At 59.6% G+C, this 57,671-nt stretch carries 38 protein-coding genes and 2 tRNA genes (1 of these 40 only partly in view); 30 read left to right on the top strand and 10 right to left on the bottom strand.

The features are described 5' to 3' along the window. Both ettA and HMPREF2971_RS07650 read left to right on the top strand, forming a co-directional pair. Positions 1–732, top strand: partial view of an energy-dependent translational throttle protein EttA gene (gene ettA / locus HMPREF2971_RS07655; RefSeq protein WP_070692278.1) — the final stretch only. Its footprint begins 948 nt before the window's first position; 732 of the gene's 1,680 nt are visible here — the last part of the coding sequence; its start codon lies off the left edge, out of view; it ends in the stop codon at positions 730–732. A gap of 247 nt (positions 733–979) precedes the next feature. Next, the gene (locus tag HMPREF2971_RS07650) at positions 980–1,555 is read left to right on the top strand and encodes an HdeD family acid-resistance protein (protein ID WP_096741135.1); all 576 of its coding nucleotides are present in this window, start codon (positions 980–982) and stop codon (positions 1,553–1,555) included. Positions 1,556–1,661: 106 nt separating this feature from the next. Here HMPREF2971_RS07650 and HMPREF2971_RS07645 read toward each other — a convergent pair whose 3' ends face one another. After that, positions 1,662–2,570, bottom strand: coding sequence for an acyl-CoA thioesterase (locus HMPREF2971_RS07645; RefSeq protein ID WP_049345634.1), 909 nt, complete (start codon positions 2,568–2,570; stop codon positions 1,662–1,664). Between the two features lie 217 nt (positions 2,571–2,787). Here HMPREF2971_RS07645 and HMPREF2971_RS07640 point away from each other — a divergent pair, with 217 nt between their 5' ends. Beyond that, positions 2,788–3,651, top strand: a complete 864-nt coding sequence (locus tag HMPREF2971_RS07640; protein ID WP_070642588.1) for a DUF8185 domain-containing protein — start codon at positions 2,788–2,790, stop codon at positions 3,649–3,651. A gap of 277 nt (positions 3,652–3,928) precedes the next feature. Further along, positions 3,929–4,534, top strand: coding sequence for a phosphatase domain-containing protein (locus tag HMPREF2971_RS07635; protein ID WP_049345629.1), 606 nt, complete (start codon positions 3,929–3,931; stop codon positions 4,532–4,534). A gap of 143 nt (positions 4,535–4,677) precedes the next feature. On the opposite strand, the gene HMPREF2971_RS07630 is transcribed toward HMPREF2971_RS07635, so the two are convergent. Together HMPREF2971_RS07630 and pepN are read right to left on the bottom strand one after the other, a co-directional pair. After that, the gene (locus HMPREF2971_RS07630; protein ID WP_246825090.1) at positions 4,678–5,835 is read right to left on the bottom strand and encodes an SGNH/GDSL hydrolase family protein; all 1,158 of its coding nucleotides are present in this window, start codon (positions 5,833–5,835) and stop codon (positions 4,678–4,680) included. A gap of 248 nt (positions 5,836–6,083) precedes the next feature. Further along, complete coding sequence (gene pepN / locus HMPREF2971_RS07625; protein WP_070692269.1) at positions 6,084–8,633, bottom strand: aminopeptidase N; 2,550 nt, start codon at positions 8,631–8,633, stop codon at positions 6,084–6,086. A gap of 372 nt (positions 8,634–9,005) precedes the next feature. On the opposite strand from pepN, the gene HMPREF2971_RS07620 reads away from it, so the two are divergent. The 9 genes from HMPREF2971_RS07620 to HMPREF2971_RS07580 all read left to right on the top strand — a co-directional run bounded on the left by HMPREF2971_RS07620 (position 9,006) and on the right by HMPREF2971_RS07580 (position 16,986). Beyond that, positions 9,006–9,497: a ribose-5-phosphate isomerase gene (locus tag HMPREF2971_RS07620; protein ID WP_070605377.1), complete on the top strand. Its 492-nt coding sequence runs from the start codon at positions 9,006–9,008 to the stop codon at positions 9,495–9,497. Between the two features lie 103 nt (positions 9,498–9,600). Continuing rightward, positions 9,601–10,485, top strand: coding sequence for an Fpg/Nei family DNA glycosylase (locus HMPREF2971_RS07615; RefSeq protein ID WP_049342084.1), 885 nt, complete (start codon positions 9,601–9,603; stop codon positions 10,483–10,485). A 73-nt stretch (positions 10,486–10,558) separates the two neighbouring features. Beyond that, positions 10,559–10,632, top strand: a tRNA-Gly gene (locus HMPREF2971_RS07610). A gap of 486 nt (positions 10,633–11,118) precedes the next feature. Then, positions 11,119–11,193: transfer RNA gene (locus HMPREF2971_RS07605), tRNA-Pro, on the top strand. A 107-nt stretch (positions 11,194–11,300) separates the two neighbouring features. After that, positions 11,301–12,602 carry a trigger factor gene (gene tig / locus HMPREF2971_RS07600; protein WP_070692266.1) on the top strand — a complete coding sequence of 434 codons (1,302 nt, stop codon included), beginning with the start codon at positions 11,301–11,303 and terminating at the stop codon, positions 12,600–12,602. A 368-nt stretch (positions 12,603–12,970) separates the two neighbouring features. Next, the gene (locus tag HMPREF2971_RS07595; protein ID WP_005505718.1) at positions 12,971–13,624 is read left to right on the top strand and encodes an ATP-dependent Clp protease proteolytic subunit; all 654 of its coding nucleotides are present in this window, start codon (positions 12,971–12,973) and stop codon (positions 13,622–13,624) included. A gap of 5 nt (positions 13,625–13,629) precedes the next feature. Beyond that, a complete protein-coding gene (locus HMPREF2971_RS07590) occupies positions 13,630–14,319 on the top strand; it encodes an ATP-dependent Clp protease proteolytic subunit (protein WP_012903382.1) in 690 nt (229 codons plus the stop codon). Positions 14,320–14,801: 482 nt separating this feature from the next. Then, positions 14,802–16,169: an ATP-dependent Clp protease ATP-binding subunit ClpX gene (gene clpX, locus HMPREF2971_RS07585; RefSeq protein WP_070692263.1), complete on the top strand. Its 1,368-nt coding sequence runs from the start codon at positions 14,802–14,804 to the stop codon at positions 16,167–16,169. Between the two features lie 175 nt (positions 16,170–16,344). Further along, the gene (locus HMPREF2971_RS07580; protein ID WP_070692259.1) at positions 16,345–16,986 is read left to right on the top strand and encodes a DsbA family oxidoreductase; all 642 of its coding nucleotides are present in this window, start codon (positions 16,345–16,347) and stop codon (positions 16,984–16,986) included. 140 nt (positions 16,987–17,126) lie between these two features. Here HMPREF2971_RS07580 and HMPREF2971_RS07575 read toward each other — a convergent pair whose 3' ends face one another. From HMPREF2971_RS07575 to HMPREF2971_RS07560, 4 genes are all read right to left on the bottom strand, one after another. After that, positions 17,127–18,710: an LssY C-terminal domain-containing protein gene (locus HMPREF2971_RS07575; RefSeq protein WP_070692256.1), complete on the bottom strand. Its 1,584-nt coding sequence runs from the start codon at positions 18,708–18,710 to the stop codon at positions 17,127–17,129. Between the two features lie 183 nt (positions 18,711–18,893). Continuing rightward, complete coding sequence (locus tag HMPREF2971_RS09325) at positions 18,894–19,295, bottom strand: hypothetical protein (RefSeq protein ID WP_141754513.1); 402 nt, start codon at positions 19,293–19,295, stop codon at positions 18,894–18,896. Between the two features lie 557 nt (positions 19,296–19,852). Then, a complete protein-coding gene (valS, locus tag HMPREF2971_RS07565) occupies positions 19,853–22,585 on the bottom strand; it encodes a valine--tRNA ligase (protein ID WP_070692255.1) in 2,733 nt (910 codons plus the stop codon). Between the two features lie 19 nt (positions 22,586–22,604). Beyond that, complete coding sequence (locus tag HMPREF2971_RS07560; RefSeq protein WP_070692251.1) at positions 22,605–22,919, bottom strand: hypothetical protein; 315 nt, start codon at positions 22,917–22,919, stop codon at positions 22,605–22,607. A 204-nt stretch (positions 22,920–23,123) separates the two neighbouring features. Here HMPREF2971_RS07560 and HMPREF2971_RS07555 point away from each other — a divergent pair, with 204 nt between their 5' ends. The 10 genes from HMPREF2971_RS07555 (at position 23,124) to HMPREF2971_RS07505 (ending at position 40,742) form a co-directional block, all read left to right on the top strand. Next, on the top strand, positions 23,124–23,438 hold the full coding sequence (locus HMPREF2971_RS07555) for a penicillin-binding protein (protein WP_070635105.1): 315 nt from the start codon (positions 23,124–23,126) through the stop codon (positions 23,436–23,438). Between the two features lie 140 nt (positions 23,439–23,578). After that, positions 23,579–24,379, top strand: a complete 801-nt coding sequence (locus tag HMPREF2971_RS07550) for an SDR family oxidoreductase (protein WP_049363086.1) — start codon at positions 23,579–23,581, stop codon at positions 24,377–24,379. Positions 24,380–24,925: 546 nt separating this feature from the next. Then, complete coding sequence (locus tag HMPREF2971_RS07540; protein ID WP_070692245.1) at positions 24,926–26,701, top strand: LPXTG cell wall anchor domain-containing protein; 1,776 nt, start codon at positions 24,926–24,928, stop codon at positions 26,699–26,701. A 242-nt stretch (positions 26,702–26,943) separates the two neighbouring features. Further along, on the top strand, positions 26,944–27,951 hold the full coding sequence (locus tag HMPREF2971_RS07535; RefSeq protein WP_049356754.1) for an NADP-dependent oxidoreductase: 1,008 nt from the start codon (positions 26,944–26,946) through the stop codon (positions 27,949–27,951). 554 nt (positions 27,952–28,505) lie between these two features. After that, positions 28,506–30,509, top strand: coding sequence for an adhesin (locus HMPREF2971_RS07530; RefSeq protein ID WP_070692242.1), 2,004 nt, complete (start codon positions 28,506–28,508; stop codon positions 30,507–30,509). Between the two features lie 297 nt (positions 30,510–30,806). Beyond that, the gene (locus HMPREF2971_RS07525; RefSeq protein WP_049363096.1) at positions 30,807–32,594 is read left to right on the top strand and encodes a hypothetical protein; all 1,788 of its coding nucleotides are present in this window, start codon (positions 30,807–30,809) and stop codon (positions 32,592–32,594) included. A gap of 524 nt (positions 32,595–33,118) precedes the next feature. Next, on the top strand, positions 33,119–34,957 hold the full coding sequence (locus tag HMPREF2971_RS07520; protein WP_246825088.1) for a hypothetical protein: 1,839 nt from the start codon (positions 33,119–33,121) through the stop codon (positions 34,955–34,957). A gap of 349 nt (positions 34,958–35,306) precedes the next feature. Then, a complete protein-coding gene (locus HMPREF2971_RS07515) occupies positions 35,307–36,908 on the top strand; it encodes an enoyl-CoA hydratase (RefSeq protein ID WP_070692235.1) in 1,602 nt (533 codons plus the stop codon). A gap of 196 nt (positions 36,909–37,104) precedes the next feature. Further along, positions 37,105–39,918, top strand: a complete 2,814-nt coding sequence (locus HMPREF2971_RS07510) for an HtaA domain-containing protein (protein ID WP_070692232.1) — start codon at positions 37,105–37,107, stop codon at positions 39,916–39,918. A gap of 83 nt (positions 39,919–40,001) precedes the next feature. Then, positions 40,002–40,742, top strand: a complete 741-nt coding sequence (locus HMPREF2971_RS07505) for a sirohydrochlorin chelatase (RefSeq protein WP_044150367.1) — start codon at positions 40,002–40,004, stop codon at positions 40,740–40,742. 137 nt (positions 40,743–40,879) lie between these two features. On the opposite strand, the gene nirD is transcribed toward HMPREF2971_RS07505, so the two are convergent. Beyond that, a complete protein-coding gene (gene nirD / locus HMPREF2971_RS07500) occupies positions 40,880–41,206 on the bottom strand; it encodes a nitrite reductase small subunit NirD (RefSeq protein ID WP_005505749.1) in 327 nt (108 codons plus the stop codon). 545 nt (positions 41,207–41,751) lie between these two features. On the opposite strand from nirD, the gene nirB reads away from it, so the two are divergent. After that, a complete protein-coding gene (gene nirB, locus HMPREF2971_RS07495) occupies positions 41,752–44,421 on the top strand; it encodes a nitrite reductase large subunit NirB (RefSeq protein ID WP_070692229.1) in 2,670 nt (889 codons plus the stop codon). Between the two features lies 1 nt (position 44,422). After that, positions 44,423–45,334, top strand: coding sequence for a uroporphyrinogen-III C-methyltransferase (cobA, locus tag HMPREF2971_RS07490; protein ID WP_049356776.1), 912 nt, complete (start codon positions 44,423–44,425; stop codon positions 45,332–45,334). Positions 45,335–45,530: 196 nt separating this feature from the next. On the opposite strand, the gene HMPREF2971_RS07485 is transcribed toward cobA, so the two are convergent. Further along, positions 45,531–46,496: a DUF6318 family protein gene (locus HMPREF2971_RS07485; RefSeq protein WP_049356777.1), complete on the bottom strand. Its 966-nt coding sequence runs from the start codon at positions 46,494–46,496 to the stop codon at positions 45,531–45,533. A 340-nt stretch (positions 46,497–46,836) separates the two neighbouring features. Then, positions 46,837–47,772 carry a DUF6318 family protein gene (locus HMPREF2971_RS07480; RefSeq protein ID WP_070692225.1) on the bottom strand — a complete coding sequence of 312 codons (936 nt, stop codon included), beginning with the start codon at positions 47,770–47,772 and terminating at the stop codon, positions 46,837–46,839. 1,461 nt (positions 47,773–49,233) lie between these two features. On the opposite strand from HMPREF2971_RS07480, the gene ileS reads away from it, so the two are divergent. The 5 genes from ileS (at position 49,234) to HMPREF2971_RS07455 (ending at position 57,225) form a co-directional block, all read left to right on the top strand. After that, positions 49,234–52,575 (top strand): isoleucine--tRNA ligase, encoded by a 3,342-nt coding sequence (gene ileS, locus HMPREF2971_RS07475; protein WP_070692222.1) that lies wholly within the window; start codon positions 49,234–49,236, stop codon positions 52,573–52,575. 131 nt (positions 52,576–52,706) lie between these two features. Continuing rightward, positions 52,707–54,371, top strand: a complete 1,665-nt coding sequence (locus HMPREF2971_RS07470; protein ID WP_070692217.1) for a bifunctional folylpolyglutamate synthase/dihydrofolate synthase — start codon at positions 52,707–52,709, stop codon at positions 54,369–54,371. Between the two features lie 399 nt (positions 54,372–54,770). Then, on the top strand, positions 54,771–55,448 hold the full coding sequence (locus tag HMPREF2971_RS07465) for a TenA family protein (RefSeq protein WP_070692214.1): 678 nt from the start codon (positions 54,771–54,773) through the stop codon (positions 55,446–55,448). A gap of 571 nt (positions 55,449–56,019) precedes the next feature. Then, the gene (locus tag HMPREF2971_RS07460; RefSeq protein ID WP_070692211.1) at positions 56,020–56,682 is read left to right on the top strand and encodes a vitamin K epoxide reductase family protein; all 663 of its coding nucleotides are present in this window, start codon (positions 56,020–56,022) and stop codon (positions 56,680–56,682) included. A gap of 303 nt (positions 56,683–56,985) precedes the next feature. Continuing rightward, positions 56,986–57,225 carry a hypothetical protein gene (locus tag HMPREF2971_RS07455; RefSeq protein ID WP_005505761.1) on the top strand — a complete coding sequence of 80 codons (240 nt, stop codon included), beginning with the start codon at positions 56,986–56,988 and terminating at the stop codon, positions 57,223–57,225. Positions 57,226–57,671 lie beyond the last annotated feature (446 nt).

Raw genomic sequence — 57,671 nt, 5'->3', positions numbered from 1 at the left:
CCCCGCCTGGGTAACGTCGTTATTGAGGCTGAGAACCTGCAGAAGGGCTTCGACGGCCGTTCCCTGATTAACGGCCTGTCCTTCTCCCTGCCCCGTAACGGCATTGTCGGTGTGATTGGTCCTAACGGTGTGGGTAAGTCCACCCTGTTCAAGACCATCGTTGGCCTGGAGCCCCTGGACGGCGGCGAGCTGAAGGTCGGCGAGACCGTGAAGATCTCGTACGTTGACCAGAACCGCGCGAACATCGACCCGGAGAAGAGCCTCTGGGAGGTCGTCTCTGACGGTCTGGACTACATCCAGGTCGGCAACGTTGAAATGCCTTCGCGTGCGTACGTTTCCGCGTTCGGCTTCAAGGGCCCGGACCAGCAGAAGAAGGCGGGTGTGCTCTCCGGTGGTGAGCGTAACCGTCTGAACCTGGCGCTGACCCTCAAACAGGGCGGTAACCTGCTGCTGCTCGATGAGCCCACTAACGACCTGGACGTTGAGACCCTCGCATCCCTGGAAAATGCGCTGCTGGAATTCCCCGGCTGTGCAGTGGTCGTCTCCCACGACCGTTGGTTCCTGGACCGCGTGGCAACCCACATCCTGGCGTGGGAGGGCACCGATGAGAACCCGGATCAGTGGTACTGGTTCGAGGGTAACTTCGAGTCCTACGAGAAGAACAAGATTGAGCGCCTCGGCCCTGAGGCTGCTAAGCCGCACCGCGTGGTGCACCGCAAGCTGACCCGATAGGGTTTGGTGGTAAGCCCCGCCTCCTGATGCTGTTATGACGCAGGAGGCGGGGCTTCGCTGTGTCTGCTGGGGAAGGGGTATAGTCCTGCTATCTCACGTGTTGTTCCGCTACGTGGTGGGTTATTCGTCGGTAGAAATAGTTCGCTCAGTGGCGACCGATATATCGTGGCGGATTTCATATTCACGGTTTATAATGGGTATGCACGTAAGTGCAACTGACACATGTGATTACGAAGAGAAGAGCATTATGCTTTCAAAATATAACTGGATGTCCTTGGTTACCGGTCTGTTGCTGATTGCAGCGGCAATCTACATGTTCGCCAATCCCGCTATTCCGCTGGTAGTTCTGGGTTATGTGTTCTCCATTTCGGTGTGGCTTGGTGGCGTGTTTGAACTGGTACGTTACTTCGGCACGCCAAAGCAGGCACGTACCGGCTGGGACCTGGTTGACGGCATCTTGACCGTGGTGGCTGGCCTGATTCTGCTGACTGCCTCGGTGGGTGCACAGGCAACCTTCATCCCGACCATTGTGGGTACGTGGATGATTATGTGGGCGCTGATTCGTCTGATGACTGCCCAGGCCATGAAATACCTGAGCTACGCCGCCGGACGCCACCTGCAGCTCTCTGCTATTGGTACCCTTATTCTGGGCTTGCTCGTGGTGCTGTTCCCGATAATCTACGGCGTGGCGGCAGTATGGATGGCAGCACTGGGTCTTCTGGTGACCGGTCTGGTATTCGTGGGTGACTTCTTTGTTTCCCGCCGCACCAAGAGCACCGTGCACATTTCCCCGGACGGTGTTATTGACGGCGAAGCTAAATAAGAGCTTCTTCGCCCCGTCTAGAACGTACACTAGAACATAAGAAAGACCGTGTGAGACAACCACCTCACACGGTCTTTCTGTATGCTCTAACGTTTGTATCGGAACTTTAGCGGTATTCCGGCAGGCGGAACATCATTTCCTGCGCCACAGTCGCCACCAGCTCACCGGAACGATTGAAAATCGAACCCTGCGCGAGCATCCTGCCACCCTGCGCGCTCGGGGAATCCAGCACGTACAGCAGCCACTCATCGGCACGCGCCGAACGGTGGAACCACATCGCGTGATCCAGCGAGGCGCTCTTGAGGCCCGGCTCCAGCCAGAACTTGCCGTGACGGCGCAGAGCCGGCTCCAGCGGCAGATAATCCGAAGCGTAGGCGATAGCGGCGCGGTGCTCCGCCTCCGATGCCTCAGAACCATCAGCACGCACCAGGCGGTCAAAGGTCTTGAACCACACACAGGCACGCGGCTGTGTCGAGGAGGCATCCGCCTGAGTGTACAGGGGTGCGTCCACGTGTCGCATATCAATCGGGCGCTCCCACGAGACCGCCTGTGCAATGGGGTGGGGGAGCTGACCCAGGTAGTCGCTGACCATCGGCAATGATTCGGGGTCCGGCACCTCCGGCATGGTCACTGCGGTGTGCTCCGGGCCGCGGCTATCGGACTGGAACGACATAATCGCCGAGAACATGGGCGCCTCATCCTGGAACACCTGCACGCGGCGGGTCGAGAAGGAACGGCTATCGTTCAGGCGCTGAGTGGCGAAGAACAGCTCACGCTCAATATCGCCGGGGCGCAGAAAGTAGGCGTGAATCGAGTGGATGTCCTTGCCCTCCACCGTGCGGTCGGCGGCAATAATCGACTGGGCAAGAACCTGACCACCGAAAGTACGCGGCTGTTCGCGGGTGAGCGTCACGCCGGTAGACACTTCATCACTACCGAAGGAGGCGGGCGCCGCCTCCACGGGGGAGAGGTCCAGCATCCGCATGAGGTTTTGGGTCACAGTGGGCTTGGTCATGGTTTTATTCTCGCACGTTTTCAATGAGCCGGTTTCTGGCGTAGAGTGGGAGAGCATACTCTGAGACAACCACGACAGGTTGATTCGGAACATTGACTAGGAACAACGGCCCGGATTATCGATCTGGATGAACAATCCGGAACGTTCCCCTAACACACCATCGCATATATCACCCACCCCTTGCCACCGAGCAGGCCAACGCCGAAAAGGAGCAGAAATGACTACGCCGTCTGAAACCACCCCTGACAATACCCCCGTGCAGGAGAACGCTCCCGAACAGAACAGCGCACCGAACGCGGCAGCACCTATTGAGCTCAAGTACAACCCCCACGAAGGCGTGGAGGAGCCCTACCTGATCCTGCCCGGCGGCGCGCAGGGTGCCGCAGTGGTCAAGGACCTTGCCACCTACATTTCTCGCGCCCTGGCGGTGAACCCGGACGCCGCTATCCGCCTGACCGCGCGCGGCCGCGTGGTGGCGGTATTCGCCTGCTCCCTGGAGCCGCAGGATGCCTCTTCGGACACCCCGGTCATCATGGGTCTGCGTGCCCTGCACCTGCTGGCTGACTCCACCCTGGACATGACCGTACAGGCGCAGGCGCTGCTGGACCGTCTGGCGCGTCTGCAGAAGCAGGCAGAAGAACAGGGCAACGAAGAGAACTCGCAGCTGGTGCTGTTCATGCCGCCGGTGACCGTCAACGCTAGCTGGGCTGGCAAGTCAGCCCCGCTCAGCGGCTGGTACGAGGTTGGTACCGTCCCGATTGAAGAGTTCCACCGCGCCACCGCAGAAGGTCTGGAGGCGGTAGAACGCGCCCTGCCCGAGAACCCCGGCGCTGCTGTGCTTTCCACGGTGCGCTCGCGTATTTGGTCCTCCGACATGGTGCTCGAGTACCTACCCGAGTTCGATACCGTGCTAGTACCGACCGGCGCGGCATTCGCCCTGCGCGTGTTCGGTTTCATCCCGGAAGGCTTCACGGGCGATCTGCCGCTCTTCGCTGCGCATGTAGGTTCGGAGGAGTGGCTGCGCATTGTGGCGCCCGCCGGTATGGTGCTGGTGCGCCGCGGTTCCGGTTCGCTACTCTAACCCCCCCTCTCTAGGCTTTGCTAGATCTTTCTCAGCTGGCGGTACGGGTTCTGACCTGCGCCGCCAGCTATTTTTGCGTCTCATGACATCATCGGGGGATTTGTAATAATGACTTTCGATAAGGCATTACTTTACGAAAATAGGGTATTCTAGAAAAACTACGCCCTTTCACCGGGGCGTCTTTGACACACCGATTACCAGCCACACCGCACGGGAACTCTTCCGCCGCGCCCTCACCAGGCGCATTCTTCCCGTACGGATCGAAAGTGAGACCTATATGGATCTGATTGCAGTCGACATTGACGGTACCCTTGCCAGCAACCGAGATCAGATGGATAAGTACCTGACCGGTTTCTTCGCAAGCAACCGCCGATTCTTCAAGGCCATCCGCAACGCCACGGTCAATGTTGAAGTTGCCGACCGTGTTCGCGAAATCACAGCAGACACCGGCGCAGAGGTCGTAGTAATTACCGGCCGCGATGGCACCTACATGAAGGAATTGAACCAGTTCATCGCCCGCGCAGGTCTGGAACCCAAGCACGTGTTCGCTAAGCCCGGCAACGACGGCTCCAACAGCCCCGCATGGAAGGACTCCGTCATTGAGTCCCTGATTGCTGACGGCAACCGCATTATCCACGCTTTTGAAGACACCGACCACGAGGTGTACCTGCGCCGCGGCATTCCCGTCACCTGGGTCGCCCCGATTCGCGACTACATTGGCGAATGGCACTACGAGTCGATTGACATTGACCCGGTCGCCTGGGCTGCCGAGCAGCGTGAGAAGGAAGCCGCTCGTGAGCGTCAGAAGCGTCGCCTTGCGGAGGGCGTGCTCGCACACCAGAAGGCCGAGGCGAAGGAACGCCAGGCAAACGTCGCGGCATAAAACCCGCACACTAACTTGAGAGCTGCGGTGGGTAACCCACTCAAACGAATGAGGCGCCGGAAGGATTCAATCCTCCCGGCGCCTCATTCTAATGCTATATGCGTTGATCGAAGCTGATGTACTCGGCTGATTACACAGTTAGTTTACGCGGTGCCGAGCAGTTCACGCAGACGAGTCGCAAAGGGGCCCGCCAGCTTATGGTGCGCCTTCTCCTTCAGATGCACGCCATCAGCCATGTCACCCTCAGCCAGGTAGAGGCTCTGCCAGCCCGAGGTGTCCATGAACAGCACGCCGGTCTCGCGGGCACCCTGCCTTGCCACCTCGTTTGCCACGTGACGCTTATGCGCCACCTGCTTATCCGGTGCAGACGCCTCATCCATAGACACCACACCACCGAACACAATCTTCGACGACGGGTACATACGTCGCAGCTGCTCAATGACCTGAGTCTGGTGAGCGTTCACGTGCTCGCGCGCCTTCGTCTCATCCTCGTGAATGTAAATGTCATTGCCGGAGGCGTCCAGGTAAATCACGCCGGGGTTACCGCTCGGCAGAGCCCAACGGCCACCCATCACACCCTGATAGTAGGAGGGGCACACACCCTCGCGGGCAGTCACAAAACCGATGCCGCCGCAACGGAACAGGTACGGGACGAAACCTGCCTGCTTCAGACCCAAACCAACCCAGGAGGTTGCGGTCACCTGCGAGTCACCAATCACCAGGGCATCCTTAGCGCCAAGAACATTGGTGTTACGCGGCAGACCGTTCGCCTTATCCCAGTAGAGTTCAGCCTTCTCAAACTTGGTGTACAGAACGCCCTTCTTGGATCGCCAGCTCACCGGCAGACCCTCCCAACCGGCAAAGTCGCTGTACCCGCGCTGCTTCCACCAGTGCTCGTAGACGCCGGATTCCACCGCAACCGGACCGTACTTGGGGGTGTACATGACCACGCCACCCTTGAACTGCTGAACCAGCATGTCGGCGGCATCAGCGGAGGTGGAGAACGGCGCCTGAATCTCACCGGTTGCCTGTGCGCCCTCCTTGCCGAAGGCGTTCTGCGCGGTGCGTTCCATCTTCTGCGCCGGGGTGGTCGGTTCCGGAGTCGGCTCGGGGGAGGGGGACTCGCTGGGGCTTTCCTGCGCCGACTGGGTAGGCTCGGCGCCCGTAGCAGCGGTAGCGGCGGTGCCACCGGGCGCGATGAAGCCTCCTGCGGAGTACACGCCAAAGGAACCGGCGGCAACCACAGCAAGGATTGTGCCGGTCAGAGAAACTTTCGCGATAGGAGACTTGATAGAAGGCATGCACAACAGTATACGATAGGCGCAACCCCAAGTAGAGAGCTTTTGAGGGATATTCAAATGAAAATAACAAAAAATATGCACCGCAGTGACAAGAATTAGACTCGGTGCGCAACTTGGGGCACAACTCAAAATAGAACCGGCATACCCCCCATATAGAAACGTCCCCTCCCACCCCGAATCGGGGTAGAAGGGGACGAATAAAAACTTATGAGAGCAGGCAATGAACCCGCCTCAGCTCACAAGCATTGTTAGATGTCAGCCGCCTGAACCTTCAGCGCACGAGCCACGCCGTCGCGTGCCTCCGCAATCTGACGGTACAGAGCCGCAGCATCCTCAGGCAGAGAAGCCAGGTACGCCTCGGTACGCTCCAGCAGCTCAGCGGTCGGCTCGCTCGGGTACATGCCACCAATAATCTGCATGGAAATCTCGTGCGAACGCGAACGCCAAATACCCTCAATCTGCTCGAAGTACGGCTCATCGTACTGGGCAATCAGCTCGGGCTTGCCGGACTTGAAACCGGAAATAGCGTAACGCTGAATCATGTTCGACAGTTCGCCGGTCACCATGATCTTGTTCCAGTACTCAGCCTTAGCCTCCGCGGTCGGAATCGACGCGTATGCCTGAGCGGCGTACTGCTGACCGTTCGCGGTGTTGTCGTTCTCCAGCTCCGCAGCAATCTGCTCGGCGGAGAAACGGCCACCGGTAGCCAGGCGGCACACCAGGTTCCAACGCAGGTCAGCGTCAATATCCAGGCCCTCAAGGGTCAGCTCACCCTCGAAGAGACGCTGCACGTTGTCGTACTGCTCCTCGGTGCGGGTCTGGTTGATGAACGCCTGCAGCAGCTGCAGCTGAGCATCCGAGTCGGGCTCTGCAACGCATGCCAGCTCCCACAGACGGTCAGCGGCACGGTGGCGGGTCTCCTCGCGAGCCTCAGGAGCCACGAAGGAGTGCAGAGTAGCGGACAGGTTGTTGATCTGGGTGCGCAGAGCGGTGGAGTTGGTCTCCTTACCGATGTTGTTCAGCACCAGGTCAACGTACTTACGTGCCGGCATCTGAGCGTCACGCACGGTATCCCAGAGCGAACCCCAGACCACGCCGCGAGCCACGGACGAATCAATGTCGCCCAGGTGCTTGATGGCGGTCTCAATGGAACGCTCGTCCAGGCGAATCTTTGCGTACGCCAGGTCCTCATCGTTCAGCAGCAGCAGGTCGGGGCGCTTCTTACCGAGAGCCTCCTCGACCACGGTCAGCTCGCCGTCAATGTCCAGCTCGATGCGGTCGGTGCGGGTCAGCTTGCCGTCGACCAGGTTGTAGAAACCAATCACTGCACGGTGCGGGCGCAGGGTCTCGAAGCCCTCAGCGTAGGACTGGCGAATACCCAGCGAAGAAATGTTGCCAGCCTCGTCGTTCTCAACCTCAACGGCAAGAGTGTTCACGCCAGCGGTCTCAAGCCACTTAGCGCTCCACGCACGCACGTCACGGCCGGAGGTGCGCTCCAGCTCAACCAGCAGGTCGTCCAGAACGGTGTTACCCCAGCTGTGCTTATCGAAGTACACCTTCAGAGCGGCCATGAAGTTCTCCTGGCCAACCCACGCCACCATCTGACGCAGCACCGAAGCGCCCTTCGCGTACGTAATGCCGTCGAAGTTCACCTGAACATCGGCAAGGTCACGGATCTCAGCCACAATCGGGTGAGTCGAAGACAGCTGATCCTGACGGTATGCCCAGGTCTTCTCCGAAGCGGCGAAGGTAGCCCACGCCTCCTTCGCGTAGCGGGTGTTCTCCGCAGCAGCCAGGGTCGACATGAACTCAGCGAAGGACTCGTTCAGCCACAGGTCGTTCCACCACTTCATGGTGACCAGGTCGCCGAACCACATGTGAGCCAGCTCGTGCAGAACGGTGATAGCGCGGCGCTCACGCAGAGCCTCCGCAACCTTGGAACGGAAGACGTAAGTCTCCAGGTAGGTCACGCAGCCAGCGTTCTCCATCGCACCGGCGTTGAACTCGGGCACGAACAGCTGATCGTACTTCTCGAACGGGTACGGGGTCTTGAACTGGTCCTCGTAGAACTCGAAGCCCTGACGGGTCAGCTCAAACATGTCCTCAGCATCCACGAACGGCATGAGGGACTTGCGGGCGTACACGCCCAGCGGAATCACGCGACCCTCAGAGTTAGTCAGCTCGCTGGTGACCTTCTCGTAGGGGCCAGCCACAATCGCGGTAATGTACGAAGACATGCGCGGGGTCGGCTTGAAGAACCAAGTCTTCGCACGGCCGCAACCGCACTCCTTCTCCTCAACCTTCACCTCGGGCTGGTTAGACACAACCACCCAGTGCGAGGGAACGCGCACAATAAACTCGAATTCAGCCTTCAGGTCGGGCTGCTCAAAGACGGGGAACACGCGGCGGGAGTCCGGCACCTCAAACTGGGAGTACAGGTACACTTCGCCGTCGGCGGGGTCCACGAAACGGTGCAGACCCTCACCGGTGTTGGTGTAGAACATCTCTGCGTCAATGACCAGGGTGTTCTCAGCAGCAAGGTTCGGCAGCTGGATGCGCTCGCCGTCCGCCAGGTCGGTGCTCAGCTCTTCGCCGTTGAGGTTAATGGACTTGACCGAGGAAGTGATGGCGTCAATGAAGGTGGAGGCACCTTCCTGAGCGTCGAAGCGGATTTCAACCTTCGAGGAGAAGACGTCTTTGTCCTTCGGAAGGTCAAGTTCAATACGGTACGAGTGCACGCGCTTAATAATGGATGCGCGTTCGGTTGCCTCATTGCGGGTTAGGTTCAGGCCGGGCATACAGCTCCCTCTCCTTAGATGTGAATAGCGTGCCGTGTTGACACGCCCTGTCATGGTGCGCTGGTTCCCGAGGTGCGCGGCTCCTGCGACGCTGCATACGTAGCGCTGGAGGCGTTCAAGTTTGGGCGCGGCGAATCGGGACACCAAAAAGTGCCATATCCCACAGTCTACCGTATAGGTGGGGGTTTAGAAGGCTTCGCATTACCCGAACCCGCGCGAATTCGATACAGTTAAGACAGAAAAAACCCAAACGGGGAGCGTATCCCACCTGATGGATGCGCGGCGCACTCTAGCAACGGCGCTCAGAACTGAGAACCGGCGCCTCCCACGAACGCACAAACGCACGTCACACCAAATCACCAGGAGAGTACCTTGCGCGTACACATCGCAACCGACCACGCTGGCCTCGAACTGAGCCACTACCTGATTGAGTCCCTCACCGCTGCGGGCTACGAGATGATTGACCACGGCCCTGCCGACTACGACCCGCTGGATGACTACCCCTCGTTCTGCATTAACGCAGCCCTTGGTGTGAAGCGTGACCGTGAGGCTGGCCTGGACTCCCTGGGTATTGTGCTGGGCGGTAGCGGCAACGGTGAGCAGATGGCTGCGAACAAGGTTGAGGGTATCCGTGCGGCTCTGGCGTGGAACCACGACACCGCAGCGCTGGCTCGCGAGCACAACAACGCACAGGTTGTAGCTGTGGGCGGCCGCCAGCACAGCAAGGAAGAAGCACTGGAAATCATCAAGGTCTTCCTGGCTACCCCCTGGACCAACGAGGAGCGTCACGCACGCCGTATCGGTCAGCTGGCTGAGTACGAGCAGACCGGCGATATTGCCGGCAAGCAGATTGACGCTGCCTAAGCTCTAAAATCTGAGGCGCATAGTGCAGGCTATGCGCCTCAGTCGTCTCTGCGCCCCATATAATCCGCACTATTTTTAGCTGACAAGTTTTCGAGGAGAACCCGTGCCCGAAGGCCACTCTATCCACCGTATCGCCCGCCAAATCAGTGACGTCTTCACCGGCGAGCGCGTGCAGGTTTCCTCCCCGCAGGGCCGCTACGCTGAGGGTGCCGCCCTGCTGGACGGGCACACCATTACCGGGGCGTACGCGCACGGTAAGCACCTGTTCGTGACCTTTGAAAATGACCTGACCCTGAACGTGCACCTGGGTATTTACGGTAACTGGAGCTTCGGCGGGGACGAGACGTTCACGGGTGCTTCGAGCATTGGTGCGCCCCGCAAGATCGGCGAAAAAGAATACGCCGCGGGGGAGGGGGAACCCTACGCCGGTCCTCCCGAACCGAAGAGCACGGTACGTTGCCGTATTGTTTCGGAGCACGGCTGGGCGGACCTGGTGGGCCCGACTATCTGCCGCACCCTCACCCCGGAGGAGGTGCGCACCGTCCGCTCCAAGCTCGGACCCGACCCGCTCAACCCGGACGCCGACCCCGAACAGTTCTACCGCGCGGCACGCAAGAGCTCCCGCCCGATTGGCGTGATTCTGATGGACCAGGCGGCAATCTCCGGCGTGGGCAATATCTTCCGCGCCGAATCGCTGTACCGCCAGGAAATTGACCCGCTACGACCCGGCAAAAGCCTCAGCGACGAGGAACTGGAGCGGCTCTGGGAGGACAATAAGCACCTGCTGGTCATCGGCGTGCGCGTGGGGCGCATCATCACCACCGAGCCCGAAGACCGCCCCGGCGTGCCCGAAACCGAAGCCTGGCCCGACCACGCCAACTACGTGTACATGCACCACGGCGAGCCCTGCCGCCGCTGCGGAACCACCATCCGCATGGAGGAAATTGCCGGCCGCAAACTCTACTGGTGCCCCGGCTGCCAGGTCTAAAAACAGGTCTAAAAACCACCCGTATATTTGACAGCCCAGATGGAACCTCGCTACTATAGTCAAGTTCCATTCCGGGGATGTAGCTTAATGGTAAAGCCTCAGTCTTCCAAACTGATTACGCGGGTTCGATTCCCGTCATCCCCTCCACTTCAAAGGCTCCGGCGCAAGCGCCGGGGCCTTTTTCGTTGCTGGGATGACGGGAATCCCTTCCGCATGCGGATTTGTTTCCTCGCGCGCTCGGAATCCGCATGCTCCAGCTCGTCATCCCCTCGCACAAATCGCAGCTAAGGTTGCCGGGAATCGCTTCCGGGCGAAAATACATTCCCTCGCGCGCTCGGGATTTTCGCCCTCCAGCCCGTCATCCCCTCGAGAACTATCCTGAACGAATCTGTGGGAATCCCTTCCGCATGCGGATTTGTTTCCTCGCGCGCTCGGAATCCGCACGCTCCAGCCCGTCATCCCCTCACCGCGCATCCACACAAAACACCCTACAAAACCAAGGGAGACAGGGGAGTACGCGCTCAGTGGAAATAAACCGCGCACGAGCCGCTGTGTTGGGCATTTAGCGGGAAAACAGGTAAACTAGGGCACTGACTGTGTTAAACACGCAAGTGTGCAACACGGTCGGTTTCACGGGGCGTGGCGTAGCTTGGCTAACGCGCCTGCTTTGGGAGCAGGAGATCGCAGGTTCGAATCCTGTCGCCCCGACGTGAAACGGTTGCCGCGACGCTACAGGGTCGTGGCGCTCTTTCCACTAAGCAACCGCGGCACACACGATTCGTGCCGCACCGAAACTATATGAGGAGATCACGGACGTGAAGACCGCCGTCGAGAAGCTCAACCCGACCCTCGCAAAGATTGAGGTCGAGGTTCCCTTCGCAGAATTCAAGCCCTACCTGGACCGCACCTACAAGAACCTCTCGGGTCAGATCAGCGTTCCCGGCTTCCGCAAGGGTAAGCTGCCCAAGCAGCTCATCGAGCAGCGTGCGGGCTTCGACTACATCGTCGAGGCATCCCTGAACGACGCTCTGAACGACTACTACGCACAGGCACTGGGCGAGAACGAACTCTCCCCCCTGGCACAGCCCGAGCTGGACGTTCAGTCCCAGCCTTCCACCGAGAACCGTGAGGCAGACCTCAAGCTGACCATCACCGTCACCGTCCGCCCCGAAATCGAGCTGCCCAACTACGAGGGCCTCGAGGTTGAGGTTGACGAGGTAGAGGTCACCGCTGAGGACGAGGTTCAGGCACTGGACGCTCTGCGTGAGCGCTTCGGCACCCTGAAGACCGTTGAGCGCCCCGCAGCTGACAAGGACTTCGTGACCATCGACATCGCCGCAGAAATCGACGGCGAGCAGGTAGACGCAGCAAACGACCTGTCCTACCAGATCGGTTCCGGCACCATGCTCGACGGCATTGACGAGGCTCTGACCGGCCTGTCCGCTGGCGAGGACGCAACCTTCGAGACCAAGCTCTCCGGCGGCGAGCACGCAGGCGAGCAGGCAACCATCAAGGTCAAGCTCTCCGCAGTCAAGGAGCGCGAGCTGCCCGCAGCTGACGACGAGTTCGCACAGCTGGCTTCCGAGTTCGACACCATCGAAGAACTGAAGGAAGACATCAAGAAGCAGGTTGCAGAAGCTAAGGTTGCCGAGCAGGGCACCCAGGCACGCGACAAGGTCCTCGCAAAGCTCGTTGAGCTCGTTGAGATCCCCGTCCCCGAGAAGGTTATCGAGGATCAGCTCGAGCAGCACTTCAACAACCCCAACGCTGAAGCAGGCCACGACACCGAGGAGCACCGCGCCGAGGTTCGCGAGAACACCGAGACCGCATTCAAGAACGAGATGGTTCTCGACGCTGTTGCGGACAAGGAAGAAGTGACCGTCGACCAGGCTGAGATGATCAACTACATCATCACCATGAGCTCCCAGTACGGCATGGACCCCAACCAGTTCGCACAGATGCTGGACGGCTCCGGCCAGGCTGGCGCACTGGTCGGCGAGGTTCGCCGCTCCAAGGCTCTGGCAGCAGTGCTGAAGACCGCAGTGGTCAAGGACACCAAGGGCAACGTTGTTGACCTGTCCAAGTACCTGGGCGAGGGCGAAGAGGCAGCTGCCTAAATCCCCGCCACGGTCTGCAAAAAGCCACCCCGCTAGAGGGCGTGAGCTGATTGCTTGAAATGTGTAGCCTCAGCGGGCATCCACCGAATTACCGGTTGGGTGCCCGCTGAGGCTCTTTTTCACCCCAAGTTACTTCGCCCGCAATTCCTCCCCGCAACACCCCGAATGCGCATGCAGGCTCGTCAGTACCGCATATGCTGGGCGCTGTGCTTCACGCTGTGCTTCACCCCCTGGCGAACGAACAACCCGAAGGGAAGCGGGGGAGAGCAACTATCGGTAAGGTAGTAGCAACGAAACTTTTCGCGTGCGCTCCGGCGCGTAAATCGCGCAAAGATGCAGCGAAGACCCATTAGAGAAGAAGAGGAAGAATGTCCAGCTACATGCCTCTGCCCATCGGCGCCTCCCAGGCAGCCGGCGTGGCGCCCGCGCCGTCTATGGCAACCCCCATCGTTGGTGCCCAGGAAGATTACGTCTACAACAGCCTCCTGAAGGAGCGCATTATCTGGCTCGGCTCCGAGGTGCGCGACTCCAACGCTAACCTCATCTGCTCCCAGATGCTGTTGCTCTCGGCTGAAGACCCCGAGGCAGACATCTACCTGTACATCAACTCGCCCGGCGGCTCCGTGACCGCTGGTATGGCAATCTACGACACCATGCAGCTCATCCCGAACGACGTGGTGACCGTGGTGACCGGTATGGCAGCATCCATGGGTCAGTTCCTGCTCACCGCAGGCACCATCGGCAAGCGCTACGCAACCCCGAACGCCCGCATCCTCATGCACCAGCCCCTCGGTGGTATTGGCGGTACCGCATCGGATATCCGCACCCAGGCTGAGCTGATTCTGGACATGAAGAAGCGCCTGGCAGAGATTACCGCTGAGCGCACCGGCAAGAGCCTGGAAACCATCCTGAAGGATAACGACCGCGACAACTGGTTCAACGCGGAAGAGGGCCTGGAGTACGGCTTCTTCGACCACATTGCGACCACCGCCGGTAAGCTGCCCGAATCGAAGAACGCATAAGGGAGATGCACATGAACTACCTGCCGAACGATATCACCACCTCGGCGCCGGCTATGCCGAGCAACCGCTACGTGCTCCCCAGCTTCGAGGAGCGCACCCCCTACGGTTACAAGCGTCAGGACCCGTACGCAAAGCTGTTCGAGGACCGCATCATCTTCCTGGGCACCCAGGTGGACGACGCATCCGCTGACGACATCATGGCTCAGCTGCTGGTGCTGGAGGCACAGGACCCCGAGCGTGACATCACCCTGTACATCAACTCGCCCGGCGGCTCCTTCACCGCAATGACCGCTATCTACGACACCATGCAGTTCATCCGCCCCGAGATCCAGACCGTGTGCCTGGGTCAGGCGGCATCCGCTGCGGCGGTTCTGCTGGCTGCCGGTACCCCCGGCAAGCGTCTGGCACTGCCGAACGCTCGCGTGCTGATTCACCAGCCCGCTCTGAGCGGCCAGCAGGGCGGTCAGGCATCTGACATTGAGATTCACGCGAACGAGGTTATGCGTATGCGTGAGTGGACTGCACAGACCCTGGCACTGCACTCGGGCAAGACCTACGAGGAAGTTGACCGTTCCATTGAGCGTGACAACATTCTGACTGCGGCTGCTGCTCTGGAGTACGGCCTGGTCGACAAGGTGCTGGAGTCCCGTAAGCTGCGTAAGCCTGCGACCAACACCGCTATTTCCCACACCTAAACATTAGTTTTTGAGGAATACCCCGAACGTTTTTCGGGGGAGGGGCGGCATCGCTCCGTGTGCGAGCCTTCGGGCTGGTGCGCGGTGCGGTGCCGTCCCTTTTTGTGCTTTGCCGCTCCTTTTTGCCCTTGTCGGGTGGGGTGCGGCGAGGCAAGCTGATATATGGCGTTGACCTGCGCTTTCTTTGCGATTTCTTGCGGCGCGTTGCCGTCATACTCCGGCGTGTCAGCTTCCGCCGCCGTCATAAAAGACGCGCTTCGTCATATGCCCGGTAAGTCCGTCCATTTGGGGCGCGTAATTCTTAGTTCCGGGGTGAACTCCGGTAGCCTTAGAGAAGGAGAAAATTCGAGTATTTCATACCGTTTTCTCACTCAAGCTAGGGCGCCCACCACCCGCCGGTGCCCCTCCTGAGAAATCACCGCAGACATCAGGACGTTGATGCTCTGCACCGATTTCACCACGCCGATCGAAAGGGAATCTTCGTGGCCACAGACGTCATTGTGCCTCCCGAACAGCCCAACGCCAGCATGCGATGCTCCTTCTGTAAGAAGACTCGCGCGCAGGTCTTTAAGATTGTGCTTGGTCCGAACGTTTCGATCTGCGACGAGTGCGTGGAGCTGTGCGAAGAGATTCTCGCTGAAGAGCGTCTGAAGGTGAAGGCGCCCGCGGCTGCGCCCGCGCCTCAGCTGGCTACTCCGCGCGAAATTTACAGCTACCTCAACGACTACGTCATCGGTCAGGACGCGGCGAAGCGCACCCTGGCGGTGGCGGTGTACAACCACTACAAGCGCATCCACGATATTGATAACCCGGTGTTGACCTCCCGCATTCTTTCGGCGACCGCGGGGGAGCAAGTGGAGCTGGGCAAGTCGAATATTCTGATGCTCGGCCCGACCGGCTGCGGTAAAACCTACCTGGCGGCAACCCTGGCGAAGAAGCTGGATGTGCCTTTCGCCCTGGTTGACGCAACCACCCTCACCGAGGCGGGTTACGTGGGTGACGACGTGGAGAACATTCTGTTGCGCCTCATTAACGCCGCTGACGGCGATATTGCCAAGGCTCAGCGCGGCATCATCTACATTGACGAAATCGACAAGATTGCCCGCAAGGGTGGCGAGAACCTCTCCATCACCCGTGACGTGTCCGGTGAGGGCGTGCAGCAGGCGCTGCTGAAGATTATCGAGGGCACCGTGGCGACCGTACCCCCGGAGGGCGGCCGCAAGCACCCGGCGCACGCGAACATTGAGATTGATACCTCGAACATTCTCTTCATCGTGGCTGGTGCCTTCGACAATATTGACGACCGCATTGCAGCCCGCGTGGGTGCCGGTGGCATCGGTTTCGGTGCCGAGCTGGGCGGTTCCGTAAAGAACCCGCTGGACCAGATCATGCCCGAGGACTTGGCGCACTACGGCATTATCCCCGAACTGATTGGTCGCCTGCCGGTCATCTCGACCCTGAACGAGCTCAACGAAGAAGAGCTGGCTCGCGTGCTGACCGAGCCGAAGAACGCGCTGCTCAAGCAGTACCGTCACCTCTTCGCCTTGGACGGCGTGGACCTGGTCATCGATGACGCTGCGATCGCGGCTATTGCCCGCCTCGCCGCCGAACGCGGCACCGGTGCCCGCGGCCTGCGCGCCATGATGGAGCAGATTCTGCAGCCGATTATGTTCGACATCCCGGACCGCACCGATGTGGTGTCCATCGTCATCGGTGAGGACACCGTGCTCAACGGCACGGAACCCCGCTACGTGTTGCAGGCGCCCGACCCCGAAACCGAGACCACCCGCACCGTGAAGGGGGAGGCGAAGACCGCCTCCCTGAAGGCCGCGGACCGTCAGGCGGCATAACCGAATACTTCCAGCCGAACAGGCTAGGGAATAAAGAAGCCGTCGCCCCGGTTATACGGGGTGACGGCTCACTAGCAGGTACTGCTCTCGCTGGCATGTCCTGATGAGCGTGTACCGAAGAATAAGCGCCGGCTCATAGAAGCGGCTGGCGCAACCGTATGAGAGAGGAACACTCATGACTGAGAACGCACCCGCACAGATTGATTTCTGGTTCGACCCGATCTGCCCCTGGTGCTGGATTACCTCCCGCTGGATTGGCGAGGTGCAGAAGGTCCGTAATGTTGAGGTGACCTGGCGTCCCTTCTCCCTGTCCATGCACAACCAGGGCCGCGACCTGCCCGCCGACTACCAGGCAATGATGGACCAGTCCTGGGCGCCGACCCGCCTCATCACCGCTGTGCGCGAGCTGCACGGTAACGAGGTTATTAAGCCCCTCTACGACGCTCTGGGCGAGCAGATTCACCACAACGACAACAAGGCTGATTCCTACCGCGACGCAATCGTCAAGGCGCTGGAAGAGGTCAACCTGCCCGCAGAGCTGGTGGATGTCGCCTTCACCGACCAGTACGATGAGCAGATGCGCGCCTCCCTGGATCTGGCACTGGAGACCGTGGGCGGCACCGATGTGGGTGTTCCGCTGATTTCCATTAACGGCACCGCTTTCTTCGGCCCGGTCATCTCCCCGAGCCCCGCCGGTGAAGAGGCAGGTAAGCTCTTCGACGGCGCCCTGGCGCTGGCTTCCTACCCCGGCTTCTTTGAGCTCAAGCGCCCCCGTAACGTGGGCCCGATTTTCCACGGCGAAAAGGGTGAAGCCTAAGAAGCCTGCAATGTGCTGAGATTCCTGCAATGCGCGCAGGCCCGGTAGAGTCTGCGGCTGCAGAGCAAAAAAGTACCGCCCGATCATGTACTGACCGGGCGGTACTTTTCTATTCACTATGTTGCGCTGAAACGTGCAATCTACGCGCGGTGAGCGTTGCTTGCAGAGGTAGCTTTGCGTGCCTTCTGCGCATTGTGCGTCTTCTGCGCTTTCTGGGCTTTCTGAGCCTTGCGCTGTGCCCTGTGCTCGAGAACCTTCGGGTGCGTTGCGCGCTGCACGATCTTCGTATCGCGCATGTGGAAGGTGCGGGTTGCCGTGTACTGGACCGCCGCATCCGAGGTGAACGCCAGCATCGCAAACACCGCAACACCCAGCTGGAAGAAAATCGTGGACAGCGGCAGGGACTGGTGGCCCCACAGCACACCGCCGGTAATCGCTGCGAAGTTCAACGCAGTCAACAGCAGAGCCAGACGGCGGGCCTTCGAGGAGCCGCGTAGCGTGCTCCACAGCAGGAACAGGTGCACCGCCGAATAAATCGCCACGAAACCAACCAGCACCGTACCGGTAATGGTCAGCAGTACGTCGCTATCCACCTGGTCGAAGAGGTTCAGCAACTCAAGATCGTTGCCGGAGCCTTCCTCCAGTAGCTTGGCGCGCATTGCCGGGCGGCTGAGCGCCAAAATGACGCTGTTGACAATGTCGGCGAGGGTCACGGCGATGAGCATACCCGAACCGATCAGCAGGCTCAGCGGCATGCGGTACGCCAGGTCGTGCGCGCTGGAGAGGTGAATTTCTTCCTGTTCCTGCGGCTCCAGGCCCTCATTGTTCAGCACGATGACCGGGAGCGCGCCGTCCGTGCGGATCGCGTCACCGCCGCCGTTACGGGCGTGGTAACCGGAGGAAAAATCGTGCAGAATCTCAACGTGAGTTTCCGGGTGGGCGTACTGGATGGACTCCACAATGTAGTCGCGCTCAAAGTCGGTTTCAGCATCGATGCGGTGCGTGACCTGCAGGGTGAAGAAGCTGAAACCCACACCGGAGTCATACGTGCCCGCCGCCAACCAATCCACCTGGTGACCACCCGGCAACAGCCAGCCGTCCGGGGTTTTCCAGAAGCGTACGTGGTGGCGTTTCTCGGGGTTGCCGTCCACTTCCTTCTGGTAGGCGAAAGCCTGCGTCTTGCCGAAGATTTTCAGCGGGGAGACCGGCGCCTCCGCGTAGGAACGGCGGGTGATGGTGGAAAGAATAATCTTCCAGGAGGAGACGAGGGTGACGTCGTCAGCACGGGTCCAGCCTGCATCCTGCATGACCTGGTGAATCTGCTCCTCGGTACCAATCAGGCCGATATTGACCGGGTCGCCGAGCAGGCCGTCCGGGGTGCGGGTGCGCCCAATGAAGTAATCGGGCACGTAGATGCGGGTCATGATGGCGTGAAAACGCGGTAGCGTCAGGTACGCGGTGACCGCCCAGAAGATAAAGGCGATGGGCACGCCCCAAAAAGAGTGGCCGACCGTATTCGCCAGAATCATGAAGGTCAGCACGAGGGCGGCGACGCCGGCGAAGATAAAGAAGAGAGTGTCCCAGAAATCAACCCAGAAGCTACGCGGCACGAGGTCTTGCGCCGCACCGCGCGTGTCAATATCGCCACGGTAAACCGGTGGCGAGGTGACTGGGGGAGCAACATCGCTACGTATAGGCCGCAGGACGCGTTTTTGGTGGGACATTCCCGCCCTTTCTGCAACATAGTTAGGGTCTTTGAATATCCATAACTATAGCAAGGGGCAGGTTGTGTGAAGTATGCGTTCCGGGCAGGGCTTAATCGCTTGGCTCGATAGCCCCGCCGCGGAAAAACGCGGTACCAACGCGAAAGTGCTGGCGTTGCCGCGCGAAAGAAATAAAGGGTGACCCTACTCGGGGAGGGGCTTAGCCTCAACCGCAGCACGTGCGGCGGCAATGGAGCTTTCGTGGTGCAGCATATCGCGGCTTTCACGCATGAGGCGCACCCACTTGCGGGTCAGTTCCTCAAGTTGCTGAGCGGTCAACGAACCGGAGGCGATGCTCGCCTCATCGGTGGCGGCGCTGGTGGAAATGTGCTGATGCCACAGGTCGTACACTTCGTTGGTGTAGCTGTCACGTAGTGCCCGGGCGTGTTCGCGTGCCTGGCTGATGTATTCGTTCAGGCTTGCGTGGTAGTGCTGAAGTTGATCGGGGGAAATGTTTGCTTGCGCTCCTGGCGGTGAGCTCGGGGTTGAGCTCTGCCTCGCCTGGGGTTTGTTCGGTAATCCGGAAGAGGATGAGTATGAATTCATGAGGATATGGGGTGCGCCTACTTTGGCGCGGGTCAGAGTCAGGACGCATCGCTGCGCCTGACGGGTGGTTTATTGTCGTGCGGTTGGTCGGGGTATGTCTTGCTCGTACCGGTGATTTGTCTGTTGCTGAAGTTGAATAGAGGGTTGTTCCCGATGGTAAAACCCTCGCATCAACAATCATACATAAAGTGACAGTCAATCTCATAAGGTTGATTATGCTCTTTGCACATTGATGAACAGAAAAAGGGATTGAAAATACCACATAATCCCTACAGAACAGCAGACTAAAACCCACATTATTGGGGGAGGAGGTTGTGAAGGTGCTAGGGATGGGTACGGGCACCCGCGGGTACCGAATGTGTAAAGCCTCTAGTCAGAGTCGTAAAAGCGCCATACAAAGCACCGCCCGCAGTCGAGCATCACGCTCTCCGGGTACCTTGCCTGCAGAAACCAACGAACCGCAGACACAGAAAACGGGGCGGTACCGTCAATCGGTACCGCCCCGTCCTCAACACCAACTCGGTGTTATGTCACTAAGCAATGAACGTTAGATTCGATTACTCAGCTGCTTCTTCCACAACGAGTACAACGTCGCGAACCTCCAGCTCGCCCTCAGCTGCCACCAGGGACAGCTCACGAGCGTTACCGGCAGCCTTCAGGTCAGCCAAGCCAGCGGCAATGCGATCCAGCTGAGCCTGAGGAGCCGCAATAGTAGCGGACTCAACCTCGGTGCGCTGCTTGACCTTCGCGTCGCTCTTAGCCTTACGCAGACCACCCAGAGCCTCAGCAACATCCGGCAGGATCTGCTTGAGCGACTCAATCTGAGCCGGGTCAGCGTCCGCCAGGACCCACTGAGCAGAAATGCCAGCAGTCGGGTTCTGTGCGGAGTACTCAGCCAGCAGGGTGCCCTCCAGGATGGGCAGTGCCTGCGGCCACTCGGCGCGGTGTACGCTACCTGCACGCCACCAGGACCAAATCTCTTCGGTCACGAACGGCAGGAAGGGAGCGAACAGACGCAGCAGAGCATCCAGGGTGGTTGCCAGTGCGGCAAGAACAGAAGCCTGCTCCTCTTCGCCGCGAGCACCGTACGCACGGTCCTTAATCAGCTCAACGAAGTCGTCGGTGAAGGACCAGAAGAAGCTCTCGCAAATCTGCAGGGCACGAGCGTACTCGTACTTCTCAAACGCTGCGGTTGCCTCTTCAATCAGGTACGCCAGGCGAGCCAGCAGGGAGCGGTCCAGGGCGTTGATGAGCACGCGGCCCTGAGCCTGAGAAGTAATGACAGACTTCTCGGTAGCGCCCAGGTTCAGCACGAACTTGGATGCGTTCAGCAGCTTGATCGCCAGGCGGCGACCAATCTTCATCTGGCCTTCGTCGTAGGCGGTGTCAGCACCCAGGCGAGCGGAAGCAGCCCAGTAGCGCACAGCGTCCGAACCGTACTTCTCCAGAACCTCGTTCGGGACCACAACATTGCCCTTGGACTTGGACATCTTCTTGCGGTCCGGGTCGAGAATCCAGCCGGAGAGCGCGGTGTTGTACCACGGCACGGAGGACGCCAGGGTCTCCGCGCGAACAGCGGTGGAGAACAGCCAGGTACGGATAATGTCGTGACCCTGCGGGCGCAGATCCATGGGGAAGGTCTTCGCGTGCAGGTCCGGGTTCACACCCCAGCCGGTCGCAATCTGCGGGGTCAGGGAGGAGGTAGCCCAGGTGTCCAGAACGTCCGGGTCAGCGATGAAGCCGCCCGCTACGCCGCGCTGATCCTCGGTGTAACCGGGAGCAGCCTGAGATGCGGGGTCAACCGGCAGCATCTCTTCGGTGGGCAGAATCGGGTTCTCGTAGTCCGGCTCGCCCTCAGCGTCCAGCGGGTACCAGACGGGGAAGGGAACGCCGAAGAAGCGCTGGCGAGAAATCAGCCAGTCGCCATTCAGACCCTCAACCCAGTTCTCGTAGCGGCTACGCATGAAGGAGGGGTACCAGTTCATCTCACGGCCGCGCTCGATGAGCTTCTCGCGGCGTGCAGCGTCACGGCCACCGTTGCGGATGTACCACTGACGGGAAGCAACGATTTCGAGGGGCTTGTCACCCTTCTCGTAGAACTTCACGGGGTGGGTAATCGGCTTGGGGTCGCCGTCCATTTCGCCAGCCTCAACCAGCATTTCCACGACGGTCTTCTGTGCGGTGAAGACGGTGGTGCCAGCCATACGCTCGTAGCGCTCGCGGCCCTCAGCGGAGGTGATCCACTCGGGGGTTTCGCGGGAGAAACGGCCGTCGCGACCGATGAGGGCGCGGGTGTCCAGCTGCAGTTCACGCCACCAGGTGACGTCGGTGGTGTCACCGAAGGTACAGATCATGGCGATACCGGCACCCTTGTCGGGCTGTGCCAGCGGGTGCGCCTTAATTTCGACCTCAACGCCGAACAGCGGGGAGGTGACGGTGGTGCCGAACAGCGGCTTGTAACGCTCGTCGTCCGGGTGCGCCACGAGAGCCACACAGGAGGGCAACAGCTCGGGGCGGGTGGTCTCAATCCAGACCTTCTCGCCGTTGGGGCGGTGGAAGCTGATGCGGTGGTACGCGCCGGGGCGTTCCTTATCTTCCAGCTCAGCCTGTGCCACTGCGGTGCGGAAGGTGACGTCCCACATGGTCGGTGCTTCTGCCATGTAGGCGTTGCCTGCTTCCAGGTCCTTCAGGAAAGCGAGCTGGGAGACCTTGCGGGAGCGCGCGTCGATGGTGCGGTAGGTGCGCGACCAGTCAACGGACAGACCCAGGGTGGTGAAGAGGTTTTCGAAGACCTTCTCGTCTTCAACTGCGAGCTCTTCACAGAGTTCAATGAAGTTGTTGCGGGAGATACGCGGCCACTTTGCCTGGCTGCGGTCGGGCTTGGGGGTGCCGTCTGCCTTCCAGGTGATCAGGTCGCGGAAGGAGTCGTTGTCTGCCACGGAGGGGTCGCAGAGAACGCCGTAGTAGTTCTGAACGCGGCGTTCGGTGGGCAGGCCGTTGTCATCCCAGCCGAGGGGGTAGAACACGTTCTTGCCGGTCATGCGCTGGTAGCGTGCAATGACGTCGGTCTGGGTGTAGGAGAACATGTGACCCACGTGCAGGGAGCCGGATGCGGTCGGCGGCGGGGTGTCAATGGAGTAGACCTGTTCGCGAGTGGTGTTCTCGTCAAATGCGTAGGTCTTCTCGTCGGCCCAGCGCTGCGAGAGCTTCTCTTCGAGGCCTTCGAGGGCGGGGCGGTCGGGAACGTTAATCTGTACGGGCGAGTCTGAGCCCAAAATGTTTTCAGCCATAACGGCTATTTTCTCATATTCACGGCATTCTCTCAGCTCCGGGGGAATTCTGCGCTGTGCTTGCCTGTTCGTACTGCTTGATTGCGGCTTCTAGGCGCGCCAGGAGGTGCCGGTACCGGCTCACAAATTGTGCCCTGCGCACTGCGGCGCGTACCCCGCCGGAGGCGGTGAGCTCCTGCCAGCTGGCGGGGTCGAGGTAGCTCTGCCCGAGCAGTAGGTGAACTTCGGAACTGTAGGGGAGTCCGGTGGTGGCACGGATGCTGCGCGCCCGCTGCTGGAGGGTGCGGCGCTGCTCTTTAAGGTCGGTGATGTGCTGGTGCGGTGTTGCTGTCATGTGGAGGCTCCCTATATGAGGAGTAATTGGCGATTCAGTGACAAACTCGGTGGAAACGGTAATGGGGGAGAGACCCCCTAATATTGCTGCCCCTGATTACCTGCAGTGTATGCGCGAAAATCTGCAGTATCAATGCCCACGAATCCTTCTCAGCAGAGCGGGCGCGGCGTAGACTGAAGATACACGACCTTTGAGGAGTTGCCAATGAGTTCTCTGAGTATTTTTGGTTTGGGCACGTCTGAAACCGTTCTGCTGATACTGCACCTGGTGCTGGTTGCGTTGTGCATCTGGCATTTGACGGTGCGTAGCGGTTACGGTGAGGCGCGTATGCGTTTCGTACTGCCTCTGATTGCGTTCATGCCCGGCGCTGCGGTTCTTTATCTGCTGTCTGCGCGTGAAGGTACGGTCCCTCCGGACACGATTAAGACCGGCAGTAGCTCGCCCGTGTACTTTGAGCATCGCCTCGGGTTCCGTGACGGCGGCAGGAGTCGTTGGGGTTTGCCTCGTCGCCGCAAGTAGTAGGTGTGACAGCGTCTGTACCGTTCGTCCTGAATGGTGGCATTGTCGGCATCTATCTCGCTATCGAAAATTTCAAAATACATGCCCGCGGGTCTGCTCGAACAGAGCACCCGCGGGCATCACTCTACTAGGATTAAAGTATGACTGAGAACACCCACATTCCTGCATCTCCTTTCCTGCCCCATACCGGCGACGGCAAAGTTGCCGTGGTGACCGGCGCCTCCAGCGGTATTGGCCGAGCCACCGTGCAGCAGCTAGTAGCAAGCGGCTGGACCGTCTATGCTCTGGCTCGTCGCACCGACCGCCTCTACACTCTCTACGCGGAAACCGGCGCTCACCCGGTGACCTGCGACGTGACCGACGAGCATTCCGTCCGCTTTGTTGCCGAGCAGATCCTGGAGGAGCAGGGCACCATTGACGCCCTGGTCAATATTGCCGGTGGTGCTATTGGCGTGGATAAGGTTGCCGACGGCAAGCCTACCGATTATTTGAAGATGTACCAGATGAATGTTCTCGGTATTCTGCACATGGTGCGTGCCTTCGCGGAGGCGTTGCGCCTGAACGGTCACGGCACGATCCTGAACCTGACCTCCACTGCAGCCGAGCACGGTTACGAGGGCGGTGCCGGATACAATGCGGCGAAGTTCGGCGCTCGCGGCCTGACGGAGGCGCTCCGCCTGGAAGAAGCGGAATATAACGTTCGCGTGATTGAGATTTGCCCGGGCATGGTGCACACCGAGGAGTTCTCCCTAAATCGTCTGGGTTCCAAGGAAGCCGCCGAGCGCGTCTATGCGGGTGTTGAGAAGCCGCTGACCGCCGAGGATGTGGCGCAGACCGTGACCTTTGCGCTGAACGTTCCGCACCACGTGAACCTTGACCGCATTACGATTCGCCCGGTGGCGCAGCCCAGCCAGTTCAAGGTGATTCGCAAGGAGAGCTAAGCTTTGTGCTCTTGCGTCCGCTGATGCGGGGTTTTGTGTTTGCCTCGCCTGCATTCCTGATTCTTGGGATGCGGGCGAGGCTTTTTTTGTTGGTGCGCCCGGTAGGTCTGTGGCTTGTGTGGAGCTTTGGTCCGGGTGCCATGCGGGGTGGGAATAGGTGGGGGGAGAGGTATCAAGGAGTACTTGATGGAACTATAAAGTGGTACGTGAGACTTTAAGGTTTACTATGGTGAAATAGTTGGGGTGAAATTATCCATGGAAAGTATCATATTTTCTTCAAATGCAATCAAAATGTAGGGTTGCCGGCGTTCATATGTCAGTACATGACCACAAAACACCATAATTGGTCTGTATTAACTCTCAACTTTAGGGGTGGTTTTATAACGATTTCATTACAGTTACTTAAAGCGGGCATTAAGAAGGCAGAAGACTCAGAGTTGGGTGTTAGCCTTTTAGCAGTCACACCCATGTGTGAATCTGCGCGCCCCTCAAAGACGGAGGCACACCGCGTAGGTTCACCACCGATAATTCAGAGATCGAGGAAAAATGTCGAAGACTACCCGTCGCGTTTACAAGATCGCAGCAGCGGCAGCCTTTACTGCTGGTTCCGTGGCAGCAATCCCGGCAACTTTCGCGGCAGAAGCACCCGCTGATCAGCAGCAGCAGGTTGTCGACCAGAAGGCAACTGCTCAGACTTCTTCCCTGCCCGGCGGCAACGCAACCGAGACCCCCAAGGCTGAAGCTCCTAAGACTGAAGCACCTAAGGCTGAGGCAACCGAGGCTCCCAAGGCAGAGACTCCTAAGACTGAGGCTACCGAGGCTCCCAAGGCAGAGACTCCTAAGGCAGAGACTCCCAAGGCTGAAGCAACCGAGGCTCCTAAGGCTGAAGCTCCTAAGGCTGAAGCTCCTAAGGCTGAGGCAACCGAAGCACCTAAGGCTGAGACTCCTAAGGCTGAGACTCCTAAGGCTGAAACCCCCAAGGCTGAGACTCCTAAGGCTGAGACCCCTGCTCCCGCAACCCCCGAGCCCACCACTCCCTCCACCCCGGCTCCCGAGGCGAAGCAGGCTAACCCCTTCGTCTCCATCGAGAACGCACGCTTCTCCGGTGATGCGCAGTTTAACACCGTGAGCGTTGTTGGTACCGGCTTCTACGGCGAGAAGGTCGGCCCCGGCGTTCAGGTCAGCATCTACGCGCTGGATGAGAACCAGCAGATTACCGGTGACGCCATCACCACCGTGTCCGTGTCTGCGGACCAGATTCAGGATGGCTCCTTCAAGACTTCCTTCACTGTCGAGGCAAGCAAGCTGCCCGCCGGCGCTTCCTACGCTCTGGTTGCTGTGAGCAACCCTCAGGCTGCTCAGGCTGACCAGAAGCTCGTGGCTCTCTCCTCCTTCAAGGTCACCGAGTCCACCTCTCCCGAGGCACCCAAGAACAAAGAGACCCCCGCTCCCGTGACCCCGGCACCGGAGACCCCGAAGGCTGACGAGACCCCGGCACCCGAGGCTCCCAAGACTGAAGCACCCAAGGAAGAAGCTCCTGCTCCGGAAGCACCTAAGACTGAGACCCCCAAGGCTGACGAGACCCCCGCTCCGGAGGCTCCCGCAGCACCCGAGAACGCAACCCTCACCACCGAGGACGCTTCCCTGAACCCGAACGATCAGTACAACGTCCTGACCTTCAACGGCTCCGGCTTCACCCACGAGTCCGTCGCTAACGGTGTGCAGATCGCTATCTTCCGCCTGGATGCAAACGGCAACATCACCGGCGACGCTCTGGCAACCCACGACGTACCCGCTTCTGAAATCGTGAACGGCACCTTCCGCGTCAAGGTCAGCGTTCTTGCTGAACTGCTGCAGCCCGGTTACGCCTACGCAATGGTGGCAACCAGCGACCCCAACGGCCCGGTACACCAGGTTGCAGTCACCACCGCCACCGTGAGCGATGCGAACAACCCCGCACCGACCCTGCCGGCAGCTACCGAGGACGAGAGCACCACCGTTCGCGATAACGGCGACGGCACCACCAGCGTCTTCACCGCTGAAATGCGCGAAGACGGTTCGGTTGTCGTAACCGAGACCCGCATGCCCTCTTCTCAGGCACCCAAGGCTAAGGTTGGTAACGCATCCGCTGCTACCTCCTCTAGCTCCAAGGGCCACACTGTAGGCGTCTCCGGCACCAAGGGCTCGGCTCAGGCTTCCTCCTCCTCGAAGCAGCAGCTGGCACACACCGGTGCTGAGGGCGTTGCAGGTATCGCTGGCGTTGGTGCCGCAGCTCTGATTGCTGGTGCTGCACTGATGCTCCTGCGCCGCCGCAGCCTCTAAGGTTTATCCTTTCACATAGAGTCTTATGAAACGCCCTCGTGGTTTCCTTGGGAGTAAAATATTCCTGGAGACCGCGAGGGCGTTTCTGCGTGTTCAGAACAGTGGGAACAACGTGCAAAGCGGTATTTTGCGGAACATAACAATCGCGATAGTTGGACATGCCGGTGCAGATTTGTTTGTTGCGGGTTTCCTGAGCCTGTGAGTTTTGGAGTCCCGAGTCGGGAAGAAAGGAACGAGAAACGATGAGCGTGCAGGCGGTGCAGTATGACTGCTTTGGGCCCGTGGAGAATCTGAAGCTCGCGAACGTACCGGGGGAGAACCCCGAAGAGGGGCAGGTAAAGATTGCGGTGCGTGCGGTCGGCCTGAATCCTGTGGACTATAAGATCTTTGAGGGCTCTCCGCAGCTCAGGATGCTCTCGCGCGTCATGAAAATCAGGAACCCCCGCCGTTGGTTTGAATCAAAGAAATCGCAGTTCCCTCGTGGAGTAGGGCGTGATTTCTCCGGCACGGTGCTCGAGGTGGGGCCCGGCGTATCGGGTTACCATGTGGGTGACGATGTCTTCGGAACCATTATTAGTGCCCCTGGTCTGGGTACCAAGAGGGGATCTCTGGCTACGGAAATTTGCGTGAATACCGGTGATATTGCGCTTAAGCCCGCCTCCATTGATTTTGACCATGCCGCTGCAATGGGTGTCGCGGCCTTGACCGTGGGAGGCGCCTTCCGCCATATTGGCATGGGTGCGGGCGATACTGTGGTCATTTCTGCAGCCTCGGGCGGAATTGGGTCCACCGCCGTGCAGTATGCGGTGGCTCGTGGCGCACGGGTCGTCGGAATCGCGGGGGCTGCGAATGCCGAATTTGTTAGGTCACTGGGTGCTGTTCCGGTTGCCTACGGTGAGGGCGTTAGGGAGCGTGTGCTCAAGGCTGCTGAGGGTCGCGTGACGAAGTTCCTGGACTGCTATGGTGGCGACTACGTCAGCTTGGCATTCTCGCTGGGTCTGAAAGGTAAAGACATTGGAACTCTCGTTCCTTCACCCAAGGTCATTATCCGGGGAGCGCAGTTTACGGGCCCCCGCCACTCGGAACACGGGGATTTTGAAGCCCTAGCCGAGCTGGTTACCGAGGGAAAGGTGTCAATTCGGCTGGATCGCGTGTACGGGTTCACGATTGAGGACGTCCGTGCAGCATACCGCGATTTGAAGGCTGGCCATACGCGCGGCAAGAGAGTCGTTCGTATTACCGATTCATAGGGAGTTTATTACTGAGGGTGCTGGGGTGGGGTGGTGTAGCGGAATGATTTTGTCGACTTATTTTGTGCGTGGTTATTGGTACGCACGCTTTTAATCAATGTGCGGGAAAAGGCGCTGTGACCTGCATTTTTTCACTTAAAAGAAATAAATTAAATGCATGAATGTGCAGAATATTTTTATCTCAAATCCATTAAAACTGCATATGCATGCAATAAAACCTTGAACCTCAAGGGAGAGTTGAAAAATTTCGCCTAGTCCATGCAATTTGAATGCTCTTGATACTGTTCCGGAGAGTAAAAAATATTCCATGTGGGTTATTGCACAAGAAAATAGTCAGGACGTAAAGCGTATTTACAGCAATAACCTAAAAAGTATTGTTAGTGTGGAATTACCGATAAATAGAGCGATTCCCTTCGCGGCAACTTCCACCATTACATGAATGTTATGACTAGTCCGTGCGTTATAGCGTTCATTCCTGAAGAGGTACCCAACCATCTTCAATCCGTGGCACCCTCCGGAGGGTATCGTTCACACTCACAGAAAAGGTGTGTTCCATGCCCGAACCCGCTCACTCAAAAACCCGAGCAACAGCCGCCATTGCTGCTTCCGTCCTGTCCGTTACCGGTGTTGGTGCTGCGCACGCAGATGTGCAGGTGCAAAATACTGGCGGAATTGCTTCATCGACTGCGGTAGAACCCGACAATCCCCCCTCCGCAGCAAACGCAACCCCCATCGAAAACGTCGCTACCCAAACCTCCCCGCAGGTGTATGTGGAGCAGGGCGTCGTCATTAACCCGGCACGTTCCCAGAGCATCACCGTCACCGGTGAAGGCTTTACCGGCGGTGCCGTTGAACGTTACGGTGTGGCAGTGTACGTGAGCGAATACCGCCAGTACCCCCTCTACGCACTGGGCCGCGGCTCTGCAGTGACGATGACCCTCGTGCCCGAACTCGATGTGGACGGTGGCCGTTTCAGCACCCAGTTGACCCTGCCTGCAGGTACCCTCGACCCCAACCAGCAGTACGTCGTCGCAACTGCCGTGGTTGACCCTGCCAAGGGCTACGCGACGGAGGATCCCTCCTACAACTCCTCTGCACCGCTGGAGCTGCTGCCCGCAAATACTCAGGATGAGCCGCTGAATGCTCAGATTCTCTCGGGCCAGATGGAAATTCCACAGGAGAAGAACCTGGTGGTTTACAAGGTCACCGGCCTGGGTGAAGCGCAGGCATTTGAAGTGATGACCTACGTCTACGCCTTGGATAGCCAGGGTAACCGCATGCTGCTGGCTGTTTCTCCCGCGCGCGCCGACGTTGTGAACGGTACCCTCCTGGATGGCATTGAGGTGCCCGGATCCATGCTGGAAGAAGTTCAGAACGTCCACGAGAATCTGCGTTACGTGCTGAGCGTTGAGGTGGCTCCCTCTGCAGCTAATGGTTACACCGCCCAGGAAGTTGAGGTTCCCTTCATGAATGGTTGGAATGTACAGAATGGCTCCGCTCCGGTTGCCACCGCTGAGCGTGCAATGGCGGAGCAGGCACAGTTCAAGAAGAAGCAGTTCGAAGAGGAGGCGCAGCCCGAGCAGGTCGCCCAGGCTACCCCGAGCACGCAGTCCGCTCAGGCAGTTGCCGCGAGCCCCGTCGAGCAGTTCGACCACGTACTGCCCGAGAACGACCCGCGCCGCCACTACAGCCTGCCGCGCAACACCGTTTTTGACCGCGTCCACGACACCACCGAAGAACAGACCAACAACACCGCTAACCCCGTGATGACCGCCCGCCTGCACGTAGAAGAAACCGTAGTTCCCGAAAACGATTCCGCAAAGACCCTGACCCTGCGTGGAGAGGGCTTCACCGGCGTCAGCTCGGTGCACCTGATGGTTAGCGCTATCGATGAATACGGAGTGGCTACCGGCGGCGTGATTGCGTCGGCTGATGTCTCTGAGATTGACGACTCCGGTGCTTTCACCGCACAGGTGCAGATTCCCGGCTCGGAGCTCAAGCCCGGCACCACCTACCGTGTGAGTGCTGTGGCGGAGGATGAGCAGGGCACCGTGCGCATGGTCAACGGCGGCTTCACTGTCGAGCGCGATAGTGCGGATAACGCGCCCGCAACCCCTGAGCAGGATGCACCCGCGGCGGATGTACCTGCGGCTGAAGCTCCCGCAGCTGATGCCTCGGCACCTTCTGAGTCTGCTACTTCGGAGCCTGCTCCGGTGGCTGATCAGGCTTCCGCTGTCGAGCAGAAGGCGGGGGAGAGTAGCACTGAGCAGAAGAATGACGCTCCGGTTGCTACCCAGAATGCCTCCCAGAACGCCCCTGCTCAGAACACTTCCGCACAGAAGGGTGATGCCCAGAAGAGCGATGCTCAGAAGGTTGAGGCACGGGCGTCTGGCTCTCAGAAGGTTGCCGCTGCTACCCAGCCGAAGCGCGAGCAGCTGGCGGCTACCGGCGCCTCCAATATGTTGGTTATTAGCGCCGCTGGATCGCTGTCGCTGCTTGCTGGTATGCGTTTGAGCCGCCGTCGCCGTAGTGAGATGCGGCTCAGTTCTCGCCGCTAAAACGGGGCAATTATTGCCCCACTAGGCAAAACGTGCACATAGATGTAGGGACGTCCGAAATGCAAGATTCGGGCGTCCCTACATCTTTAACTTTTTCTAAGGTTATACCTATAATTTAGAGTGCTGTTATAGACGGTACTATCACTCTTTATCACCTCGTTCACCCGGGGTGAGGAGTCGCTGTGAAGCGCCTCCGGTCACCGATATGAGAGAACCGTTATCCTGCGCCTACTTCCGACCTTTGGGCGCAGGAATCACACGACGATTCATCACACTCACTCACGAAAATAGGTGACCATGTTTTCCACGCAGCGAACTGCTCGCGGCGCGGCGCTAGTAGCGTCTGCCGCCCTCGGTTTGGGTGGCTCCGTCGCGCCTGCAACTCTGGCCCCCGCTACCTTCGCCTCTGCCGCTCACGCGCAGACTCAGCAGACTCCGAAGCCTGAACTTCCCGTCGCCGTTGCCGCCGATGTGGTCAGCCACGACTTTACCCTGAACCTGGTTGCTCAGAGCAATGATTACACCCTGCTGTCGTTGACCGGTGTAACTTCTTTGGAGAATCTGAGGGTTCGCCTGGTCGCTATTTCCGTTGACGATGGTATCGTGGCGGCGATGACCGTGCCTGCCTCCCAGATGACTGCCTCTCTGAACGATGAGGGTGCGCTAGAGGTCAGTATTCACCAGCGTCTGAACGTTGAGCAGCCGTATATGGTTGAGGTGCAGAACCTGAGTACCAAGGATGCTATTTCGGTTGAGTTCATGCCTGAACAGGGTGCGACCGTTGACGAGATTCTGGCGAGCCGCCAGAACATTTTCTTCCCTGACACGCCTGGCGTTCCCCGTGCTAACCGCGTGGAGGCGAATCCCGCCCCCGAGGTGTCCGCAAGCCCGAGTGCATCCCCGAGCGCCGCGAAGGATAGCCCGCGCCCGACGGTCGCCCCGGCACCTTCTGAAGCGCCGTCTGCATCGCAGAGCGCTTTGGCTCGTCCTTCCGCGAGCGCATCCGCTAGTGCGTCGGCGAATGCCTCGGCGAGCGCGTCTGCTGCTGATGCGGCGCCCGCTGAGGTGACCGAGGATCGTCTGCTGGTGCATTCCCGTTCCGATCAGGCTCCCGCGGAGACTCGCGAGGCGACCCTGGAGATTTCTACCGCAGAACTGCGCGGCTCGGATGAGCTGCAGCCGATTAGTGTGCGCGCTAGGAATGTGGCGGAGAGCGGCCTGGGTTATGACGTGATGGTCTTTGAAATGCCCGCTGACGGCGGTGCGGTGGGTTCGCCGCTGGCGACCACTCACGTGAGCCCGCAGCAGGTGATTGATGCTTCTTTCTCTGCTGATTTGAAGGTTCCCGGAACCTCCTTGCATGCGGGTAAGCGTTACCGCGTGGTTGTGGTGGGCGGTGACTCCACCGAGGAGCTGAAGCTCATGGCGACTAGCGCTTTTGGTGTGAGCGTGATTCAGCGTGCTGTTCCTGTTGATCCGGCTCCGAAGCCTGCGAATACTACTGCTCGTCCGGTGATTTCTGAAGTGAATCAGCGTGTGGGTTCTTCGGCGCCTTCGGGCCGTGTGAACGCTGTGGACTCTTCAGATGCCTCTGCGGATGCTCAGGATTTGGTGACTGATTCGGTTGCCAAGATTCCGTCGGTGGATAGCGCCCTGGGTTATATTGTGCAGGCGCAGCAGTCGGCGCGTGCGATTACCGCGCAGGCTCGTAGTTCTGTGGCTGAGACTGCGGTGGTTCCTTCGACGATGGTGATGTCTGGTTATGCGGTGATGTTGCCGGGTCGTACCGTGGTGAACCTGCTGGGTTACCAGTCTCCTGAGGGGGAGACGGTGACTGTTGCTTCGCCGCAGGAGAATGTGGGTGCCGCCGGTTCGGGTAGTTTCTATACGCGTAGCTCGAAGTCGCGCGGTGATTCTTCCGGTTCGAAGCTGGAGGCGAGCGCTCAGGATAACGGCCCGCTGCCGGAGGGTACCTTGCCGCTGAGTATTGCTCTGCTGGGTTCGGTTGCCTTTGTGGGTACTGCTGTGGCGGTGAATGTGTATCGTCGTCGCCTTGAGGGTGCTGAGGAGCTGGGTGCTGAGTAGTTTAGTGCATCCGTTTCTTGGTGCTGTTTAGTGCTGTGAGGCGTGTGGGTGGCTCCTTGTGGGGGAGTTGTTGAGTGGGAGGCGCTCTGCCGAGTGCGTGCCGTGTGGGTGCGTGTTTGGTGGGGCGCCTTCTGCATGCCCCTTCTGTGTGTCCGAGTGTTGGCTCTGTTATACAGCGGCTCAATTCTATAGTGGCCCTGTTATACAGTGGCTCTGTTATACAGTGGTTCTGTCGCGCCTTGGGCGGTGTAAAAAATCTTTTAGTGCACTGCTGGGAATATTTTATGGCATTCGAATTTTACGTTATTTATATCTCAGTAAAGTATTTAATTCCCTTTTATTTCGGTAATTATTGCGACATAAAGTTTTAGCACATGAATGCAATGCAACATTTAGTGCAATATCCGTGTTAGGCTAGGGTGTAACCGACGTACTGGTGCGCAAATACTTGGATAGAAACACCGGGCTTGTGGTGAGCCGCCCCTAGTCCACGCTTTGCGCCTACATCGATCGAAATGGCACACATGACTATCACTCGACTTCCGAAACGCATTCATGCTTTTTCGCTTGTTGCCGCTCTAGGCGCAAGCGCTTTTGTGCTTCCTGGCGCCTCCGCAGTAGAGGCTGAAGCAATTAACGTGAATGATTGCCTGGCGGCTCTGGTTAATAGCGAATTTAATTCAAGCTGCCCCTACGAAGACCTTGAAATTGAGGTCGATACCATTGAGATTCAGATTCAGTCCATCAAGGACGGTCAGGCAACCATTAAGCTCGCGCCCCTCTATGAGGGCGGCTACGTGGGCGATGCCTCTAGGGTGTACCTGGTAATGCAGTACTACGACGCCACTGGCACGTTGCTTGGGTCTGACACCTACGAGCCCTCCGCAATGCAGGTTGAGCGTGCGGACGACGGCTCGATGCTGGTCACCTTTGAGATGCCGCAGATGCCCCAGGAAGGCTACTACTCCATGAGTGCCATGGACCTGGTGACCTCCGATGCTGGCTACGGCGAATTCATGATCTCTGAGGGCTCTCTCGTGCCGCATACTATCCCGGTAGAGGACGACTCTGACGAGGTAATGGTGGATAAGAAGGAAACTGCCCACCAGGTGCCGACCATTGACGAACTGAAGACGCTGGATAAGCTCCGCGAAGAGGAGCAGAAGACCCAGCAGTCTGCAGACCAGAAGGGCAGTAAGGACAAGGTTAAGACCGAGGTTCCCTCTGAGTCCGCTGAAAACCCCAACCTTGAAACCCACACGCAGAAGCTGGAGCAGGTCCCCGGCGGCTCCACCTCTTCGCGTGATACCCAGACTCTGAGTGCTACGGAACTGAAGGTTGCGTATGCTGAGGTTCGCTCCGATAAGGAAACCAAGCCGGTCACTATCAGTGCTGCGCGCGTGCCCGCGAACGCGGCTGGCTACGACCTGATTGTGGTTGAAACCGATATGAGCGGCAACCACAAGGGTGATGCGCTGTCCATTACTCGCATCAGCTCTGACCGTATCGTGAATGGTTCCTTCAAGGAAGAGATCGGCATGCCCGGCTCTCTGCTGAAGACCGGCTCCGTGTACACCGCCTACCTGGTGCGTGCCGACGATACTGAGTACGCAGAAGAAGTCGTTTCGGTGCGTTTCAAGGTCAGCGGCGAGGCGACCGGCAGCGCAACCTCCTCGACGAAGGATGAGTCGCCCCGCCAGGATGCCAGCGCATCGCTTACGCCCAGCACTACCGCGGCTGAGGCAACCGGCGGCACTCAGGGTAGCCCCTCCGCCGCTACTAGTGTCGTCTCCAGTAACGCCGTCTCGACTCGTTCTGACGCAACCCAGTCGGGCTCGGGTCAGTCTGCCGCGAGCGCACCCCGCTCCACCCTGGATGCGGTGAGCGCCATGTCCAAGGCTAAGGAAGCGAAGGCTGAGCGTCAGCGTCAGGCTCTGCAGACTTTGGCTCAGGCGCGCACGATGAGCCCGCGTTCGGCTTTCGAGCCGACCCGCACTAACCAGGTTTCGGCGTATAGCTCGGGTTCTGACCCGGCGTCTATTGCTGTTGCGGCGAACCTGGACGCTCTGACCGATGAGGAAAAGGCGGCTTCAACGAAATCCGGTAATGGTAATAAGGGTTTTACTCCCGTCATTCACTCGGAGCCTAACACTCGTTCCGCTGCGGTGCACTCGAACACCACCCAGGTGTACTCGAACGCTGACCGTCAGGACGGCGTGAAGGCCGCGGTTTCCACTGCGGCACCTGCGAGTGAAGAGGTTGCTCAGCATGGCGTAGCTTTCTGGGCTCTTGGCGGCGTTGGTGTGGCGCTCGTGGTTGGTGCCGCCTGGATGGCTCACCGCCGCGGTTTCTTGGGCGGCTAATGCGCTAGTCAGGCGTTTTCTGCCGGCCCTGTATAGTATGTTTTTCGTTTCATGAGGAATGCTCGCCCCCGCTATCTGTAGGTGCAGATAGCGGGGGCGAGTTGCGTGTTCAGGGCGTTTGTTCAGGGTGTTCAAAAAAACTCTACCCTCGCGTGAATAAACCTTAAGGTTCGTGATAGGGTTGAAATAACCGATAAATAGATGCGAGCTATTGTCAGGTCTTCTTCACCTGAAATATGAAGCGGAGTATGGTACGACGAATCCGGGTGTATGGCGCACTCGGGGGTCCGCGCGGCACATGAGGAACGGGCAGTAGCAAGCACATTTCCACCATGAAAAGACGCATTGCATGAGTATTTATTCAGCGAAGCACCGTATTGTCACCGCAACCGTTTTGGCTGCGGGGCTTCAGTGCGGGCTTGTTGTACCCTCTGTCGCAACGGAAGCACCCGTCACGACGCACTCTGCCGTGCAAAAAACCGCGACCTTGAACGCGAACCAGGCTGAAGACAATCAGGAGGCACAGGGCGCCGCCTCCACCATCACCATGAAGGCGCAGCTCAAGGATGGCGGCTATCTTCTACGTTGGACGGGTTTCCCTAAAGATCTGGAGGCCTCCAGCGTTCTGGTTGACGTGAACTTCTACACCCCTTCCGGTGAGTACGGTGGCTCCGTCCTGGAAAGCCCGACCCTAGCTGAGGGGACCAAGGAGGGGGAGTTTCGCCTCCTGATGAGCCCGGCGACGGACTCTAACGTCGTGTACGTGATTGTTCTGGAGGATACCGCGCACGGTGTCTCCTACGAATTCTTTGTCACCGAGCGGGGGAACCGCCTGGTTGAGGCCGCTGACCCGCGCAACGGTAAGGCAAAGCCTACTGAACCGCCGGTCGACATTGAGCGTGAAGAGGCAGAAACCGCTGAGGCAAGTGCCACCCCAAGTCCCGAGGCGGTAAACCTGCCTTCGCCGACCGCTACGTCGTCCACCGATACGAACGGTGACACGGTTCGCCGTACCGTAGACAACCTGCAGAACAAGGATTCTGGCCAGTACGTTATCTCAGAAGACAATAGCGTGTATGACCCGATGAATCAGCGCAAGGGCAAGGCGCACATGTCTATTCAGGATTCGCAGGGTGACTCTCAGGATGATACGAAGCCTGTCACGGTCCGTGCCACGAACTTCCCCCAGAATGACAAGGGTTACGACCTGATCGTCATGGAAATCGACTCCAACGGCAACACCGTGGGCGATGCGCTCGCCATTGTGCACGTTGGCCCGGAATCTATTTCTGCGGGTGCGTTCGAGGCTGTGATTGGTGCGCCCGGTGCGTCCCTACAGATCGGTAAGACGTACCTGGTGGCGGCTTTTGACGCTGCCGGTGACGGTAACCTTCAGCTCAACACGGTGCGTTTTACGGTGACTCAGGCGTCCTCTGAGGGCGGTGGATCATCGTCCAATTCTTCGTCTGTGAACGAGGAGAAGCCGGTTACTGTACCTTCCGCGTCTGCCTCTGAGACTGCGGATGCACCCGCTGCGGGTTCTAAGTCTAAGACCCGCGGTATTCAGGCTGATACCGCCATGGCTCCGGGTACTAATGACGCCACGATTTCTGTTCCGCGCGCTGCCGGTAGCCCTGCCACCGCGTCTTCCTCGGCGCTGGGGTACCGCACCGGGGAGGCGCAGCCTGTTGAGGTGGCGACCCCCGAGTCTAATTTGCCCTCGGGTACCGATTCGGCGGCTCAGTCTCGCCGTGCCGCGATTCTGAACGGTTCTTCCTCTCAGGTTCGTACTGATCCCGGATCGCCGAATGGTGTGAAGGCAACGGAGGCGCAGATTACCCGCAACATGGATAAGAGTTCGCCGCTTCTGCCGATTTTGGTGACCCTGGGTGGCGGTCTGATTCTGGGTGCTTTGGGTATGTCACGTATGCATGCTTCGAAGAAGGATTAGTCGCGTAGGGGGTGGGGGAGTAGCGGCCCCTGTTGCCTGTTGAGGTGTGCTGGTGCGGGGTGGGTTTATTGCCCTGTCAGTGTGCTGTGGGGTGGTTTGTCACAAAACGGTTTCTTGGAACCTGATGTTGAGAAATACTCACGCTATCGATATAGTAAGCCTGTCCTAACAGTGTCGATAGTATGGATACACACCAATGAAGATTTTCACATCTGGCACCCGCCTCTCCAAGGGAGCCTGCGCCCTCGCCGTTGCTGGCGCTGTTGCTCTGCCCCTGGCACCCGTTCTCGCCGAGAACATTAATATCGCTGCCCAGAACGTTGCCGCACAGAACGTCGCTGCAGGCGACCAGGCAACCGCCGGCGCCTCCTTCGGATGGGGCGTGCGCGCCTCCTTCCTGTCCTACAACGGTATGCCCCGCGAAATGACCGACGGCGCAGCCTGGGACGCAGCTGCAAAGCAGTTCACATTCACCCCGACCTCCACCACCGTCTCTGAAGACGGTAAGCAGGTCACCCTGCAGGCTGCCGGCCGCCTCTGGTTCACCGGCCACTGCGCCGAAGGTCAGGACCCCGAAACCGGCTGCGCCCTGAACCTCACCTTCTCCAACCCCCGCGTGGAACTGAACCTCGCGGACGGCACCGGCTCCCTCTACATGACCGTGCGCACCAAGAACTACGCCTCCGGCAAGTTCGAGGGCCCCATGGAAGTCAAGATGGCGACCCTGAGCACCGGCACCGCCAAGCAGAGCGAGAAGGACGGTGTGGTCAGCATCAGCGGCATCTCCGCGAACCTGACCGCCGACGGTAACCACGCCTTCTCCGACTTCTACAACGAAGGCGCCAGCCTCGACCCGCTGAGCATCTCCTACAACGGTAGCGCAGCTAACACCCCCAAGAGCGCCTACAGCGTCGCTGAGTCCTACAACACCGGTGCGGGCGTGAACCTGCCCCAGAACACCGCACGTCTGGGCCAGAACCACATCGTGCACGTGGCACCCCCGAGCTTCGGCGGCGACACCACCTACACCGTGCTGACCAGCTCCAACCTGAAGATGACCGACACCGGCGTACTGAAGGCCAACAAGGGCGTTTTCGCCGTGGATGCTGACGGCAACCGCATGCTCGTCATCAACAGCGAGACCAACAAGCCCGAGCTGTACACCGTAACCGCTGAAGGTAAGCTCGTCTCCTCCGGCACCTACTCCAACGCAGACCTCGGCACCACCACCGTCAAGGCAATCGGCTACAACCCCGCCAACAACACCTGGGGTATCGTCAGCATTGACGGCCAGGGCGGCGGCAAGCTCACCATCATTGACGCATCCGGCAAGGCAACCTCGCAGGCTCTGCCGAAGCCCGACTCTATCGACCCGCAGGTTGTGAACGCATACTCGCTCGACGAGTACTACGGCGACTCGTTCTCCAACAACACCGTGACCCTCGCACCGCTGCCCGACGGCAGCTTCGTGTACGCGCCGTCGACTTCCATCTACGATGCGGCCGGCGAAAAGGCGGTTCAGAAGGGTCACCTGCTGCACATGAGCAGCAACGGCGTGTCCCTGGTGCCGAACTCTTCACCCGCAGGCTACGACACCGCCCTGCCCTCGACCCTGGTCAGCCCCAAGGGCTACATTTACCGTTGGAACAACTGGTACGGCGGTAAGGTGCAGATCCTCAAGTACGAGAACGGCACTTTCAGCGTGGTCCGCGAGTCCGCAACTCTTGAGGGCTTCGAGAAGACCGAGGTTGCCACCATGTTCCTGACCCGTGCGGGCAACGTGGTTGTGGTGGACGCATCCGGCTCCCGCCTGGTGTTCATGGACGAGACCCTGAACAAGGTGAACGAGGTGGTTCTCTCCTCGATGCGCAAGACCGACAAGAGCGGCGGCTACAACGCTCTCGAGCTGCCTAACGGCGATATTATCTACCCGACCAGCTTCGAGAACCCGAACACCTACGAGGATCAGCTGTGGCTGAACCGCCTGGCAGCGAACTCGGCACCGGAACAGACCCCGGCACCCGAGCCCACTAAGTCTGCTGAGCCGACCGTTGCTCCCACCGTAGCTCCGACCGTGGCACCGACTGCTGAGCCGACTGCCGCGCCTTCTGCTGAGCCTACCGTCACTGCGGAGCCGACTGTTGCTCCGACCGAGGCACCGACCGCAGAGCCCACTAAGTCTGCTGAGCCGACTGTCGCGCCCACCGTGGCACCGACTGCAGAGCCTAGCAAGACTGCAGAACCGACCGTGGCACCGACCGAGGTTCCCTCTGCAACTGCTGAGCCGACCGTCGAGCCCTCGGCAACTGCAGAGCCTAGCGTGACCGCAGAACCTTCTGCAGAGCCGACTATGGAGCCTTCCGCAACCGTTGAGCCCACCAAGACTGCAGAACCCACCGCAGTGCCTTCGGAGGAGCCCACCTCGCCGTCTCTGCCGACCGCATCCGTGGCACCTTCTGTAGCACCTTCTGCAACTCCGAGCGCATCGGTGAGCGCTTCCCCGACCGCGGTTCCGAGCATTCCCGCCGTGACCCCCTCGGTGAGCGCGTCTGCATCGGCGTCCGCTAGCGCGTCTGCTTCTTCGAGCGCTTCTGCGAGTGCATCGAGCTCCGCAAGCAGCTCCAGTAGCGCTTCGGTGACCGCATCGGCTAGCGAGTCTGCATCTGCGAGTGCATCCGCGTCCGCGAGTGCTTCCGCGAGCGAGTCTGCATCCGCGAGCGCTTCTGCTTCTGAGAGCAGCACCGCCGACCAGAACGCAGCCGGCCACAAGGGCGGCTCCAACGGCGGTTCTGACGCAGGTTCCGGCACCTCCGACAACTTGGGTGTGAGCGGCTCCAATGGCGGCTCCTCTAACGGTGGTTCTTCCGCAGGTGGTTCCTCGACCTCCGGTAGCTCCTCCTCGAAGCTGGCACAGACCGGCGCATCCGGCGCTATGTTCGCCGCAGCAGCTGGTGCTATCACCCTGGCTGCGGGTACCGCACTGGTCGTGGCTCGCCGCCGCAAGAGCTAAAATTTAGCCTTCGTGCAACACCCCGCTTCGCCACTCGTGTTCATGAGTGGGGGAGCGGGGTGTTCCTTTCATACAATGGAAATATGACTATTCTGAATGTAATCGCAACTTCGCACGGCACTGACTCGGTCGCCGGTCGTGAAGCTATCACGCTGATTCGTGAGCAGATCAAGTTCCTGCTTGCCCAGCGTAATGACGGTGTGGAGTACCGTGTCCACGCCGCATATGTGGATGTGGAATCTCCCAGCGTTGATGATGCCGCAGCCTCTCTGCCCAATGATGAGCCCTGCGTGATCGTGCCGATTCTGCTGTCGACCGGCTTCCACACTCAGGTGGATTTGCGTCGTGCCGCACGCAATAGCGGTATTGAGCGTATTAGTATTGGCGAGTCTCTGGGCCCGGATGCGCGCCTTGCCGCACTGACCCGTGCCCGCCTGGAAGAGGCTGGTTGGACTCCCGGTGACGGCCCTGTTGTGCAGGGTGCTGCGGGTTCTTCTCGTGCTGATGGTCGTGCGGACATGAGCCGTGCCGCTGAGCTGCTGGCTGACGAGCTGAACGCTCCGGTACATCACGGCTTTATTGCCGCGATTGATCCGAAGTTCCACGAGGTTGTTGCCGAACATCAGCCTAAGTTTGCCGCGACCTACCTGCTGGCGGAGGGTTTCTTCTCCGGTAAGATGCGCCGTGATGCTGAGTCGACCGGTGTGCCGGTGAAGGTTGCCGCGCCGCTGGTGAACGCGCAGGGTGGTGCTTCTGCTGCCGTGGTGGCGGAGTGCTTTATTGACCGCATGGATGCGGCTATCGCCCAGCTGGACGCCGCCTAGATGACCTAGTCAGGCTAGTGTGCTCGCTGCTCACACCACCTGATGAGGGGCTTCTGAAAACCCATACAAAAAACCTCGGGACTGTTACGTCCCGAGGTTTTTTGTGTTGCTGTCTTTGAGTGAGAAGTGTTGAGCGTTTAGGCGGTCTTGAGGTAGACGTCGCCGTCGCGGACCTCTACGGGGTAGACCTTGATGGAGTAGGAGGGGTCGGAGACGCACTCGCCGGTGGTCAGGTCGTAGACCTCCTTGTAGAGGGGGGAGGTGATGGTGGGGTTGCCGTTCTTCTCGCCGACGATACCGCGTGCGAGGACCAGTGCCTGGCTGTGCGGGTCGAGGTGGTCGCCGGCGAAGATGCCGTGCTTGGTCTTGTAGATGGCGTACTGGTAGCCGTCGACCAGGGCGACTTCGCCCCAGTTTTCTTCGAGGTCAGATTCAGCGCAGATGCGTACCCAGTTCTCAGCCATGGGGGTTTCCTTTCGAAGTGGTGGTCTGCGCCGCGCGGGGTGCAGGACACAATAGCGGTTCGTGTGTTCTTTGTTTGGAGTTTACCTTATGAAACCCACATTTGGAAATGGGGCACGCGGAGGGTGCTAAAGGTTATTTTTACCCTAAAAGATGATCTCAAATTTCATAGATTAGCCTTACCTAAATTAGGTTTAGATAAGGTAAGAATACCCTATTCCAGCCCGGTATTCCGCGGATTTTTTGGAAAATTTTCCCAAAAAATACGGATTTTCGATGCTTCGACCCCGCGCTAGAGTGTACGATAAAAGTCGTAGTTTAAAACGCCTTTTGACTGCCTGAAGAAAACAACATAATCCCACACAAAAATGTTTCGTAATTTTCAGATGCATTCTAAAGAAGCGGGCGCTTCAACTACTCGGTACGCATCAGGTACGAGCCCAACGGTACGGAAACTAGGAGTTCCAATACCGGGCACGATCCAGCCGCACACTGAGGGTAGATAAGTGCCATGAACTACCTGCATTACAACTAGGAAGGAAAATCCATGTCGCACACCCCCCGCAACATTCTCGTTGTCGGCGCAGGCCCCGCTGCGTGGCGTTTTGTACGCGCGTACCACGAAGGCGCTGAAGCTGCCGGTCGCGCAGCGGACACCATCACCGTCCTCAACGATGAGCCCTACATCCCCTACGACCGCGTTGCTATCGAGAAGATTTTCAAGGACACCGAGAAGGACCTGACCCTCGGTGACCCCGAACTCTGGAATGCAGAGAACATCAACCTGGTCAACAACTGCCACGCAGAGAAGCTTGACCGCACCCGCCGCGTCGTCACCGACACCGAGGGCAACGAGTACCCCTACGACGTGCTGGTCTTCGCGACCGGTTCCCGCGCGGTTCGTATCCCCATTCTTAACTCGGACGCCGCACACGTCTTCCGCACCATTGACGACGTGAAGAACATGGTCTCCGAGGTTAACCGCCTGCAGGACACCCTCGGCCGCGCACCCCGCGGTATTGTCGTCGGTGGCGGTCTGCTCGGCCTCGAAGCAGCTGAGGGTCTGAAGGACCTGGGCGCAGAGCCCACCATCCTGGATGTGGCTCCCTGGCTGCTTTCCGTTGAGGTTGACCAGGGTGGCGGTTACGCCGTGAACGCCCAGATTAAGGCAACCGGCATTGAGATTGAGACCGGCGTGTACATCTCCGGCATCAACAAGGATGCTGACGGCAACGTCGTCTCCGTCTCCATCGCAGATTCTCCCTCTGAGGATGCAGAAATCCGCACCCTGCCCGCCGACATGGTGGTCTTCGGTGCCGGTATTCGCCCCAACGACGAGCTGGCACGCGACGCCGACCTGGCACTGGGCGAGCGCGGCGGTATTCTCGTCAACGACGCATGCCACTCCTCCGACGAGCACATTTGGGCTATCGGTGAGGTCGCCTGCGTGCTGGGCCGCACCTGGGGTCTGGTCGCACCGGCTAACGCTATGGCTGATGCTGTGGCAGCTAACCTGCTCAACGACAACGAAGAAGCTCAGGTTGAAGAGTTCGACATCGCAACCAAGCTGAAGTTCTCCGGCGTTCAGGTGGCTGGCTTCGGTGACCGCCGCGGCACCACCGAGGGTTGCCTCGAGGTTCTGTTCGCAGACCCCGCACGCGGCATGTACCAGAAGATCGTGACTAGCGGCGACGCAAAGACCCTGCTCGGTGGCGTGTTCGTCGGTGACACCGCTCCCTTCGACTCCCTTAAGCCCCTGCTCGGCCGCGAACTGCCCGCTGAACCGAACGTTTACCTGACCGCAGCTGGCGGCGGCGACGGCATCCCCGACACCGAACTGCCCGACGACGCAATCCTGTGTTCCTGCAACAACATCAGCTTCGGTGCTGTCCGCGAGGCTATCGTTGACGGCAACCACGATGTTGCATCCCTGAAGTCCTGCACCACCGCGGGTACCCAGTGTGGTTCCTGTGTTCCGATGCTGCAGAAGACTCTGGAACAGCAGATGAAGAAGATGGGTCTGACCGTCTCCAAGGCACTGTGTGAGCACTTCGACTTCTCCCGTGCGGAGCTGGCTGAGGCTGTGCGCCTGACCAACCTGGACGACTTTGACTCCGTTCTGGCACGCTTCGGCCGCGGTGGCGACGGCTGTGCAATCTGTAAGCCGACCGTTGCGTCGATTCTCTCCTCCTTCCGCAACTCCTACGTCCTGGACGCAGGCCGCGGTGGTATTCAGGAGACCAACGACCGCGCACTGGCGAACATGCAGAAGAACGGTACCTACTCCGTCGTTCCGCGTATTCCTGCAGGTGAGATTCCCGCTAAGAAGCTGGGCGTCATCGCAGAGGTCGCTGAAGAGTTCGGTCTGTATGTGAAGATTACCGGTGCGCAGCGTATCGGTATGTTCGGTGCTCGCCTGGAGCAGCTGCCCTACATTTGGGAGCGCCTGGTGGATGCCGGCTTCGAATCCGGTCAGGCATACGGTAAGTCCCTGCGTAACGTGAAGTCCTGCATGGGTTCGACCTGGTGCCGCTTCGGTGTTCAGGACTCTACCGGCATGGCAATCCAGCTGGAGAACCGTTACCGCGGTCTGCGTTCCCCGCACAAGTTCAAGTTCGGCGTTTCCGGTTGTAACCGTGAATGTGCTGAGGCACAGGGCAAGGACGTTGGTCTGATTGCAACCACCAACGGCTGGAACCTGTACCTGGGCGGTAACGGTGGTGCAAACCCCGCTCACGGTCGCCTCTTCGTCAAGGACGCCTCCAGCGAGGACATCATCCGCTACATTGACCGCTACCTGATGTACTACATCCGTACCGCAGACAAGCTGCAGCGTACCGCTCGCTGGCTCGAGGATCTGGATGAGGAGCACGGCGACGGTCTGGCACACCTGCAGTCCGTCCTCATTGAGGACTCCCTGGGCGTGTGCGAGGACCTGGAGCGCGACATGCAGCGTCACGTTGACTCCTACGAGGACGAGTGGGCAGCAACCCTGCGCGACGAGCGCCGTCTGCGCCGCTTCCGCGCCTTCATCAACGAGCCCAACGGCAGCGACGAGGGTTCGCACCTGTATGTGCTGGAGCGCGAGCAGATTCGCCCCGCAACCCCCGAGGAAATTGCGGCGGCAGAAGCTGGCGAGTCCAACACCGTCCTGCTGACCGGTGCCAAGATTCCCGTGGGCAAGCCCAGTGACCTCAACCCGGTCCCGGCAGCGTAGTATGTGCCCGAAGATTCCTCCGTTCCCGCCCCGCGAGTTCGCCACTATTGACGAAATCCTCGCGGGCGGGGCGCCCGGGCACACCCTGGACGATAGCGTGACGGAACGCGGCATTCTTCTGCCCGGCGAGCCTGCTGAGAACCCCGGCAAGGTCTACATTGTGGGTGGCGGCCCCGGTGCCGCTGACCTGCTGACCCTGCGTGCGGCACGTGCCCTGAGTGAGGCGGACGTGGTCCTTCTGGATCACCTCGCCCCGCAGGAGTATGGTGAGTACGCGCCGAACGCCCTCATTGTTGATGTGGGCAAGGTTCCCGGCAAGCACGCTGTTCCGCAGTCCCGCATTCAGCAGCTCATGATTGATTACGCGCTTTCGGGTAAGACCGTGGTGCGTTTGAAGGGTGGCGACCCGTACGTGTACGGTCGCGGCGCTGAAGAGCTGGATGCGTGCATCGCCGCAGGCCTGGAGGCTGAGGTTATCCCCGGCATTACCAGCGCCATTGCGGTTCCTGCGCGTGCGGCGATTCCGGTGACCCTGCGTAAGGTGTCCTCGATTTTCACCGTCATTTCTGGTCACTCCGGCCTGTCGGAGACCGAAGTGTCGGCGGTTGAGGCGACCCTGCGTGCCCAGGGCACCGTGGTGCTGCTGATGGGCGTTCGTACCCTGCCCGATACGGTGGCGTCTCTGCTCTCTCGTGGGATTGAGGCTGACACGCCGCTGGCAACCATTGAGAACGGTTTCTCTGAGAAGGAGCGCGTGACTGTCACGACCCTTGAGAACGCTCAGGTAGATTGCGCATCGGTTAAGGCGCCGGCTATTACCGTCATCGGTGAGGTCGTGCATTATGCTCGCGATAATCAGAACCGCTTTGTGAGCGAGGTTCACGAGCGTCTGCGTGAGCGTTCCACCTCCTAGAGGCGGTGCGCCAGATAGTATTGCACGGCCCCGCATCCTTGGTTTTCCTAGTTGCCAAGGGGCGGGGCTGTTGCTGTGCCGGAACGCCGCGGCACAAAAACATATGAAAGCGGGGCGGGTATCAGTTGATACCCGCCCCGCTTTCGTCAGGGGTGCTGCGCTCAAATCCTAATCTTGGAGCTTAGAATCTCAGAGCCTAGACCTTGAAGTCGCTACTGCTACCGGAGCTAGAGCCACCGGAGCTGCCGGAGCCGCCACCGCTGGACTTGCTTGCCGAAGCCGATGAGGAGGGGCCCTCAAAGACCTTGCGGAATCGGTCGCTGTACTCCGACACAAAGTACTCGCGGCTGGTCACGCGCCACTTGCCCTCGGCGTACACCACGTAAATCACGACATCCAGGGTGCTTGCCTTCTGAGGCTCACCCGTGCCCTTCTGGTAGATGGTGTATTCCTTGACGACGTCCCGGCAGGGGAACGCCACAACAGCCAAATCGGAAGAGGCAAGAGCCTTCGCATCGAGATCGTCACGGATGCTCAGCTTGCTCTCATAGTCCTTAGTCCAACCGCCCGCAGCGTAGAGCTTAGCAATAGCCTTCAGGTTGTTGACCAGACCGCTGTCAGCGCCGTGGACCAGACCCTTGAGGTACTGCAGGTCGCCGTTGTACATCGCGGCAATGTACGCGCTCTGGTAAGCAGCCAGAGTCTTGTAGGCGCCCTCGAGGGAGACGGTACGCTGAGCCACCGTATCAATGACCGGGATCGGGACGTTCTTCGCGGGGGAGGTGTCGGTCGGCTCAACATAGTGCGCAATGGCGGGCTTGTACTCGTACTTGACGTCGCCAATGTACTTCTTATAGTCCTTCAAGAACTCGTCGGACGGAATAATCTTCGCGCTGTTACGGCTTGACGAGGACGAAGACGAAGCGGATGCTGAAGCCGAGACAGACTCAGAAGGCGAAGCCGACGCAGAGGGGGAGGCGGAGGCGCTCGGGGAGCCGGAGAAAGTGTCGCCGCTACCGGTGGGGCGAATATCCTTGTTAAAGGCGCATCCTGCTAGAGCCAAAGCACCGGCGGTCAGACCGCCAAAAAGAACGGTGCGGCGGGTCAATCCGTTTCGGTCGTTAGCAGAGAAGCTGGTGTGTGCACTCGGCCGGAAGGACATGGTATCTCCTGAAAGTGGTTGATCGAGGTAGCTCGCTTCACAACGCTGTGATGCGTACGAAAGGATCCGCCTCATCGTTTTTGTATGGTGTGCGGTACAGGGGGGGGGGTACCGGGATACGAGTGTGCCGGAGCGTGAACTGCGGCGGTATGAAGTATCCACTTCTTACTATAGAAGACTGGTTTTAAAACTTCGTCAAAAAACCCTGAACATTGTCTTTAAGACGCAATAACCCAAAGTCGGTGAGGTGCAGGGGAGTGCGCCTCCTCGACTTTGGGCTAGTGCATATGGAATTGATGAGACGGGCTGCTCTCGACTAGGGTATTAGACCCCTGCGGATTTAGACCTTAGTGGAGCCGCGACCCGAGGACGAAGAACCGCTAGAATCTGCGGAACTGGAACCAGCGGAACTAGAAGAGTCGGAAGAGCCCTTGCCGCCATTCAGACGCTCGTTCAGATAATCGTTGCCGATTCGCCACCACTTACCCTCGGTGTAGAGCATCACGTGCGGAATGGCTACCTGAGTAATCGCCGGTATCTTGCGTTCGGTGCCGTCCGGCTGATGGATGGCGGTGGCAGAATACTTGGCGTCCATCATGATTTCTACGTAGCCGTCACCGTTCTTCAGGGCAGTTCGAGGCTCCGTATTCCGCATGGAAATGCTGCACGTGAAGTCCATGTACCAGCCGTTCTGCTCATACAGTTCCTTGACTGCTTTAACCTCGTCGATGGCGCTCTTGTCTGCCGGGTAGGTCAGCTCAATCGCCTGATCTGCATAGTGGCCATCCTTGAGCGCGGTGATCTGAGCACTGTAGTAGGCACGCAACGTCTCGTAGGCGCCCTGGAAGGTCGGTTCTTCACGGTGCGGAACGGTCTTGAGGGGCTTAGGTACGTTCTTCGCAGGGGAAGAATCCGTTGCGGGCTGGTACTCGCCCATGTATTCGCCGGTCAGCTTCAGGGGACCGGGGTACTTTTCCCAACCCTCAACGAGTGCATCCTCAGATACGGGTACGCGTGCCGCGCTGGATGAGCTGCTCTTAGCGTTTGCTGATGCGGTCGCCGAAGCAGACTGTGAAGCAGACGGTGAACTAGACACAGAAGCGGTCGCGCTCGCGGAAGGGGTGGGGGAGCCTACCTTAGCTTTTGCTTCTTCGCTCAGCGGGCGAATATCGGAGGCGCAACCGGCCATGAGGGTTGCCGCGCCACCGAGCAGTAGGGCGCGGCGGCTCATAAGGCGGGAAGCAGCGGAACGGGTGCTCGAAGAGGGTGAGAGCATCGGTGAACTCCTTGATTATTCCCGAGGTGGGCTCGGGGCACCCGGCGGCGGGCGCGTGGTTGTATGGCGTGTTGGGTGAGGCCGTGAAAGGGGGTAAAACTTCAGGCAAATGCCGCGGTTTCAGTCCACATCCGGAAGTGACCTCGGGCGCGTACATGCTGCTGGTAGAGCGAACGGATACGCGGTGAACTCATCGTTGAGACTGCTATGTTCACACCCCGGTGAGAGGGCAGATGCTATCGAATCGTCATTGATGTGTTGCACGATTCATTTTAGACTATTTTGAATTCAAAATACACGAAAATACACCTTAGTAATCTCTGTGAGTCTATGGATCACTCAAGATATCAATCACCGTAAAGTATTGCGACCATGCTCTGTTGATGGGGGCTATTTGATGGGGGTGGGTGCTTCGGCGAGAGGTGGTGTGCACGTTAAATTAAGTGATTTCAATCATATTTATGACCTGAAAAACGAAAGAGCCTCGTCCCAGTGTTTGCAAAAGATGAGGGAGAGGAGAGGGACTGGCTCAACCTTCTGAATGCGAGGAGGCCTTCAGTAGTTCAGAAGAAATACCCGATTCAATAAGGGGAAACCCGCTCAACAATTCCCAAATATGCACTCTATTCACCCGCTATGCATTGCTGAATCATTCAGAAAAACCGGTTCCCACACGGGGTGTTGAAGAGATGAAAACGTACAGAGGTGAATATCTAGTGGAATTACATCGGTGTTCACCCCATATCTTGTGGTTGCACTGACTGCAATCCCATGGGCTCCCACGAAAAAATCGAAACCCACTTAAAGCAACACTGGGGGAATGTAAAAACATACATCCTTAAACACGCCCGAGCGTGGGGTGAGGCAAGACCCCTTAAGCCCCCTACTCGCTCTAAATATCGCCGAACGAAGAACCATTCTGTTTTGTGTCCCCGGCATCGGCGCATCTGAATAGTACTGTTCAAACCCACACCCCGCGGGGTTGCATACAGGCACAAAAGCCACATAAACTATTAGTGTTTGCAACGACCCGGCCATCACCGGCGAGCAATTCGGAAGAACGGACCGCACCTGCGGGCACCCGCCAATCGCTGCGGCGAGGGTGTCTTAGCGGAAGAGATGTAGTCCCAGTAGAACCGGACGGTTAAGCCCGATATAGCTGTAATAAGCGACTGATACCCGCCCAACGCGCCGCTCTTCCGGTGGCTAGGTATCGCGGACACGCGACACCCCGCTAGCCCCGGGAGGGTTCGGTGCGTTGAGCTGTTAAATCAGTAAGCAAGGTGGTACCGCGCCGCATCCCGCCCCCCGGAACAGCCCGGGCAGGTCAGTGATGCCCAGGCGTCCTTGCACCCGTCATGTCAATCCTCACCCGCTGAAACGGTGCGGACGACGAGTGCTACGTACCCTGTCGCCCCAACCTCTCAGCGTTGAGAACAACAGATAAGGGCGCACAAACACATGTCCCATGTTTACCCCAAGGCGAGCGCTTTCGAAGCCGCAGGAAGCGGCGTCACCGCATCGCCCAAGTTCCCCGCACTCGAAGAGGCAGTCCTCGACTACTGGAAGAAGGACAACACCTTCTCCGCATCCGTCGAGAACCGCCCCGCAGGCGAAAACGGCGAAAACGAATTCGTCTTCTACGACGGCCCTCCCTTCGCTAACGGCCTGCCCCACTACGGCCACCTGCTCACCGGCTACGCCAAGGACCTCGTCGCACGCTACCAGACCCAGCGCGGCCACAAGGTAGAACGCCGCTTCGGCTGGGACACCCACGGCCTGCCCGCAGAACTCGAGGCAATGAAGCAGCTCGGCATGACCGACAAGCGCGAAATCCTCGAAATGGGCATCGACAACTTCAACGACGCTGCCCGCGCATCCGTGCTCAAGTACACCAACGAGTGGGAAAAGTACGTCACCCGCCAGGCACGCTGGGTCGACTTCGAAAACGACTACAAGACCCTGAACGTCGAGTACATGGAGTCCGTCATCTGGGCGTTCAAGCGCCTCTACGACAAGGGCCTGACCTACCAGGGCTTCCGCGTGCTGCCCTACTGCTGGAAGGACGAGACCCCCCTCTCCAACCACGAGCTGCGCATGGACGACGACGTGTACAAGGACCGCCAGGACCAGACCGTCACCGTCGCATTCCGCCTCACCGCAGACACCGCCCTCGGTGCTGACGAGAAGGTCGCCGCAGAACTCGACGGCGTCGAAGCACTCGCATGGACCACCACCCCCTGGACCCTGCCCACCAACCAGGCGCTCGCCGTCGGACCCGAGATTGAATACTCCGTCGTACCCGGCGCGGGCAAGTTCGAGGGCCGCTCCTTCCTGATCGCCTCCGATCTGCTCGGCTCCTACGCCAAGGACCTCGGCTACGAAGGCGACCAGCCCGAAAAGGATGCAGACGTAGCCGTCACCGCACGCTACACCGGCTCCCAGCTCGAGCACGTGCGCTACACCCCGCTCTGGGACTACTTCGTAGACGCCGAAAAGTGGGGCACCGAAACCTCCTGGCAGATTCTCGTCGCCGACTACGTCACCACCGGTGACGGTACCGGCATCGTCCACCAGGCACCCGCCTACGGTGAAGACGACCAGAAGGTCTGTGAAGGCTACGGCATCCCCGTGATCCTCTCCCTCGACGAAGGCGCAAAGTTCCTGAACCTCTTCGCCGAGCCTACCGCCTCCGGCTCCACCGCCCTGGCTGAGATTGCAGGCGTGCAGGCATTCGACGCGAACCGCACCATCATCAACGCTCTCAAGGCAGACGATGTGCTGATCCGCGAGAAGTCCTACGTGCACTCCTACCCGCACTGCTGGCGCTGCCGTACCCCGCTCATCTACCGTGCAATCACCTCCTGGTACGTGAAGGTCACCGACTTCAAGGACCGCATGTACGAGCTGAACAAGCAGATCAACTGGATCCCGGAAAACGTGAAGTACGGCCAGTTCGGCAAGTGGGTTGAGAACGCACGCGACTGGTCCATCTCCCGTAACCGCTTCTGGGGCTCCCCGATCCCCGTGTGGGTTTCGGACGACCCGAACTACCCGCGCATGGACGTGTACGGCTCCCTCGAAGAGCTCAAGGCAGACTTCGGCCGCCTGCCCCTGAACAAGGACGGCGAACCCGACCTGCACCGCCCGTACATTGACGAGCTGACCCGCCCGAACCCGGACGACCCGACCGGCAAGTCCACCATGCGCCGCGTGGAAGACGTGCTCGACGTCTGGTTCGACTCCGGCTCCATGCCCTACGCGCAGGTGCACTACCCCTTCGAGAACCAGGAATGGTTCGAGAACCACTACCCGGCAGATTTCATCGTCGAGTACATCGGTCAGACCCGCGGCTGGTTCTACGTGCTGCACGTACTGGCGACCGCGCTCTTCGACCGCCCCGCGTTCAAGAACGTCATCAGCCACGGTATCGTGCTCGGCTCGGACGGTCAGAAGATGTCCAAGTCCCTGCGTAACTACCCGGACGTCTCCGAGGTCCTCGACCGCGACGGCTCCGACGCAATGCGCTGGTTCCTGATGTCCTCCCCGATCCTGCGTGGCGGCAACCTGATCGTGACCGAGCAGGGCATCCGCGAGGGTGTTCGCCAGGTCATGCTGCCGCTGTGGAACGTCTACCACTTCTTCGCCCTGTACGCTAACGCCGCCAACAACGGTGAAGGCTACAGCGCAAAGCTCAAGTACGACTCGCAGCACGTGATGGACCGTTTCATCCTCGGCAAGACCCGCGAACTCATCGAGCAGGTCACCGCAGCGATGGACTCCTACGACATCTGGAACGCCTGCGAATCCCTGCGCCAGTACGCCGACGCACTGACCAACTGGTACGTGCGCCGCTCCCGCGAGCGCTTCTTCAACGAAGACACCGACGCATTCGACACCCTCTACACCGCACTGGTGACCGTGTCGAAGGTTGCCGCATCCCTGCTGCCGCTCAGCAGCGAGGAAATCTACCGCGGCCTCACCGGTGAACGCTCCGTGCACCTGGCTGACTGGCCCGAGGCATCCGCTTTCGCTGATGAGTCCGACCTGCTGGCTCTCATGCAGACCGTGCGTGAGGTCTGCTCCGCCGGTTCGGCACTGCGCAAGGAGAAGAAGATCCGCGTGCGCCAGCCGCTGCAGAAGATGACCGTGGCGATCGCACCCGAGCAGTTCGCTGCGCTGGGTACCGCTTTCGGCGAGAAGGGCGCGGAGTACTTCGCGAACATCGTCGAGGACGAGCTGAACCTGCGCCAGGTGGAGCTGGTCAGCGCCGACACCGTCGACCCCGCCGACTACGGCATCTCCCAGCAGCTGAAGGTCAACGCACGTGCGGCAGGTCCGCGCCTGGGCAAGCAGGTGCAGGTTGCCATTAAGGCATCCAAGTCCGGTGACTGGGCCGTGACCGAGGACGGTACCGTCCTGGTCGGCGTGGCAGCTCTGGACGGCGGCCTGGCCCTGGAAGAGGGCGAATACGAGCTGGCAACCGTGGTTGCCGCTGACGCTGAGGGTGCTGAGCACACTGCGGCTGCGGTTCTGCCCGGTGGCTTCCTTGTCCTCAACATTGAGCTGACCGACGAGCTGGTTGCCGAGGGTATCGCCCGCGATACCATCCGCGCTATTCAGCAGGCACGTAAGGACGCCGACCTGAACGTTGCGGACCGCATCAACCTGAGCATCGCGGCACCGGAGGAAACTCTGGCAGCTCTGCGCACCAACGAAGCACTGGTGACCGGCGAAACCCTCGCCGTGTCCCTGCAGCTGAGCGAAGCAGCCGAGCTGAGCATTAGCGTAGCCAAGGCATAAAACGCCTGAACCGTACGGCCGTCCCGCCCCCTTCACGGGCGGGGCGGCCCGTCGTCTATCCCGCCGCACGGTTATCCCGCCGCACGGTGGGCCCCTGCCGGCACCGACCGGCTATCCCAGTGAGGAGAACAATGAGCGAGAAGAATTACCCCGCAATTCCCGACCCCGAGGGCGTGGAGCGGGTCTACAGTGAACTGCTGGCGCGAGCACCCGAAAACAAGATGGCGCCGCGCCTGGACGCTGTGGCGCGCGCCGTCGAAATCCTCGGCGACGTGCACCGTGCCGCGCCGGTCATCCACATCACCGGCACGAACGGCAAGACCAGCACCGCCCGCATGATTGAGGCGCTGCTGCTCGGCCACGACCTGCGTGTGGGCCGCTTTACCAGCCCGCACCTCGAAAGCGTCACCGAGCGTATCTGCATTAACGGCGCACCCGTACCGGATGCCACCTTCGTGCGCATTTGGGAGGAAATCGCCCCCTACCTGCAGATTGTGGACGCGGAGATGACCTCCCGCGGCGAGCCCGCCCTGACCTTCTTCGAGTCCGTTACCGTGCTCGCCTTCGCAATTTTCGCGGACGAGCCGGTGGACGTGGTGGTGCTCGAGGTCGGTATCGGCGGCACCTGGGACTCCACGAACGTTGCCGACGGTGTGGTTTCCGTGGTCACCCCGATTGGTCTGGACCACACCGACATGCTCGGCGAAACCCTCGCCGAGATTGCAACCGAAAAGTCCGGCATTATCAAGCCCGGCGGCTTCCTGGTTTCTGCCGCACAGGACTCGGAAGCGGCGGACGTGCTGCTCGCCTCCGCCCGCGAGAAGGAAGTATCCTTCGCCTTTGAGGGCGTGGAGTTCGGCGTTGTCTCCCGTGAGCTTGCGGTCGGCGGTCAGCTGCTGACCCTGCGCGGCCTGGCGGGCGAGTACCCGGATGTTCCGCTGTCCCTGCACGGTGCGCATCAGGCACAGAACGCCGTGGTGGCTCTCGCCGCCGTGGAGGCATTCTTCGGCGGTCAGCGTCAGCTACCCGAGGACGTCGTGCGTGCCGCGTTTGAGACGGTGCGCTCGCCGGGCCGTCTGGAGGTGGTGCGTACCGAGCCGCTGACCATCCTGGACGCTGGCCACAACCCGCACGGTGTGCGCGCCTCCGCGGCCGCGCTGACCGAGGCGTTCAAGCTTTCGCACCTGCACGCCGTGGTCGGTATTTTGGGTGAGAAGGATGCGCTGGGCATGTTCGAGACCATGCGCGAAGAGTACGTTGACGCTTCCGACGGTACGTTCCGCCTGTATCTGGCGGCGTCGGATTCGCCGCGTGCGATTGCACCGGAGCGCCTGCATGAGCTCGCCCTGGACGCGGGCATTGATGAAGACTCGATTGAGGTGTTCGAGCACCTGGACGAGGCCATTGCCACCGCCATGGAGAACGCCCTCTTCGAGCAGGAGTCGGCGGGTGTGCTGATTACCGGTTCGATTACGGTTATCGGTGAGGCGCGTACCCTGCTCGCTGCGCATGAGCAGGCGAAGATCCCCGGTGCTGAGGCTGAGGAGCTGCCGGATGAGCTGCCCGCCGAGGCTGGCCTGTACGCCGGTTCTGCGGGTGCCGCCTCTGCGGCGACCCTGGCTGCCGCGGCGGCTGCGGCTGCCTCTGCTGAGCCGGATGAGCTGCTGGACGGCATCATGGCTGAGCTGGGTGGCGAGTCTGCGGCGGGTTCTTCGCTGGAGGATTCGCTGGGTCTGCCGCTGGGCGATTCGTACACCGATGATTTCTTCGGTGATGACGAAGACTCGGACAACTAAAGCGGTCTGTTGAGGTTACAGACATGAGGCGGGGTGCCGCCCTCCGGCTAGTATTTCTAGTATTTATTGGCTGGGGGAGTGGCACCCCGTTTTTTCGTGCCCCCGCTTTTTATGCCTTTGCCCTCATACTCCCACTCGAACGCATGATTTCTCACGTGTTCCCATGGGCTCTCACCTAACCCCAATCGCCCGAATTTGACCGGCATCATCCGCCCTCACCCACCCAAAAAATCGAAAAGAACGAAAATTTGCGGGCACCGGGGCGCAAAACCGGGCACGCCTTGGCGTCACGGTGCTATATTCGCTGAGGCGCCGGCCCCAACGCCTGAGGCCGCACCAACACACCCGCACACATACGCATACCAGCGACGGTATGCCACATAGTGAAAGGCACCCATCATGCCCGCACCCTTCACCGATTTGATTGGCACCGATTCGTTCACGGAGACGCTGCGCCAGGAGAACCTCGACACCTGGCTTTCCGCCACGAATCACCGCTTTGTTGCTGAGCTTTTTGACGGCTCGATCGCCCCGCAGGTCATGGCGGGGTACCTGGTGCAGGACTACCGTTTCCTCGATACCTTCCTCGCCCTGATTGGTGGCGCGATTGCTAACGCTGATACTCTCGCGGGTCGCCTGCGCTTGGCGCAGTTTGCCGGCGAGATTGCGGGCGATGAGAACACCTACTTCCTGCGTTGTTTTGAAACTCTCGGCGTGACTGAGCATCAGCGTGATTCCATGCCCGATACGGAGGCGACCACCGGCTTCAAGCGTCTCTTCCTCGACGCGGCGGCTAGCGGCAGCTACGCGGCGATCCTGTCGGTGCTGGTGGTTTGCGAGGGCCTGTACCTGGATTGGGCGTCGAAGGCTCCCGCCAAGCGTCCTGAATCTTTTGTGCACCACGAGTGGATTAGCCTTCACGACTACCCGGAGTTTCGTGAGCTGGTTGATTTCCTGCGCCGCGAACTGAACCGTGTGGGCCCGTCGGATGCGCAGCGTGCCCGCGAGTTCTTTAGCCGCGCGGTGGAGCTGGAGCAGCTGTTCTTTGATGAGTCGTACACCCACCCGCTGCCCTAGGTAATACCGCCCTAAGTGATGCCCCGGATAAAGCCCTAGAAAATATCCCGTTGAAACCCTCGGAAGGTTCCGCCCGCCGCTGAATTGCGGGCGCCTCCCGGGGGTTTTCGCGCGTTAAAGACTTCCCGAAGACACCTCGAAAGCGCCCGGAACGAGCCCCGAAAGTGCCCAGAAAACGCGCCCACCTGTGTAAAATAGCACGTCATAAACAAGACGCCCCGAAAGTGCCCGGAATGAGCCCCTGAAAATGCCCCGAAAGTGCACAGAAAACGCGCCCACCTGTGTAAAATAGCACGTCATAAAACGGAACATATAGGCTGATGGCGTGCCATTTGGCGGTGTGAGAGGCTAGGATAAATGGGGTACCGCTTCCGGGGTGCTGGCTATGCCGCGCCGATACGTACCCGCTACTGCACGAGGTGAGGCGCACCCTTGAGGGACCTAACCGGCACCTCCTCAGCTGTCCCCGGCGTCTGCCGCGTTGACGGTTGCATGCACCCCTCAACACTACAGAGCTTAAGACGGTGCTGCTGGGACAGTACCACCGTAAAACACTATCTAAAGGAGTCGTATGAGTACCGCCGCATCGAGTACTACCGAGCCCACCCACGCTGCAAAAGAAGCGCAGCACGGGCACGCGGGAACCCCGGGCGGCTACTCAGACCGACAGCTCGGATTCTGGCTGGTTGGCGCCGGCCTGATCGCACTCATTTCTTCAGCGATTCTGGTGTATGAGCGCCTGCAGATTTACATTGATGCCGGCCACTCCACGGTCTGCGATATCAACGCCCTGCTCAGCTGCGGCACGGTGATGCGCACTCCACAGGCGGAAGCGTTCGGCTTCCCGAACCCGTTCATTGGTCTGGTGGGCTTCTCGATTGTGGTGACTATCGGTGCCGCGATCATGGCGGGCGCACAGTTTAAGAAGTGGTTCTGGGTGTGCATGAACATTGGTCTGGCTGCGGCAACCGCGTTCATCATGTGGCTGTGGTACCAGACGACGTTCCAGATTAATGCCCTGTGCCTGTTCTGCATGATCGTGTGGGTTATGACCATCACGCTTTTTGTGAAGACTACGGTCCGCAATATTTCGGCGGGTGTTATTCCGGCGTCGCAGTCGATGCGTGAGAGCACTCGCGGCTGGTCGTGGTTTGCGATTAGCCTGTGGCTGATCCTGATTTTCGGCATTATTGTGATCCGCTTCTTTGAGGTCATTGTGAATATGATGCGCTAAGCGTTCATCTCTGAGCTTGGTTTGAGGGTTGATACCCCGAACACGCAACGCCCCGGTACCTGTTGGTGCCGGGGCGTTGCTGTGTCTGCGGGCAGATTGTGCCGGGAAGAATGTTCCGGGTAGTGGGGGAGGCGCCGGCAACCTTGCCGGCGGCGGTCAGCGGGGAGGCGGCGCGGGTGCGTATAATGGTCAGGTATATTCTTGAGCGGCGTCAGCCGGAGCCGTCCGCGGGTTTCACCCGCAGCGTTGACTGCCTGCCGTTCTGCTGGACACTAGATTCTTGATACCCCTTCGAGGAGAACCGTGAAGACTGCCGGAATTGCCGCAATGGGCGCTGCTGCCGTTATTTTTCTGACTGCCCTGCTGTTGCTGACCGCCGGTCACTTCTCGTTGCTGTGGGTGATTCTGCTGGTGGTTTCTCCGTTTGTTTTCATTCTGGGTGTTCCGTTTGCGACCGGTTCCGGTCCGGAGTACCTGCCGACCGACCCGAAGCTTGCTCAGCAGGCTCGTGAGGCGCGCGATGCGGAGCTGGGTCTGGACTAGCCCCTCCTCTGAAAGTTTTTGAAGCCGGGTGGTGCGTAGTGGCATGCCCGGCTTTGCTGTACCCGCCATGCGCCCGCCGCAGCGTGCTCGCAGCAATGTGCCTGCTGCAAGGTGCCCGTAGTAATGTGCCCGCGCATCCTGCCGGGAGGTGGAGCCCAGATAGGATGGGTGGGGTGGCTTAGAGGTACTCTCTACCGGGTATAATGGAACACGGTGTCTTGTGCGCCCCGCACGCGCATAAAGATCCCCACCAACGCATCGAGGGAGAGTACCCGAAGAGCGCCGGCTATAAGCCGCGGAGCATAACTGTCGCACCGCGCGGGCCGCCCGCCTCGGCGAAGAAACCCGAAGACCGGCAGGGCACCCAGGAAGGGTGTGAGCGTGCCGTGCTCGAGAGCGAGGTGGCTGTGACCGTCGCGGCGCGCTCTGCGTTCCGCCCGCTCGCC

Origin of the sequence: Rothia sp. HMSC066G07 (assembly GCF_001814485.1) — a bacterium.
Taxonomy (GTDB): Bacteria; Actinomycetota; Actinomycetes; order Actinomycetales; family Micrococcaceae; genus Rothia.
The sequence above is the reverse complement of the archived record's forward strand: the minus strand, read 5'-3'. Positions and strand labels throughout refer to the sequence as shown.

What these genes read in the sequence shown, in the direction of transcription:
- HMPREF2971_RS07650 (WP_096741135.1), top strand. Translation starts at nt 980, where the DNA reads ATGCTTTCAAAATATAACTGGATGTCCTTGGTTACCGGTCTGTTGCTG.
- HMPREF2971_RS07645 (WP_049345634.1), bottom strand. Translation starts at nt 2,570, where the DNA reads ATGACCAAGCCCACTGTGACCCAAAACCTCATGCGGATGCTGGACCTC.
- HMPREF2971_RS07640 (WP_070642588.1), top strand. Translation starts at nt 2,788, where the DNA reads ATGACTACGCCGTCTGAAACCACCCCTGACAATACCCCCGTGCAGGAG.
- HMPREF2971_RS07635 (WP_049345629.1), top strand. Translation starts at nt 3,929, where the DNA reads ATGGATCTGATTGCAGTCGACATTGACGGTACCCTTGCCAGCAACCGA.
- HMPREF2971_RS07630 (WP_246825090.1), bottom strand. Translation starts at nt 5,835, where the DNA reads ATGCCTTCTATCAAGTCTCCTATCGCGAAAGTTTCTCTGACCGGCACA.
- pepN (WP_070692269.1), bottom strand. Translation starts at nt 8,633, where the DNA reads ATGCCCGGCCTGAACCTAACCCGCAATGAGGCAACCGAACGCGCATCC.
- HMPREF2971_RS07595 (WP_005505718.1), top strand. Translation starts at nt 12,971, where the DNA reads ATGTCCAGCTACATGCCTCTGCCCATCGGCGCCTCCCAGGCAGCCGGC.
- HMPREF2971_RS07590 (WP_012903382.1), top strand. Translation starts at nt 13,630, where the DNA reads ATGCACATGAACTACCTGCCGAACGATATCACCACCTCGGCGCCGGCT.
- HMPREF2971_RS07580 (WP_070692259.1), top strand. Translation starts at nt 16,345, where the DNA reads ATGACTGAGAACGCACCCGCACAGATTGATTTCTGGTTCGACCCGATC.
- HMPREF2971_RS07575 (WP_070692256.1), bottom strand. Translation starts at nt 18,710, where the DNA reads ATGTCCCACCAAAAACGCGTCCTGCGGCCTATACGTAGCGATGTTGCT.
- HMPREF2971_RS09325 (WP_141754513.1), bottom strand. Translation starts at nt 19,295, where the DNA reads ATGAATTCATACTCATCCTCTTCCGGATTACCGAACAAACCCCAGGCG.
- valS (WP_070692255.1), bottom strand. Translation starts at nt 22,585, where the DNA reads ATGGCTGAAAACATTTTGGGCTCAGACTCGCCCGTACAGATTAACGTT.
- HMPREF2971_RS07560 (WP_070692251.1), bottom strand. Translation starts at nt 22,919, where the DNA reads ATGACAGCAACACCGCACCAGCACATCACCGACCTTAAAGAGCAGCGC.
- HMPREF2971_RS07555 (WP_070635105.1), top strand. Translation starts at nt 23,124, where the DNA reads ATGAGTTCTCTGAGTATTTTTGGTTTGGGCACGTCTGAAACCGTTCTG.
- HMPREF2971_RS07550 (WP_049363086.1), top strand. Translation starts at nt 23,579, where the DNA reads ATGACTGAGAACACCCACATTCCTGCATCTCCTTTCCTGCCCCATACC.
- HMPREF2971_RS07540 (WP_070692245.1), top strand. Translation starts at nt 24,926, where the DNA reads ATGTCGAAGACTACCCGTCGCGTTTACAAGATCGCAGCAGCGGCAGCC.
- HMPREF2971_RS07535 (WP_049356754.1), top strand. Translation starts at nt 26,944, where the DNA reads ATGAGCGTGCAGGCGGTGCAGTATGACTGCTTTGGGCCCGTGGAGAAT.
- HMPREF2971_RS07530 (WP_070692242.1), top strand. Translation starts at nt 28,506, where the DNA reads ATGCCCGAACCCGCTCACTCAAAAACCCGAGCAACAGCCGCCATTGCT.
- HMPREF2971_RS07525 (WP_049363096.1), top strand. Translation starts at nt 30,807, where the DNA reads ATGTTTTCCACGCAGCGAACTGCTCGCGGCGCGGCGCTAGTAGCGTCT.
- HMPREF2971_RS07520 (WP_246825088.1), top strand. Translation starts at nt 33,119, where the DNA reads ATGACTATCACTCGACTTCCGAAACGCATTCATGCTTTTTCGCTTGTT.
- HMPREF2971_RS07515 (WP_070692235.1), top strand. Translation starts at nt 35,307, where the DNA reads ATGAGTATTTATTCAGCGAAGCACCGTATTGTCACCGCAACCGTTTTG.
- HMPREF2971_RS07510 (WP_070692232.1), top strand. Translation starts at nt 37,105, where the DNA reads ATGAAGATTTTCACATCTGGCACCCGCCTCTCCAAGGGAGCCTGCGCC.
- HMPREF2971_RS07505 (WP_044150367.1), top strand. Translation starts at nt 40,002, where the DNA reads ATGACTATTCTGAATGTAATCGCAACTTCGCACGGCACTGACTCGGTC.
- nirD (WP_005505749.1), bottom strand. Translation starts at nt 41,206, where the DNA reads ATGGCTGAGAACTGGGTACGCATCTGCGCTGAATCTGACCTCGAAGAA.
- nirB (WP_070692229.1), top strand. Translation starts at nt 41,752, where the DNA reads ATGTCGCACACCCCCCGCAACATTCTCGTTGTCGGCGCAGGCCCCGCT.
- cobA (WP_049356776.1), top strand. Translation starts at nt 44,423, where the DNA reads ATGTGCCCGAAGATTCCTCCGTTCCCGCCCCGCGAGTTCGCCACTATT.
- HMPREF2971_RS07485 (WP_049356777.1), bottom strand. Translation starts at nt 46,496, where the DNA reads ATGTCCTTCCGGCCGAGTGCACACACCAGCTTCTCTGCTAACGACCGA.
- HMPREF2971_RS07480 (WP_070692225.1), bottom strand. Translation starts at nt 47,772, where the DNA reads ATGCTCTCACCCTCTTCGAGCACCCGTTCCGCTGCTTCCCGCCTTATG.
- ileS (WP_070692222.1), top strand. Translation starts at nt 49,234, where the DNA reads ATGTCCCATGTTTACCCCAAGGCGAGCGCTTTCGAAGCCGCAGGAAGC.
- HMPREF2971_RS07470 (WP_070692217.1), top strand. Translation starts at nt 52,707, where the DNA reads ATGAGCGAGAAGAATTACCCCGCAATTCCCGACCCCGAGGGCGTGGAG.
- HMPREF2971_RS07465 (WP_070692214.1), top strand. Translation starts at nt 54,771, where the DNA reads ATGCCCGCACCCTTCACCGATTTGATTGGCACCGATTCGTTCACGGAG.
- HMPREF2971_RS07460 (WP_070692211.1), top strand. Translation starts at nt 56,020, where the DNA reads ATGAGTACCGCCGCATCGAGTACTACCGAGCCCACCCACGCTGCAAAA.